A 47810-nucleotide genomic window follows, 5' to 3' on the forward strand; every position below is an offset into this window, starting at 1 on the left:
CAACGAGAAATCCCTCAGATGCACGATACTTAATTTCCTTTCTTGGGAACAATGCTTAATTTACACCACTTTGAGCCTTAACTGAACCGTATTGCCATCAATACTACTACTTCTCCACGATTTACAGTCAAACTTAACCCTTGGATGGTACTCCTGGCGACTGTCCCATTAACATTTGAGCGCTAGCGTAAGGATGCTCTATCTCACTAAGTTGCAGAATTTTAGGGATGGAGATGGGCTTTAAGTTATTTCTGTTTGCATGGGATAGGTTATGGACAGCATCTTTGTCTAAATTCATCAATGACGGCTGCTGCTTCTGATTCTCTGCTTTCTGCGTACCTGCTTCTGCCCAAGCGGCTGATGTGAACAACGACGTCACCGCCATTCCCAAAGAAAACTGCGCGATCGCCTGTAACATCAAGGTGGTCAATCTAACACTATGGATGTAACCCTGTCTCATGCTAACTATGCCTGATACAAAAAGATAATTTTTATCAATAAGCTTAGAAAGCTAAGATTACAGGATTAACAAATGCATTGCCACATGGTAGAGCGACAATTTTTATCCTTAGAGCGGCGATTTTTTTCCTAACTGACACTGCTTCGGTGTAATGCCAAACTTGCGCTTAAATGCTTCTGTAAAATGTCCCAAATGGGAATAGCCCACAGCATGGGCAACTTCTGACACTTGCATATCTCTGTACCGCAGCAATATCTGTGCCTGCTCCATGCGATGGTGATGCAAATAACCAAAAACTGTGGTGCCAAAGAGTTCTCGAAAACCCCGTTGAAGTTTGCGAGAACTCAAGTCTGCGAGTTGTGCCAGTTTCATCATTGATGGCGGATTATTTAATCGCTGGTGTAAAATATCTCTGGCATGGTAGATTTGAGCGATTGTCTCTGACTTCAGTGGTACTGAAGACGGTATTTGTCTCCCATCTGCCGAAATCAAGTCCAATTGCATTACCAAAAGTTCAAACACTTTTGCTTGCAGATACAACCGTTTCATTACACCACAGTACGGACAATTCGATATTTGCTGCACGGTGACTTGCATTGCTAAAGTCACATCTGGATAAAAGGATGTCTCCCATTTGTTTTCTTTAATCAAGAGCTTTAAGTTGGGAGCAATTTGCTCTGTCTCTCTAGGCAAAAACGCTGCCAACACTTTAGGTATGATCTCTACGTTAATGAAAGTCATACGCTCTGATTTTTTACGCTTTGATGTAAAAGCAGGTGAGATCCCACTACCAGATAAATAAAAGCGTTTGCCACCAAGATTCGGATGCACCTCATCACCATAGATAAATCCAGATGAAAAAATTATAAATTGCACTAGATGATGATTGTGGACAGGTATCTTGAACACTATATCGTCGTGAAATTCATAGTCACAAATTTCCAGTTCTACACCTGGAGATAACTTCACACTCTGACAACACCCTAGTCCTAGACATTTAGGCAGTTCGTCAAGTGTTTCAAATTCGTCTTGCAAGAAGTTATGCCTATGGCTTTGAGGATTTTGATTCTGTTGATACCACAGATCCTCCCAATCGTCTGAGGAAAGGATGATCGTCATCTGAAAGCTTGATGCTAAAAATTTTTAATAATTGTATCAGAATTACTGTCTATTATTTTCTTCAAGTGGTCGCAGCGATCGCGTTTACTAGTCATTTATATTTACAAAGGACTAATGACCAGAAAGAAAAAGGTACAAGCCCCTAAATTTATTTATGGAAAATAAAAAAATGTATTTCAAGATATGTAGTACAAGAAATACTACGTCAGTTGACTCAGAGCAACTAAATTTATTTATGGGGTTCTAATTTTTGACTTTTGACTTTTGACTTTTGACTTCCCCGTTCGCGTAGCGTCCCGTAGGGAAGGGGCTGACTGTCTTCATGAGGGCATTTGACTACTGGCTTAATTGTCTTTCTAATAGTCGAGAAGCCAAGGACATTGAGTAACAAAATATCCAATAAATTAATCCAATAAATAGATATACTTCTGCATAGCGACCGAGAAACTGTGGTTGTGCCAATATGGAACGAGCAATACCTGTAAGTTCCACTAATCCCACCAAAGATAAAAGTGAAGTGTCTTTAAATAAGCCGATAAACTGACCAACGATCGCAGGAATAACGCTACGTAAGGCTTGAGGTAGGACAATTAATATCACTACCAAAGGTGTATTTAATCCTAATGCTTTCGCTGCTTCAATTTGTCCGCGAGGAATTGATTGGAGTCCACCGCGCACGTTTTCTGCCATGTAAGCGGCACTAAATAGTACTAGTCCAGCAATTGCTCGCAATACCCGATCTAAACGCACATCTGCTGACAGAAATAACGGCAGCATTACTTGAGCAAGGAACAAAATTCCAATCAGTGGTACTCCCCTAACAATTTCAATGTACAGGATAGAAAACCAACGGACTACGGGTAAATTGCTTGTGCGCCCTAAAGTAAGTAAAACCCCAATGGGAAAGGAAAGCACAATACTGACTGCTGCCATTAGTAGGGTAAGTAGCAAACCGTTCCACAAATTTGTAGATACAGGTTGCAATCCAAATCCACCGCCAATTAGCCATAAAATTATGGGGAAAGACAATAACCAGAATAGGGAAAGCCAAGGAGTGAGTACCTTAGTAAACTTTCCTCCAAGCCAAAAACCTGCAAATAGTAAAACTGCAATTAACAATAACCAAAGCCGGGATGCAAAGTCCAGTGGTAAAACAACTAACAAAACGCCGATGATGAAAGCAAATAAACTAATTCCCCACTTTGTTAACTGTTGTTTGCCAAAGAATACACCCCCAGTTATAGCGCTTAAAGTCGAAGTGATCGCCAACACAATCCAAGTTCGCCAATATAGTGTTTGCGGAAACCTACCAACTAAAAATAAACGTAAATTAACCTGAATTACCGCCCATTGTGCTTGAGTAGTTGCCCAAGTTAGAACTCCTCGTACTATCCAAAACAGCAATACTAAACAAACAACAGTTAACAAGCTGTTGTACCAAGTACTGAATAGGTTTTTACGTAGCCGAGTTGATTGAGGATTTGTCATTAGTCATTCTTAAAGGTTCAATCTTTAGCCTCAAAGGTGCAACTTCCGAGTTCAGCGGTGCAACTTCCGAGTTCAAAGGCTCAACCTTCACCCTCAACTGCTTCCTCATCTCCCTCATCTCCCTCATTCCCGTCATCTCTCTTTAATTTGCACGGTGCGATTGAACAAATTCATAACTACAGAGATAATCAAACTCAGGGTGAGATAGGTGAGCATAATCAGTAATATCACTTCTACGGCTTTCCCCGTTTGGTTAAAAGTGGTGGAGGCGACAAAATAAATATCAGGGTAGCCGATGGCGATCGCTAAACTGGTATTCTTCGTCAAATTGAGATATTGACTCGTCAATGGTGGAATGATTACCCGCAAGGCTTGGGGAAAAATCACCAGCCGCATAACTAACCCTGGTTTTAATCCTAGCTAGCGCGCTGCTTCCCACTGTCCCTTAGCTACTGATTGAATCCCACCTCGGACAATTTCAGCGATAAACGCACCCGTGTAAAAAGTTAATCCCAACAGCAAAGTTGAAAACTCTGGTGATAGGGTAAACCAAGGGAACTGTAAGCCATTTTGACTAACGCCAATAAAACCCCAAAGAGATATCTTATTTTCTGTTTTGGGAAAACTTAGGAAAACAGCAAAGTACCAAAATAGCAATTGCAGCAGTAAGGGGGTATTGCGGAAAACCTCCACGTAAACCATTCTTTGGAATTGAGATTGCGAAATTCTACTGCATCTGGGTTATCAAATAAAGCTGCGGCGATCGCGCGACAGACATCCACATCAATGCCGCTATATTTACCATCAGTTCCCACAAAGCTAAACCCTGGCACTTCTCCACTGACACCGCAAATTACTTAACCACGGCTTTTAACACTATCCCAGCGATTTCGATTTACTTGTGTTACTGGAGTACTGCCTGGAGGGCTGGATGTATTTGCTGTTTTACCTGACTCTCCACCACAAGCAGCGATCGTAAAGACTAAGGGTGCGATCGCTAGAATTAAAGCTGATTTACGCATAAACTTTATTGATGCTCGACAATAAAAAATGTATTGATCACTACAATCATTCCGTGAAAACAATTTGTTGCTTGTAATATAAAACTCTACCAGTCTTTGTGCTATATTCATTTGCCTTTGAAAGCGGTAGTTTAAGTTTTTACTTATATTTTTAAAAGCCTTAGATGCTAAATGCAAATTATCTGAACTCGGCTTGAGCTTCCGAGTTATATTTAACATGCTTCCACCATGCTTGAGATAGCAATGCATTTATTAAATCTGGAAGATAATATTAAATTTTTAGAAAATTAGTTCTATATCCTTCACTGGATAAAATTTATAAAAACGCAATTAGCGCTTCTTTAATAATGAGCAAGAGTCTTTCATAAAATATCATTCCCCGCGCAGAATGATCATCTGTTTTTCCTATCTCCAATGCCCCATGCCCAATACAACTCTTGGAGAGGCTGCGCCAACGACGCCGCCCTTACCTCGGCTTCGCCCTTCTCTACCTTGGGCTGCGCCAATGACGCCGCTCAGGACAAGCTCAGTACAAGTACCCCATGCCCAATTCCCTAATTGCATACTTCTATCTGATTAGAAGTAGCCACACCAACCTAAACAACTACTGCTAGCAGGTTAAACTAGGTCTGGTAACAGCTGCTCCACCGTTCCTTAAGAGGCTTTTATGGGAGCTAACCTCAAACAGATTGCCAACTATTTAGATAACCTTGGTTGGGACTACCGTTTTGATGATCAAGAAGACCGGATTATAACAGGTGTGGAGGCTGATAATTTAGAAGATTTCCTAATAGTTGTCCAGCTGGATGAAGAGGGAAAATTTTTCCGGGTATTTACCCCTCAAGTTCTGGCAATAAGTCAAGACCATCCTCACAAGGGAGCTATCTTGCAGACAATGCTTGCTATTTCCTGGGAAACCAAAATGTTGCAATGGGAGTATGACCCATCCGATGGTGAAATCCGTGCCATTATTGAGTTTCCTCTAGAAGACTCGATTCTCACAGAAAAGCAATTTCACCGTTGTCTGAGTGGGTTAATTCAGATTGTGGATGGCATAGCGGCACCTCGCCTGAAAGAAGTTATGGACACAGGTCTTGATCCGGGGAATATTGAACTTGGGGAAAGACTGTTACTCAGTATCCAGGAAGAAGCCCCAGGATTACTAGATTTGCTAGAAAAGGCAATGGAAGCGCGAAAAAAGCGAGGAAGTTTTAAGGACGACTGAGACGGATCATCACTTAAATAGCTATACTCCAAAGTGATACCCTCACTATATACTGAAATTTTCTGGGGCTGGATATTATGACATCCTATGCAACCTCCTCTGCCAAAGCGGAAATGAGTGAACTCCGGCGGTTGAAAGGCTTACTACCGCCAGAATTACAGAGCTGGGTCACGGTTGAAGGCACAACTGAGGTCAATCCACCCCTGGTTCGCTGCGAAGAAATTGGTAAAGACCAGGTAGAAATTCAAATTGACTTGGTGAAATGGGATGCCCTCGCAATGGATCAGCGTAATCTGCTGTTCTGGCATGAAGTTGCTCGCGTTCAAAATGACACAATTCCTAAAGATGGTTGGGAAATGGCAGCACTAGCCATCGGTTTAGGTGGTGCTGTAGGCGAATTGTGGGTACAAGATGGATTGCTATTGGTGTTAGCTTTGTCGCTTTGTGGCGTGTCAGGGTGGCGACTGTACCAAAAGAATAGTGGTGAAAAGCAACTAAAAGAATTGCTAAATGCTGATGAAAAAGCGATCGCCTTAGCAACTCGTTTTGGTTATAGCCTCCCGAATGCCTACAAAAGTCTAGGTAGCGCCTTAAAAACCCTGATTGATAATACTCCTAGTAAGCGCCAACGGTCGAAATACGAAGCAAGACTCTCTGCCCTCAAACGCAGTGCCAATAAGGCAAAAGGTAAATCCAAAACTCCAGATGAGGGCGCACTGTAGAAACCAGAAAGTAGGTTGGGTGGGTATTGCCCACCCCACAAAATACCTAAATCAACATGAGTTCGAGGAATCTCTCCCTGCCTTGAACTTTAGTTCAAGTCTTTCTCTCTCCGACTCCCAGAGGGACGGTTTTACTGTGTAAAACCTCTTAGAGTTTTGATTGAGATAACTAGATTGCTTACTGAGGGGGCTGCTGCCTCCTTGATTAGCAGCAGATCAATGACTATTTCATAAAATCTTACTTTTTTCTTGACTACATCTTTATCAAACTCAAATTTTACAACTGGTTCAGCATTTTATGCGTCTGAGGGATCACACGCACTTGCTTGACAAACCGCTTCATTAAAGCTTGCCACGTCAAAACTTGATCAGCCGTAGGGGCAAGTACAGGTATTGGGGAGAATTGTTCAGATGCTGCCAAAGGCGTAACAGGTTGTAAAAATACTGAGATATCTGGACTCACCTCTGCCACCAGCAAAGCTGAACGTTCCAACTCGGCTGGATCTGTGTTTTGAGACACAATTATCTTGACAAAAACATTTAAATATGAATCATGACATAATTGGAGAAATTTAGCATGTTCTTGCCAATGACTTTCACCGCTGACACTGGGCAATTTGAAATCCATACCCACAGAGTCTAAGTAGGGGAGAATCATCGCCAGTTGTTCTGGGCGATGTCCCCCAGTTTCTAAGTATATAGGTAGACCAGTTATGGCTCGCACTTGGGGGAGAAACTGCATTAAAAATGGGGCATGAAGAAGTGGTTCGCCTCCAGTTAAGCTAATGCTATCGTGTAGACAAGGTAGATTTTGCTGTTCCACCCATTCGATTAATATGGGTAATGGGACAGGGTTAGAGTGGATTTCAAAGTCGCGCAATCCAGGCGATCGCTCTATCCGACAAGTAGCAGGTGCATTCCAAGTGTGGGCACTATCACAAAAATGACAGCGCAAATCACACAGAGCAAAACGAATAAAAATCTGACGTGTCCCTACATTCAGTCCTTCCCCTTGAATGGCAGAAAAGACCTCAATCAGGCGTGCAGTAGGTGTAACTGGAGTTTTAGCAATCATTTATTTGATCAGAGCAACGCGATCGCGCTGCGTCGGCACAACAGCAAGGATGTTTTTTGGCTTCTTGTTCTATTGTGAATCGTTGCTGGCGATCTCCAATCTCAGCCCCAGTAAATAGCAATTAGTCCTTATTACTACTGATTCCAATATTAGATTAAGTAATTTTCTAGGACATAATAATGTTTGGCAGATTATATTATACATGGCAACGAAAGTGCAGAGCTTCATGACTAGCCAACCGACAGAGGTCGATTTTCCAGTTAATTCCCTAAACGACACGGCTATAATGCAGATGCCCAGGCGGTTGAGCGTGCTGGAGGCTTTAGGCTTTAAGCAAACCTGCCAAGGCTTAATTCAGCCCAATTCACATCCCAAGCAAATCATTATTGACTTTCAACAAACTACTTTTATGGATAGTAGTGGTTTAGGTGCCCTGGTAAGTAATTTTAAATATGCTCAGGCGAAAGAGATTACATTAACACTGCGGAATGTAACACCTCAGGTAATGGCAGTCCTAAAACTCACGGGATTGGATCAGGTTTTTCCCCTAGAGCCTGTGGACGATGGGTCGCTAATAGAACAAGAAGACTTAGTAGATAATCGGAAGACAACTTCCCGTAAAGTAGAGCAGTTACCCACTACTCACGCTTCTGTGGCATCTTGGATGAAACGGTTGTTAGACATTGTCGGGTCAGTTATCGGTTTATTAATTACAGGAGTTTTGTTTATTCCGATTGCGATCGCTATTGAAATTAATGATCCCGGTCCCATTTTCTTTAGTCAAACCCGCTGTGGTTGGATGGGCAAGCGGTTTAAGATTTGGAAATTCCGCTCCATGTGTGTGGATGCGGAAGCGAAGAAATCCGAAGTCAAAAACCAAGTGCAAGGTGCCTTTTTCAAAAATGAGAATGACCCCAGAATTACCAAGGTAGGGCGCTTTTTACGGCGAACGAGTTTTGATGAACTACCCCAATTTTGGAACGTCCTCAAAGGAGAGATGAGTTTAGTAGGCACCCGACCACCTACACCTGATGAAGTGGAACGTTATGAAGTACCGGAGTGGCAACGTTTAGATGTTAAACCCGGTATGACTGGCGAATGGCAAGTAAATGGGCGTTCTACAGTCCGTAGTTTTGAAGATGTAATTCGCCTGGATTTGCAGTATCAAAAAAATTGGAGTTTGGTGTACGATTTAAAGCTAATTTTCAAAACTATAGCTATTCTGTTTAAGAGAAACAGTGGTGCTGTTTAGCTAACTACCTTTATTCACAATTTTTTGGTAACTCCCAATCACGATAATTCTTAAATACACCCAAGCCCATTTTAGGCTTGGGTAAATTTTAGGTTTATCTACAGCACCACCCAAATGTCATCTTCTGCTTAACAAGTAAAAAGTAAATCTCCGCGTAAATGGCAATAGACTAGCATGAATTGTGAGAAGATGTCTTTGACATAAACAATGTTAAAATTGCTGGTTTCAAAACCTAAATTTATGAAAACTGAACTAGCAAAAAAGGAGAAAACACAAGGGTGATTGTTCATAAAAAATAATTTTTATTCAAATAAAAATATACATTTCATCACTCAAATGGTACTGTAATATTTGAAAGTTTAATTTATATATAATATGCCAGCCATCATTAGTATCTTTAATAATAAAGGTGGAGTGGGGAAAACCACTTATATGTTCCATATAGCCCACCTTCTTGAGCAGTCTAATAAAACCGTACTTATGGTTGATTGTGATAGCCAATGCAATCTAACAGCTTATGCACTACCTGAAAGCAATATAGAACGAGCATGGAGCGAGCGTGGAAATAGCATCTGGCGAGCAATTGAGCCAGTTTATAGATCAATTGGAGATATTCGGCAACGTGGCCCATCTCAAATAAATCCAAATAACTATCCAAATCTTTACCTAGTTCCTGGCGATTTACTCTTAAGTAACTACGAAGACCTTTTGGGTGATACATGGAACAGTGGAAGAGGTGGTAGTGAATCTAGTTTAAGAGTTCAGTCAGCTATTTATCGTTATATTAATTGGGCTGCAAACCGTGTTCAGGCGGATGTTATCATGGTTGATCTTGGTCCTAATCTAGGTGCTCTCAATCGTGCTGTACTGGGGGCTAGTGATTATTTTATAATTCCCATCTCTCCTGATCTCTTCTCGATTAGAGGCACAGAAAATCTAGGTTTTAAACTCGAAGCATGGCGTCAAGGTTGGGAACAATGCAATGATGCATGGAAAGATCAAAGTTTAGCTCTACCGCACGGATGCCCAACATTTTTAGGCTATGTGATGCAACAGCACAATATCCGCGAAGATTCTGAAGAAAAAATGACAAAAGGCTGGCAGATATTTGGAAATCGCATCGAGTCAGCAATTCAAGAAAATATTGTCAACAGATTAGCAAAACTGAAGCAAGTTCACTACTGGCCTGATAAAACTTTTAATCTAGGAAAAATTCCTAATCTTCACAGTCTAATTCCTTATTCATTAGAAGCAAAAAAACCAGTTTTTGATTGTACCAGTGCAGATGGTTTGCGTGGGGCACACATTAGTAGAGCTAGAGACTCAGTTGAATATTTTGAGCCAATAGCACAAAGACTTTTGACTGTGATCAACAGTATCTAAAAATACTTTCAAACTCCTTTTCAGCATAATGCAAAGGCGCAAAGAAAAACTCTACGCCTTTGCGTGAACTTAACCCACTGCCTTCTGAATACCTACAACTTCAACCTGCTGCACCTCTGGCAACAAACGCTTCATACCTTGCTTAACAAACCCCTGCAAAAAACCAATTTGCTGATTTTGCCCAAATACTTTTTGCAATGTTTGCCGCAAATTCTCCAAATTCAAACCAGTCCCGGAATCTATCGCTATTTCCTGCTGTTGGAAATACTCAACTAGACTTAACCCTGCTACCCTAGTCAGATAAGCTGCACTTACTCCCTGCACCACACCACCAGCAACAAAGGTAACGGCATTACTTTTAAGAACAGTACCAATCGCCTTTGTAGAAAGTTCAACTAAACCCAGTTTCAGCATCAAACTTCCCATTGTTCCAGCTACGGTTTGCGCCTGTTCCAGGGAAAACTTCTGCTGATAGATATTACCCAAATCCATTACCATCTGAGCATTAATTGCCGCAGTCGCTAGGATGTCAAGGGCTGGTACTGGGTTAGCAAAGGCAGCAGCAGCAGCTATCCACTGATATTGTTCAATAATTGGGGTGGCGCGAGCGCGTCTGGTTCCATTCAGCCAGTTTTTCGCCTCAGCTTTCAACAACCCGGCTTTTCTGATGGTAGTTAGCCAAACCAGCCGTTGTCCTTGCTGTGCCAAAACTTCGTCCAACTGCTGTGTCAACTGCTGGATAGCTGGTGCTGGTTGTTCCATCCACTCTTGCACAGAACCATCAGCCTCATGCTTTCGGACTTTGATGGCAATGGGAGAGGCCGCAGTTGCAACTACATTTCCCTGCATCCGCTGTTTCAATGACAGTAAGATGCTGGCGCTTTCATCGGTTAAATACTGGTCTTGTTTATTGAAAACCAGGATTGTGGGCTGATTTGCTGCTTTTAACTGCTGTAAGGTTTGAAATTCTGAGTCTGTCAAATCACCGTTTGTCAGGAACAGAACAAAATCAGATTTTGCCACTTCTGCCAAAATAGTTGCATCTGAATTGTCACTTACTTCTCTAAAGAAAGGTGCTGTCTCTTCTAAAGACACTAAATTTCGTGTCTCGACATTTTGCTTTAGCACTTGCATTAAAGTGCTTTTACCCACGGATTTACCGCCAGTCACAGCCACTTTAATTTCTTGCCTGTCTAATTCCAACAATAATTGGGCAACTTGTTCTCTGAGTGTCTCTAATGCCAGATGGTTTTCTGCTTCTTGTGCCAGTTGGTTTATTACGGCTTCAGTTTTAGCGATCGCACTTTCCCCAGTCGCCCGATCCACGAGCATACCATCTAGCTGCTCTAAACTGTCTTTCGGGCGATTTTGCTGGAATAACCACAAACCACCGCCTACAGCTAAAGCACTCAATAAACCAAACTCACCCACCTGCACTATAGAATCCTGCCAACTTTGTAACATCCACAGGGAGAAGGACAGTCCCAATCCTCCCACTAAAATTGGTCGCTGCAACTTCACAACCATGATTCTCCGCGCCTTTTAGATGGCTATTTCTTCCAGAATAGATCAAAATAAAACAAAACCCTTCAATCTTTATTGATTGTAGGGTTTTGTTTTATCTTTTATTTGGTGGCGGGAAGTGGATTTGAACCACTGACCTTCGGGTTATGAGCCCGACGAGCTACCAGGCTGCTCTATCCCGCGTCGCTCTTAACTTTTATAGCATAACCTATAGTCAAGAGTTTGGCAACTACAAAAATGATAATTCTCCAATTACTTCTAAACGCTTGTATTTTCCCAAAGTCACAAACTTTTCTGAGAGGCTTTCGGCGGCGCTGGGACTAATCCAACCCATTTGCTGGAGTAAGTGAATAGCAACGGCATGTTTTGCCCGTTTTGTCCCATCCATGACTTTGATTGCCAATCCCATGCCCTCACCGAGTCTACCAATGCACTGCACTCCTTCGGCACCAGCTTTGCTGACCAGTTCCCCTGGAGTTAAACGCATCAGTTCCGTATCAAATTCTCCATCTCCTGCTACCATAGCGGGGTGATGAGTCATAGCACGGACGATGCGCTCCATATCCAAATTGGTACTAGAGGCTAACAACGCATACAAAGAGGCCATATGACCGAGTTGCATCAGATAAGTTGGTGCGCCACAGTCATCATGAGCGCTGATAAATTCTTCAGCTGGCATTCGCAGCAACTCTGCTACTTTGCCCAAAATCAACTGCTGTATTGGGTGCTTGCGATCCAAGTAGTTATTCAAGGGCCAATGGCGCTGCTGACAAACGGCTAACATTCCCGCATGTTTACCAGAGCAATTGTACTCCAGAGGACTGCGCTTACCTTCAGGAATTGGACACTGGAGTATAGTTGGGTCAAGATCAGCCCGCCAAAGGATATTAAATACCTGTCGGACTTGATCTATTCTTCCTTTGTGGGAACTTGTGATAATTGCTAAGTCGCGATCGCTGAGGTTATAGCGTTCCAGTGTACCCGTGGTGGTGACTGCGAGTGCCTGAAATGGTTTGAGCGCTGAACGAATAAATGTAGCAGTTTCAGAATTTCCGGCTACGGTTAGAACCCGTCCCCGTTCGTCGCATACAACAGCCTGGACTATATGCTTGGATTCAATAAGACCTTCCCGCAGCAACCGGACTTCCAGTGCTGTGGCTTGAGTTCGTTTTCCCATTGTCATGGGTTTATATTTATTACCTTTTTTTAGTTAGGAGTTAGGAGTTAAGAATTATGAATTATTAACCAAACTCACTGGTGAGTTTTCAGTCCTGAGTAAAGTAAAAAGTACTTTATTTAGATGCTCTCGGTATATGCCCCGCTCCTTGTGGGCGGTCTTTTAACTCAGTACTCGGTACTCAGGACTCTTCATTAATCACTCCTAACTCCTGACTCCTAACTTTTAAAACAAATGCCAAACTATCGTACCAATAACGAACATTCCCGCCAAGCCAGCAACGGTAAATTGTAACCGCCGCAGAATAGGTTTGATTTCGTATGCCACAATTAAACGATCGCGGTTGAGGACTTCCTGTGGCTTCGTCCAAGTTTGGCCGTCATACCAGCCGGACTCTTCATAAAATACTGTGGGACTGCAAAGGCGATCGCACACGTAAAACCACCCTAAGTACAACCTTACCAGTGCCAGCACTACTCCGACACTCGCTCCTGCTGCACCACAAAGGATAAAATGTGCAATATACTTGTGGGCAGGAAAACTTGCCGCAGCTACAGGTCCTGCTACCAGCCAAGATAAACTCCAAATCCAAACAATTTTCGTGATATACTTGCGCCAATTTAAAGTGCTATCACGAAACAGCCAGGAAGTTTTTAACTCTTCGTACTCATTGAGCGGTTGTTGGTCTGTGGGAACTGGGCAATTTGAAACCGAAGACCTAATCATGTTGGCTTACCCTCACCCTCATCAGATTCTGGAAGGGAAATACGCTCTGCATGAATCCAGAACGCTTCTAAATTATAAAACTCCCGTTCCTTGGGCATCATGATGTGAACGATCACATCACCGTAGTCTTGTAGTACCCAACTCCCCTCGACTTTTCCTTCTGTCCTTATGGGACGCCGTTGCAATTCAGTTTCGACTTTTCCTTCAATTGCTTGAGCGATCGCCCTTACTTGTACTCTAGAATAGCCAGTCATCATCACAAAGTAATCAGCCAGGTAAGATACCTCTGCTACTTTGAGCAATAAAATCTCACCCGCTTTGCGGTCTGATGCAGCTTCTGCGATCGTTGCAGCTAATTTTCCACTCGTCTCTTCAGTTTGGGCGTGGCTCTTTACCACACTTTTCGTCAGTGGGACAGATTGTAATGGGAAATTTCCTTGGAAATAATCAGTCATTAAACCTCATGTGCTTTCTTTCTTTTGAAACAATTGTTTACATTTACTTACAAATAACAAACAATTGATCTGAAAATGTGTCAATAGGTTTTTTTGAATACTAACAAAAAAATAGGTGTCTATGGAAGCTGGTTTGATAATTAGCTGTTTATATTTCGACATCAGCAATCAGCAGTTGCGGATGGTTATTATGCAGCTTTTCAAGTGCGATTCGTTCAGTCGAAACCGAGCAATCGGGGGATGACTGGCTTTTACAGGGTAATTCATTAGGATTGAGTTCGCACTTTAATCCCTTGTAGATCACAACTTCATAACCTTATAAGTAAGCGTAAGTACCCTAGAAAACGACAACCCCTATCTTCTATACGTAGGAGTGAAAACACATATCTCCCACTGTAGAGACTAGCCCTCAATCGGTGAAGCGGGGATAAAAGCAAAAAGAGCTACTAGTACCGCAAGGCGGAAGTCAAAAGTCAAAAGTCAAAAGTCAAAAGTCAAAAAAAATACAGCGTAAACGTTTCGTTGATTTGAAATGGGTTGTTTATTTCCGCCGCGCTGTACTAGCCTAAAAGTGGTTTCCTGTGAGTAAGTCCTTATGGATAACTCTCATCTAAGTCACTACTTGAATCACCGTTACTGCAAACCAGCGAAATTAGGCTTTATGCGGTGGAAGTCCCAAAAGGGTATAAGAAAACAAAGGGTGGTATGAAGATTTTTATCGACATACCTACGTTATCCAAAAACTCCGTAAAAAGGTGGCATTCTAACGGAACAAAACTCCAGTTACGAGGAACGAAGTACTCACCTAATTACTCTCAAAGAGGTGGAATACTTTCAGTAGTCAGCTAAGACGAAAACTCTGGATTAAAACCAGGTAGCAGGTGAGAGAGATTGAGCAAAGCTGGAGACGTTTCGCCTCCGGTCAGAAGCTAATGCCTTGCTGTTTTCTGGATAATTCTTTCCACCATGCTGTACTAATAATTTGCAGGTAACGTCACATCGATGTTTTCGGCTGTCTACTAAAAACTACAATACAACTGCTCTTGACTTAAACCCCCAGAATTAGTTAACCACCCTCAAAATCTGTTGCTATTTAGATAGTGAGGGTAGAATTGCGACTTTCTGAGTTGGTCACATCCTCATGGGCTTTCTGCTCTCGATACTGTAACTCTTGTGGACTGAATTGCTCTACGATCTACCGTCAATGAGTAACACAACGACTCATACTGATTTAAAGCTTGCTCAAAAGCATAGTGTTCAACCGCATATTGACGACTTTTATAACCCAGAGTTTTGACTTTTTCGGGGTTTTGGTACAAATCTAAAATTGCCATTGCTAAAGCTTGAGGATCTTCTGGAGGAACGATAACTCCGCCGCCACTTTGCCTGATGGCTTTTGCGGCTGTACCATTGTCAGGGACAGAGGCAACTAAGGCCCTTCCACTGGCAAGTAACACTTGAATTTTTGACGGCATATTGAAGGATACAACATTTTTCTTTTGCACCACCAAGCCAACATCAGCAGCTGCTAACATTTGTGGCAAATGTTGGCGGGGTTGAAATGGCAGTAGCAAAACATTATCTGCGCCGCAGTTTAGACATTCCTGTTGCAATCGCTGTAAACCTTTTGCTTCTCCAACGATGACAAAAACAATATCTGGGATATGGCGCAACTCAGAAGCAGCTTTGACGACGCCTTCTAAGCCTTGGGTTAGGGCAATGTTACCAGAATAAAGTACTACAAATTTGCCATTCAGATTATGTGCTGCGCGGAAAGGGTTATTTTCTTTAGGCAAAGGGCAGATAAAATTTACATCAACCCAGTTGGGAATTTGCACAATTTTGTTAGCTTCTACGCCCTTAGCTCGCAAATTGTCCACAAACCCATCAGCAATGACGCTAATTTTACTGGCAGTGTGGTAAGCAAATTTTTCCAACACTGTAAATAACTGTATAAGCAATTTATTTTTCAGTAGACCGACGTGGACTGCTGCTTCTGGTAATATATCTTGTAGGTTTAAGATTACAGGACAAGCACGTAACCATCCTAAAAGAGCGACTGGTACACAGCTTGGCAAAGATGGCGATGTTGAGAGAATAACATCTGGGCGCCAACCGATGAGGGCAGGCACAAAACTAGTGACAACGAAACTAGCATCTAGTAACACCCGATCTAATAGGTTGGGTTGGGGACGAATCCAAACGTAACTGCGTTGAATTTGAACGCCATTTTTGTATTCGTTGACATACCACTTGCCCCGATATTCCTGGTAAATTTGACGCTCAGGGTAGTTGGGCATAGCGGTGATTACGCGCACTTGATGCCCACGGTTCACTAGTCCCTCTGCTAATTCGGTCATCAGTGGGGCAATACCAATTGGCTCTGGATAGTAGTTGTAGGAGTAAATTAAAATCCGCATAAAAAATTAGTCCGAAGTACCCCGGTTTTTTATTTAATGACAAATATTTGTCTTAAACATCATTTAGAGTTTGGAAACTCCTATATTTAATTGTGACTTCAGACTCTTTCTTTGTCAGGGATTTTCCTTAAAGATTAAGTAAACTTGGATATGAAATACTTAGGGAATCTGTGAATTTTTTTTACTATCCTGAGCACTATTTGAAGTGTTCGTTTCTAATTGGTGCGTAAGTAGAAACTCTATGTTTTTCGATATTAATTAAGACCATTTCACAATATTAGTTATTCAATGAGCGATCGCCCTTGTATTTTCTCCTTTTTTGCTGGTTCAGGATTCCTAGATTTAGGTTTTGAAACCAGTGGTTTTAATATTGTTTACGTCAATGAAATTTTTTCCTCATTCATGGCAGCATACCGCTATTCACGGCAGGTTCTCAATCTCCCATTGCCAGAATACGGGTATCATGACAAAGAAGCAGGAGACGTAACCCAACTTCTTGAAGGTTTACAAACACAACACCTCCGGCAGTTAGTACAAGACTGCCGCAAATCTAATAATATTGTGGGCTTCATTGGTGGGCCTCCCTGTCCTGATTTTTCTATTGGGGGGAAAAATAGAGGGCGTTTAGGAGATAATGGCAAGCTTTCCGCTTCTTACGTTGAATTAATTTGCCGCAATCTTCCAGATTTCTTTTTATTTGAAAACGTTAAGGGGTTGTGGAGAACGACAAAGCATCGTTTATTTTTTGAATCACTCAAGCAACAATTACTGGAAGCAGGCTATATATTAACAGAGCAGTTAATTAATGCTATCGAATATGGTGTACCCCAGGATAGAGAAAGAATTATTCTCATTGGTTTCCGAAATAATTTTATCCAGGATATCGGAATAAAAGTCGGTAGTGAAAATTTACTAACTGAGACATATTTTCCTTGGGAAAATCATATTTTATATCCTCAAATAAATGTTTTTGCTTATCCTTGGCAAAAGTGCGAACCATTCCAAGAAAATTCCATCACGCCTTGTCCTGACGGCATCCCTCAAGAATTAACAGTTGAATACTGGTTTAGAAAAAATAACGTGCTGAAGCATCCCAATGCTGAAAACTGTTTTCAACCAAGGGCAGGGATCACAAGATTTGCTGCTATTGATGAAGGAGATGATTCTAAAAAGTCTTTCAAGCGTCTGCACAGATGGCGTTACTCTCCGACAGCCTGCTATGGAAATAATGAAGTACATTTGCATCCCTATAAAATCCGGCGAATATCTGTGGCGGAAGCCTTAGCCATACAATCTTTGCCTGCAAATTTTGTCCTTCCAGAGAATATGTCGCTCACGAATATGTTTAAAACTATTGGTAATGGCGTACCATATTTGGCATCGAAGGCTTTAGCTAAAACTATTATTGACTTCTTAAGAACTGGCGTGAAAAATGCTGTTGATATTCCTAAGCTTACTATGCCTAATGTCAACTTAAACACTTACAGTAATTCCGGGAAATCTCCAAAGCCGACATCCAAAATAAGTCAGCAGTTTGTTTTCAGGATAAACTCGTAATAAATGTGGTTTAATATATATATAAGAAATGTTTTAATTTTTTATAAAGTTTAATAATCAATTACTGGCAGAAGACACGATGGCAGCAGACTATGCAGATATTGATATTGCGCCATTTATCGATCACGCCCTGTTAACGCCAACGGCTACTCCAGAACAGGTTAAGCAGTGGTGTGAAGAAGCATACAGATTCAATTTTGCGGCGGTTTGCTTGTATCCCGCCTATGTCAAACAAGCAGTCGAACTCCTCCACGGCAAAAACCCAAAAGTCTGTACGGTGATTGGTTTTCCCTCTGGTGCAACAACTTCAGCAGTCAAGCTGTATGAGGCTCAAGAAGCAGCAGAAAATGGGGCCACTGAGTTGGATGTGGCAATGAACTTGGGCTGGTTGAAAGCTGGTAAAACTGAAGAAGTCCACCGGGAAATTGCCGAAATTTGTGAAGAGACTGGGCAAACTGTCAAGGTAATTTTGGAAACCAACCTGTTGACAGATGCGGAGAAAAAAATAGCTGCTGAAATAGCTATGGAGGCGGGGGCGGCTTTCTTAAAAACTAGTACAGGTTGGAATGGTGGTGCAACAGTGGCAGATGTGCGACTTTTGCAGGAATTGGCCAAAGAAAGGGTGGGAATTAAGGCTTCGGGTGGTATCCACACTATCAATCAAGCCCTAGACTTAATCGTAGCTGGTGCTACTAGATTAGGCACATCTCGCGGTATCGATTTGCTCCGCCAGCGCGATAACCTGGGAAAGGGTGAATAGTCATTTGTACTTTGTCCTAACCTAATGACCAATGACCAATTTTAGATTTTAAATTTTGGATTTTGGATTGAGGATTCAAAATTTAAACCTGGTTTGAGAGCAACTAGTTTCAACTATGGAAAAATTTAAAATCTAAAATCCTTGCATTCCTTTCCCAAGCCCCTACCTTGAGGTATGGGGTTAATCTAAAATCTAAAATCGTTCGACTGAGCGTAGCCGAAGTCCCAAATCCCAAATTGATTAGCTAATGACTAATTACTAATGAGTAGAACCTACAAAGCAACCGGAATTAATCTTAAAACCCAGGTGCTGGGAGAATCAGATAAAATAGTGACGATTTTGACACCGGAGTTGGGACTGATTCGAGCAGTGGCTCCAGGGGCACGTAAGCACAACTCCAGCCTGGGCGGCAGGAGTGGTATGTTTGTTGTCAATGAACTATTGATCGCGAAAGGGCGATCGCTTGATAAAATTACTCAAGCACAGACGTTAAAAACTTATCCTGGTTTAGCTAAAAATTTGGGAAAATTGGCTGCTAGTCAGTATTTAGCAGAAATAGTCCTGTGTCAAGCTTTGAGCGAACAACCCCAAGAAGAACTTTATGAGTTGTTCAATGAACATCTCCATCGGTTGGAGGCGTTGTCTATTGCAAATGCATCTGGTGTTTTGGCTCATCTGGCTCATGGGGTGTTTCATCTTTTAGCCCTAGCAGGACTAACACCGCAAGTGCAAATCTGTTGTCTATCTGGGCGCCCCCTCAAGCCAGACTTTACAGACCCCAACTGGCAGGTAGGATTTAGCATTCCTGCGGGTGGAGCGGTTTGCTTAGAAGTTTGGGAACGTTTGCGAACAGAGGGAGAGAGGGAGAGGGGGATACAAAGAAATTCATCTTTTTCTCCATCACCCAATCACCCCATTATCCCATCACCTCCAAAACCTGGCTCCCAAACAGTTGTTGTGCATCGGCAAGAAATACCTGTGATTTCTAGTCGTCCGGGTGCTATGGAATTGGCTTTGCTTCAACATCTGTCACAACCAGAGATAATGCAAATTGATGGTGCTAGAGATCATAACTGGTTATCTGTTGAGAAGATTTTGCGCCAGTATGCTCAGTATCAATTAGGTCGCCCTATTCGCTCTGCTACCTTGATCGACTCTTATTTTGCTGCCAACCATGATGCAACCGTCTGATTTGGATAAAAAAATCCTGCCTTTGTCACCAAGTCTTGTCAAAAAACAGAATGGGGCATTAGATCCTCCAGTCAAGAATCACTTGAGTGCCGTTTCCAAGTGTACACCTAGTCAAATCAATAGCCAAGAAATGTCCCCAAAAGACGTTTCTAAAAACGATCAAACTTGGACAGAGGAGATCCCAAAAACAGATGTTCCAAGTCAATCAGAAATACAATCTGAGGAAAAGTCAACTACTGCTGAGGTAGATAGCAACGGGCAAAGTTTGCCAGCAACTTCTCCCCCAGAAAAAGAACCACCGAAATTAGATGGCTCTGGTTCAGGTCCAGAAGCTGTTTTAGGAAATGTCAAACAGAAAGGGTTTTTGCCTGTATTAAAAAACCCTAATTTCCTGGCTCTTTGGGGTGGTCAAGTTTTCTCCCAACTAGCAGATAAAGTTTATTTGGTGCTGATGATTGCCTTGATTAATACTCAGTTTCAAGCAAGTAATCAGAGTATTAGTGGTTGGGTATCAGTCTTGATGATGGCTTTTACTATTCCAGCCGTATTGTTTGGTTCCGTTGCTGGTGTATTTGTTGATCGCTGGTCGAAAAAGGCTGTGCTGGTGGCAACGAATATTTGGCGCGGCATCCTGGTTTTGTCAATTCCCTTCCTGCTGTGGTTAACTCATGAGTGGAAACCCATAGGAGCATTGCCAGTGGGTTTTTTGATCATCCTGTGTGTGACTTTTTTCGTTTCCACACTGACGCAGTTTTTTGCACCGGCAGAACAGGCGGCAATTCCCTTAGTGGTAGAAGAACAGCATTTGCTCTCGGCAAATTCGCTTTACACCACAACGATGATGGCATCGGTGATTGTTGGGTTTGCTGTCGGGGAACCATTGTTAGCGATCGCTGATGGACTTTGGCTGCAAATTGGTGGTAATGGTAGTTTGGGCAAAGAACTTTTAGTAGGTGGTAGTTATGCGATCGCAGGAATAATTTTATTCCTCTTGGCAACGAAGGAAAAACACCACGACCCCGATACAGAATTCCCTCACGTATTCTCTGACTTGCGGGATGGTTTTGCCTATCTCAAAGCAAATCATCGCGTCCGCAATGCTTTGCTTCAGCTGATTATCTTGTTTTCTGTCTTTGCAGCATTAACTGTTCTAGCCGTTCGCATGGCAGAAATAATTCCTAACATGAAAGCCTCTCAATTCGGCTTTTTACTAGCATCTGGCGGTGTTGGCATCGCTGCTGGAGCAACAATTCTCGGTCAATTTGGTCAACGCTTCTCCTATACCCAACTAAGTTTGTGTGGTTGTATGGGCATGGCAGCATCCCTGATTGGTCTATCAATATTTACAACCCAACTGTGGCTAATACTCCTGCTGGTGGCGCTATTAGGTATCTTTGGGGCGCTAGTGGGTATTCCCATGCAAACAGCGATCCAAACAGAAACACCTCCAGAAATGCGTGGTAAAGTCTTTGGCTTGCAGAACAATGTAATTAATATCGCTCTCTCCTTACCTTTGGCATTAGCAGGTGTAGCAGAAACCTTTCTGGGATTACAGGTAGTTTTTTTAGGATTAGCAGCGATCGTCTTTTCAGGAGGTATATTAACCTGGTATAACTCACATAAGTAGTTATCAGCTAACAGGAGTTATTATTCATTACCTTGAAGTAATTACTAATTTCCTGAAAGCTTTTGTGTTCATGGTAAACTGTGGTCAGTGAAAATTTATCACATACTTGCGGGATATCAATCTGATATTAGTCAGAATAAGTTGTTTAAATATCATAAATTAACAACTTATAAGTAGAATAAATAAAGCCATAAATCCACTGGTTTAATCAGCTTAAAATAGGCTGTTTAAACTATATTGTGGTGGAAATTTGTAATAACTAAAAAAACCAGCAAGTATAGCTAGATAAAATAAAAATCACAAAGGACACACAAGTAATAGATTAAACCCGCTTTTCTTATAGCTAAATAAAGAATGCGTATAGCCTGGATTGGAAAAAAATCACCCTTTTGCGGGAATGTCACCTACAGTCGAGAAATTACAAATGCCTTGCTAGATAGGGGACATCAAGTTAGCTTTCTTCACTTCGCCCAGGAAGAGTCTGAACCTGACAATTGGCCAAATCTTCGAGAGGTTTCCCTCCCTTTCATTTACAAGTCCCAGGTTTATACAATTCCCACTTTTAAAGCCACCAAAGTTTTAACGGAGTCGCTGCGGGAAATCAAGCCAGATATAGTCCATGCTTCCTTGACGCTATCTCCTTTAGACTTTCTTCTACCGGAAATCTGTGAGGAACTGAGGTTGCCCCTAATTGCCACTTTTCATACACCGTTTGCTGGCAAGGGGGCAAAGCTGATATCGGGAACACAACTTTTGGCTTATCAGCTCTACGCGCCTTTTTTAGTTAACTATGATCGCGTGATTGTATTTTCCCAAATTCAGCGAGAATTATTGGCACGGATGGGCGTGAGAGAAGAAAATATTGCCGTAATTCCCAACGGTGTTGATACCGCCAAGTATTCTCCGGGACTTTCTAAAGTCAAAGCAGAATTTAAAGCCGAACGCTTGTTTGTCTATCAGGGTCGAATAGCGCCAGAGAAAAATGTCGAAGCCCTCCTCCGGGCTTGGAAGCAGTCTGCAATGGGGCTTGGTAGTAAGTTGCTAATTGTTGGCGACGGTCCTTTGAAGTCTTCCTTAGAGCCGTTTTTTGGCTCAGAGTACGGCATTATTTGGTTGGGATTTATCGCTGATGAATACCGACGCATCGAAATTTTGCGGGGCGCAGATGTATTTGTTTTGCCTTCATTAGTAGAGGGTTTGTCCCTATCTCTGTTAGAAGGAATGGCATGTGGGCTGGCTTGTTTAGCAACAGACGTGGGTGCAGATGGAGAAGTATTGGAAAAGGGCGCAGGTGTAGTTATTAGTACCAAAACAGCGCGAACGCAATTGAGAACACTCTTGCCAGTGTTGCAAGACCATCCAGAGTTAACAACCTTACTAGGGCAAAAAGCCAGACAGCGTGTATTAGACCGCTATACCCTCAGTAAGAATATTACTCTACTGGAAGAACTTTATAAGGAAGTTTTAGCACAGCGACCTCTACCACTAAGTCGCAGGGCATAGGGAAAGGGAAAAAGTGCGATCGCACTGTAAATTCTCAGATGGCCATCAATGCGATCGGGTAAAATAGAGATACCTGACTAAGAATTCTCTTACCAGTTTTACAAGATATCTAGAGTTCACGATATGAAGTATGACGCAAGTCAGATAAAGTTGAGAAATATCCCTGATTTAGAGCAGCTAGAAGATGGAAAGTGGTGCCGAACATATATCTATTGCTTCACAAATCTGTTGCCCGAACAAAACCTTAGTTTCTTCTAGAAGAGAGTCTGGGGAGAATTCAATTTTTTGGAGCAGGAGTTTTTTAACAGTCATAGATTATAGGAAAGGCCAACATTTTCCAATTTACCTATCGCTCAATTAATCTTTGAATTATCCACTAAAGACCATCCTAAACTGGTTGGCTGTTCATAAACCCGCTTTAAAGTATTTATATCTCTGGCAGAAATAGGCGACGGGTTACGAACTTGAGAAAAATATAGCGCATCAGTTTGTAGCGGACTATGACCCCAAATTCCCAGCGCATGACCGAATTCGTGGCGGATAGCAGCAATGAGATACTCACCTGTTTGACTGGGGCTTAAAAAGATGGTGAAGCGGTGGGATAAAAGTTTGTTGCTGGTGTATAACTCGTAAGTAGTTTGGGCCGATCGCGCCCGGGGTATATTACTACCAGGGGAAATTTGTAGAGGTGGCGCTTTTCGCACAATTGTAATATCAGCAATTTCTGGCTGCTCGACTACTGTCAAAGGCAAATAAGTACTCCATTCTTGCACACCCTGCAAGACACCTTTAACCCATGCTTGAGCTTGTTTTTCACTGATGGCTTTTGGTGGTTCTACGTAAACTCGAACGGGAAATTGTGACCAGACCAAATAACCAACTTGGGTTGTTGTGATTTGGGAAAAGTAGTCACCGCTGTTAGTGCTATCTTGCCACTGTATAAGTGTGGGCGGTAAAGGATGGGGTTTTGGGGAAGATGAGGGAGGGAGAGAGATTATGAAGCCTAAATATACAGATTTTGGTATTATTGTAAACCCATTGCTCGACTGGAGATTTGTAAAAATGATTAACAGCCCTGTGCCAATAAACAAGGCAAGAGCTGTAATTAACCGCCGTGAAATTAAATTTATTAGGGTGTTAAGTATCGGGTGTTGGGTTATTTTCCCCATTAACCTATCCTTATTTAGGTAGCCAACCAGCACTTAAAACTACTGTTAAACCGAGAAAAATTACTGTCAATGCCCAAGTAATTCGGTTTAAGGTGTTTTCTGCACTCTTGGTACTGCTAAATAACTGAGCTTGTCCGCCAATGGCTCCAATGCCATCACCTTTGGGGCTATGCAGTAAAACCAAGATAATCAAACCAGTGGCGGAAAATGCCCAAATGCCTTGCACAATATTAGTAACTATCATGGTAGGAATCTCATTTATAAAAAGTTTCAAAAAACAGAATTCATTCAATTTTGGATTTTAGATTTTTTCTTTCATCCAAAATTCAAAATCGGCAGAGTTAGGAGTCAGGAGTTAAAAAAACTTAATTCATCACTCTTAACTCCTAACTCTTTTACAGCCCTACTTGCACGGGGGTGCGAGTGCGTTGCAGCTCATATTCTGCTGTTTTCAGCAGCGATCGCCCTGTCATTTCTGGTGGCTGAGGCAGCTGTAAAATCTCTAGAATTGTGGGGGCGATGTCGGATAGCTTGCCATCGCTTCGCAGTTCGACATTTGTACCATATCCAGGGATTTTGACTTTCTCTCCTTCCACCAAGATAAAAGGGACTGGGTTAGTGGTATGAGCTGTCCAGGGATTACCTCCCTTATCTAGCATATACTCAGCGTTGCCGTGGTCGGCAGTAATCATTGTTGTACCGCCGGCTTTGATAACGCTTTCTAGCAGGCGTCCCAAACAGCGATCAACTGTTTCAACTGCTGTAATGGTAGCTTCGATTTGACCAGTATGCCCTACCATGTCTGGGTTGGCATAGTTAATCACAACTAGGGAATACGTACCCTTTTGAATCGCAGCGATCGCTACATTTGTAACTGCTGCTGCTGACATCGCTGGGGCGTGATCGTAAGTCGCTACCATCGGGCTGCTTACCAGTTCTCGGTCTTCTCCAGCAAAAGGTTCCTCCAATCCCCCATTAAAGAAATAGGTGACGTGGGCGTATTTTTCTGTTTCAGCTGTGCGGAACTGATTCAGACTATGATTGGCTATCACTTCTCCCAGAATGTTACTGAGATTCTGAGGCTCAAAGGCTACAGCCACGGGTAAGTCTGAATCGTACTGCGTAAAGGTGACAAAAGACAGGGGTGTGATTTGCTGTCTTTCAAAACCGTTAAACGTGGGACTGACCAAAGCTTGAGTCAGTTGTCTGGAGCGATCAGGGCGGAAGTTGAAAAATATCACCCCATCCCCTGGTTCGATTGCGCCAGGAGCAATTCTGATTGGGTTGACAAATTCGTCTTTTACCCCTTGGGCGTAAGATGCTTGCAAGACTTCCACAGCCTTGAGACCATTACCAACACTATCTTGGGTCATCACATCGTAGGCGCGTTTGACCCGATCCCAGCGGTGATCGCGATCCATCGCGTAGTAGCGACCGCTGAGGGTGACTATGCGCCCAATTCCTGTGCGATCTATATAATCTTGCAGCAGTGTGATTGCTCTTACACCGTCAGTTGGGGCGGTGTCACGACCATCGGTGATAGCGTGGATACAAACTTCTGGAATTCGCTGGTCTTTGGCTAAGTCAAGTAGTCCGAATAGATGGGTGATATGCGAATGTACCCCTCCCTCAGAACAAAGGCCTACTAGATGCAGCTTGCTATTCCGAGAGCGAACTTCCTGGCAAATTTTAACGAGTGCTGGGTTTAAGGCAATAGAACCGTCTTCGACTGCATCAGAGATGCGTACAAGTTCTTGCGGTACAACTCGCCCAGCACCAATGTTCAAATGACCAACTTCCGAGTTGCCCATTTGACCCTCTGGCAACCCTACAGCTTTTCCTGATGTGTGGATGAGGGTATGCGGGTAAGCTGCCCATAAAGTGTCCACGATTGGAGTTTTAGCAGCAACAATAGCGTTTCCTCGCTTTTCCTCGCAGTAGCCCCATCCGTCTAAAATGACTAGCACCACAGGAGCAACAGGTGCTTTGGTCATAGTAAAATTGCCCTTTACTTTTTGTAATACTCGAATGATACCACTGCTAATCCACGCCGCAAGTGAATTTTTGCTTATTAACCTCTTTTATGAAGGACTTGCAGTTTTTTGAAATATTTTTTAAATTTTAGTAATTTTTCTGTGATGTTTTTGATCGCTAATAAGGAGTGATTACTTAGTAGTAGCGTTTCAGACTACTACTAAAACAGTATCCAGCCCCTTATTTCCTTTTTGTGGAAGCTTTAGCAGCTTTCTTAGCAGCTTTTTCGGCAGCGATCGCAGCTAACTTCGCTTGTTCTTTTTCTTCGGCAATTTTCTGGAGATAGTAATGATAATCTCCTAAGTAAACCCGGAATTCACCATCACGAATTTCTACGATTTTGTTTGCTACTTGAGAAATAAAGTAGCGATCGTGGGAAACTACAATTGCCGTACCATCATAATTTTTTAGCGCTTCTTCCAGCATTTCTTTCGCTGGAATATCTAGATGGTTTGTCGGCTCATCTAAAATTAGTAAGTTCGCGGGACGTAAGAGCATTTTTGCCAACGCCAGACGAGCTTTTTCTCCTCCACTTAATGCCCCAACTGCCTTAAATACAGTGTCACCAGTGAATAAAAACCGTCCCAAAAGCGTGCGGACTTCTTGATTATCCCAATCGGGAACTTCATCATGGATAGTTTCCATGACAGTTCTTTTCAAGTCCAAGGCTTCAGCTTGATTTTGCTCAAAGTAACCAGGAAGAACGTTGTGATCGCCTAAATTCACGCTACCTTCTGTGGGTTGTTCCATACCCATAATCACGCGCAGAAGGGTAGATTTCCCAGCACCGTTGGGGCCAAGAAATGCAATGCGATCGCCTCTTTCAATTAGAAGATTCGTTCCCAAAAACAAAATCTTATCATCATAGATATGAGTTAAGTCTTTAATTTCTACTACCTCGCGTCCACTGCGGGGTGCAGGCGGAAAACGGAAGTGGAGAGTTCTGACTCCCGCAATGGGTGCTTCAATGCGCTCAATTTTGTCAAGTTGCTTTTCCCGGCTTTTTGCCTGGGTACTACGGGTAGCACTGGCGCGAAATCTATCAACAAAGGTTTGCTGTTTCTCTAATTCTTTCTGCTGGCGTTCGTAGGCGCTAAGTTGTGCTGATTGACTTTCAGCTTTTTGTGACAAATATGCCGAGTAGTTACCAAGGTAGGTTGCCGAAACACCACGTTCAGTTTCCACAATTTGGGTGCAAAGGCGGTCAAGGAACTCCCGGTCATGGGAGACTATTACCATCGGCGTAATCAGCCCTTTGAGGTAATTTTCCAACCACTCAATGGTTTCTAAATCCAGGTGGTTAGTCGGTTCATCCAGCAGCAACAAGTCGGGTTTTTGCAAAAGAATTTTACCTAAACTCATCCGCATCTGCCAACCACCACTGAAGGCACTGACGAGGCGATCGCCATCTTCTAGCCCAAACCCCATCTCTGGTAAGATTTTCCCGATGCGTGCATCTAAGTTGTAGCCATCCAAGGCTTCAAATTTGCGCTGCAAGCGATCCAACTTGTCGATCAGTCGATCCAGTTCTTCTGGGTTAGCCGTTTCCATCTCTTGTGGTACGTGTGCCAGAGACAACTGTACTTCGTTGGCTTCTTTGAAGACAGTCCAAAATTCTTCTCTAACCGTGCGGCTGGGGTCTACTTCAAACTCTTGGTTGAGGTAGGCTATATGTAAGCTGTTGGGACGAATGATTTCGCCAGCGGTGGGTTCAATTTCCCCAGAGATGATTTTGAGTTGGGTGGATTTTCCCGCACCGTTGACACCGACTAAGCCAATGCGATCGCCTGGTTTAACTTCCCAGTTGATATCTTTGAGAACTTCGCCTGTGGGATAAATTTTACTTATATGTTCTAATCGCAGCATTAAGTTTCTCTCAGGTAGGGAGTGGGTGGTTGAGGACGAAGTACTAACACCGCTTCCAATATTAACAAAAATTAACTATAAATTCGTCGTGAGTCAAGTTTCAAGGGCGCAAACAAAATTTCGCCTTACTCACGCATAAAACTTACCGCATCCTTTTCAAGGCTGACTTTGTGTTACTTGTCTGATTTCTTCGACACTCAAATCTAAAGCCGATGCTACTTGCTTTATACTCAACCCTGCTGCCAACCAACATTAATGGTACTGTTTTTAGTTTACCTTTAACCGCACCTTGTTCAAAGGCTTTCTGATCAAATCTGGTAGTTAACTCACCATTTATACAATCAATCTGCTACGCAGCTTATGCAAACTCTTCTGAACAATTGCCTAATTTGACAAAACGGCTAACAGTCTGGAAATTAAGTAGGTAGGCACAAATAAACCTAACTATGTTAGGACTTACGCAAAAACCGCCAAAAAGCTTAATTTACCGTAGACACGTAGTGGCTTGCCGCAGGCTACCGCCACATATTACGTTCACTTTGGAACTAATTTTACCTAATTTGAGCATTATGATAAATAACCTTAAAACACCCAGTGGTAAGGCTAAAAAGGGGCAAGTCACAGTTCGGGTTGATTCAGGGGTAGTCAAAGCTTGCTTCCCTAGAAACTACTGTAACAAGAGCCAAATAAAGCTGGCAACAGGTATTCCTCTGGGAAATGGGTGGGAGTATATAGCTAGTAAGCTACAACGGAAATTACAAACAGAACTTGAGGATGGGGAGCTTGATGATGGTCAAGGGAACTTCAACTTGGGGCACTATCAGGATATTTTAAAGAAGTATGGCTTAAGATCAAATCTGAAGTTAGGGAAGAGTACTTTAACCTCAGAAGACCAATTACCACCTAAACGTGAGTTATCTCTGATGGAGATTTGGGATAGGTATTGTGAAAGTATAAAACCAGGGTTAAAGGAAACAACTTATGCTAAAGCTTTTAGTGAAACTTTTACTAATTTCCTTAAGTCAGCAATAGAAGCTACAAAAGCTGAAGATGCAGTAAAAATTAGAAATTGGTTGGTTGAAAATAGAAACTTACCTGCTGTTAAAAAGCTAATTAGTCATTTATCAAAAGCTTATAGATTTGCCATAAAATGTCAGTTGATAAATTACGATCCTTTTGATGGTATGTCAGATGAAATAAAACAGTTAGGTGCAAAAGGTAAAAAACAAAATGAGGTAGAAACAGAAAGTGATGATGATATTTTAGATAGATCAAAATCCTATAGCTGGGATGAGGTATTAATTATCCTTGAAAGCATCAAGCAGACAAAGCACTGGTATAACTTCATCAAGTTTAAGTTCCTAACTGGAGTGCGTACAGGTGAAGCAGTTGCATTTATGTGGGGTGATGTTAAGTGGGATAGTGAAGAGATTTTAATCAGACGCACCTACGATAGAATGACTAAAGGTTTTTACCCGACAAAAACAGCAAAGGGAAATCAAAGTGTAATTAGACGCTTCCCTTTACCTAAAGATGGGGAATTATGGAGCCTTCTAAAATCAATCCCTCAAGGTAAAGCAAATGAAATAGTATTTAAATCAAAGACAGGTAAGATAATACTAAGTACAACTTTCCATGCAGTCTGGAGTGGGGCGTATGGTAATAAAGGGATTATTCCTCTACTGATAAAGCAAGGTAAGCTTAGTAAATACCTTAAACCCTACAACACCAGGCATACATTTATTACTCACCAAATATTTGATTTAGGCAGAGATGAGAAAATAGTTTCTGCTTGGTGTGGGCATGGTGAGATGGTAAGCCAAAAACATTATCAGGATATAACTGATAGGGCTATGCAAATTAACCCTGAACTTCCAGTTACCACTAGTCAGCAGGTGCAGCAGTCAGAGATAAACCTACTGAAAGAGCAGCTACAGCAACAGCAGGAATTAATCAATAAGCTTCTTTCAGGGCAGACATAGTTAAGTATAACCAATGTAGAAGATTCAGTGAAAGGTAGAGAGCTTGCCCTAAAAGCTATAGACTTTATAAAACCACTGGTTCTTTTAGAGTTGAATGATTTGAAATCTAAAGTTGAAAAAGATTTGGAAAACGAAAAAAAGAACAAAAACAAGATATAGGACTCATATTTGATTTTTGAAATACACGTAGGGGAGCCAGTGCGTTGCGGTGAGTCCAGCGCTGTAGGCGGGTTTCCCGCCGTAGGTGACTGGCGAACCCGAAGGGAGGTTCCCTCCGTTGTAGCAACTGGCGTTGTGTTATGCCGTAGGCTAACGCACCACCCGAGGGTTTCGGTGCGTTACGTCAGCCGTAACACAACGCCAGTCCGCTCAAGTCGGGAAACCCGCCCACACGGCTGGCTCCCCTACATATACTTAGATTTTTTCACGCAATCAAATCGGATTACTATAGTGAGTGATCCAAATAACAGCACTCCTCTAGGAGGCCCAGGCGAGGGTCTGTAAACTAAATAAGGTATATAATACCCCTTTTGTAAGTAGAACACTTGTGGAGGGGTTTATGCTGAGGATAGTACTCTGATTCCCTGATCAGTTTGAGCATTTTTTGAGCATCTGGTGGAATTAGATCAAAATGGATATATAGCCTGTTGTTTGTCCAACCTTAAATCAACCTAACTTCGTGCGTAATCTGCAAGAAACTCACTTAAATCGTGCCCGCGCCAGTCTCAGGCAAGTGCTGTCTTGGTATGGATATCTTCGCAAGTCAGGACAGCTTTCATCTAACCCAGAATTGGCAGGTTTAGTGAAACCGGAATTGGAAGCTTTGAACTCCACACTTAACAAGCTGGACTCTAGCGTTATTAGAATTGCTGCTTTTGGTTTGGTGAGTCGTGGTAAGTCAGCAGTTTTAAATGCCTTGCTGGGAGACAAGATTCTGCAAACTGGGCCCCTGAACGGTGTCACTCAATGGCCGCGTTCCGTGCGTTGGCAGCCAGGGGGTAAGGTACTAGTAGAGTTAATTGATACCCCTGGATTAGATGAAATTGAGGGTGAGTCACGGGCGGACATGGCACGAGTTGTGGTACATCAGGCGGATTTGATTTTGTTTGTCGTGTCTGGTGATATCACGCGCACTGAATATCAGGCACTGCTGGAATTGCGTCAAGCACAAAAACCCTTGATTTTGGTGTTTAACAAGATAGACCTTTATCCAGATACAGACCAGGGAGCGATTTACCAAAATTTACAACAACTCGGTGCAGGACATCCTCAAGCAAAGCCTCTACTACCTGATGAAATTGTCATGGTGGCGGCGGAACCAGCACCAATGGAAGTACGGGTTGAGTGGCCTGATGGACGTGTCAGTGATGAATGGGAGACACCACCACCGCAAGTAGATGAACTAAAAGAGACAATTCTGAATATTCTCAATCGAGAAGGGCGATCGCTTCTGGCTTTAAATGCACTAATCCAAGCAAGGGATGCAGAAGCCGCGATCGCTCAAAAAACCATCGACTTACGCGAACAAGAAGCCGAAGATATCATCTGGCAATTTACCAAATACAAAGCTTTGGCAGTAATGCTCAATCCCATCGCCTTCTTAGATATCCTTGGCGGAACTGTTGCCGATTTAGCTTTAATTCGCGCTCTAGCTAGGTTGTATGGTTTGCCGATGACTAGCTATGAAGCTGGAAAAATTTTAAAAACAATTTTATTTAGTTCCGGTGGCTTGTTGCTGGGAGAATTAGGTAGTAGTTTTCTTTTAGGTTTGGGTAAGAGTACGGCTGCAATCACCAGTGGTGACAATCCCAGCAATATTACTGCCTTTGCTGGCAGTGCGATCGCTCAAGCTGGTATTGCCGGTTATGGAGCATACTCCGTTGGCAAAGCTGCCCAAGTGTATCTCGAAAAAGGCTGCACTTGGGGTCAGTTGGGCGCTAGCAGCGTCATTCAAGAAATTCTATCTCAAGTTGACCAGAACACAATTCTGTATCGTCTGCGACAAGAATTAGGGATAAAATATTGAGAATAAATAAAAATTGTTTCCCGTTTGTTGCCGTTTATAAGTATTTATCAACTTCTATCAAGCTCTTATGACAATTGACTGACATTCCCAATTTGGGATGCAAGATTGAAAACATGACCATCTCTATTAATGACCACAAGTAGTGGAATTTTCCTACCTTTTTGAATCAAAGATGACAATAGGGTAATTCCCACTCAATTTTGCGAAAAAGATGACGGTGTTTACTACCGCCTGTTGTGGGAAGCCTATCTAAACTGGAAATATGAGCTTTCTGAGGTCATTGAAAGCTCACACTTAACATCTATCTCTATAAACTAAAGGTAAAGGATCATGACAACTAGCCTAAACTCATTTGAAACTGCTGGGGCGGCAAATCTTGAAGAAGCCATTACTGAAGCCATTACTGAAGCCCGCACAACTTGTGAGCAAGATGGCAGTAATTCTGCAGATTGTGCCGTAGCCTGGGACATTGTGGAAGAGTTGCAAGCTGAGAAAGCTGATCAACAACAAGCAAAACAAAAGAAAACCTCTCTAGAAAATTACTGCGATACCCATCCAGGTTCCGTAGAATGTCTCATCTACGACGTTTAACTTTTCCGTAAATCAGTTGTTGCTGATTGCGTTATTTGCTTAACTGCCTCTAAATTAGGTGGTGGTATTTCACTTTCCATTTCCAACCACAAAAGATATTCGATATTCCCAGCCGGGCCAGTGATCGGCGACCAAGTTAAGCCTTTGTATTTCCATCCTAATTCGTGGGCTGCTTGCAACACCTGGAAAATAGCATCAGCTTGGTCGTTTGGATCACGCACAACGCCTTTTTTACCTACACGGGATCTGCCGACTTCAAACTGTGGCTTGACTAACAATACAGCTTCTCGGTTAGCTTGAGTTAGTTGCCACAAAGCAGGCAAAATCTTAGTTAAAGAAATAAACGATACATCGACAACAGCCAAATCAGGAATCGGGTCATCCTTGCCATATAACTCATCTGGTCGTAGTTGCCGTAAATTGGTGCGTTCCCGCAAAATTACCCGCGAATCATTTCGCAACCGCCAGTCAACTTGTCCGTAACCAACATCAATTCCGTAAACTTTTTTTGCTCCAGCTTGCAAGAGACAATCAGTAAAACCACCAGTAGAAATCCCACCATCTAAACAAATGCGCTCTGCTACGGGAATGGTAAATACTGACAAAGCTTTGGAGAGTTTTTCACCGCCTCTAGAAACAAAAGGCGATCGCTCCTTAATATTTATTTGAGCTAAAATATCAACTTCTGTACCAGACTTATCAACTACCTGCTGATTAACAGTAACTTCCCCCGCCTGAATTAACCGCTGTGCTAAGGCGCGAGAAGAACATAAATTTAGCTCTACTAATAGTGTGTCGAGTCGCTGTTTAGCCAATTAACTAGACTCTCCTGGTAAAATTAAAGTCAAAGCACGATTGATAATTTCTTCTCGGTTAATCAGCTTTTCTAATTCTTCTGGCTCATAACGACCTTCTTCTACTTCCTCTCTACTCAACGAAGAAAACTTATAAACTGCAATAGTGGTAATAATATCTATTATTTCGTTTTTCGCCAGTGTTCCTGTTTCTCCTAATTGTACCCACTCAATCAATTGCTTTGCTTGCTCCGCCATCGCTTTCTCTGAGGCAATTGTCAACTGCATTAAATTGATGCCTATTGGCTGTTGATTGGGAGTACCTAACTCATCCAGATAAATTCGCTGCACTTGGTCGCTGTTTAAAATAATCGATGAGTTCTTGTATCGCTAGGTTCCAAACTACGTGATGGAAAAATTACCACGCAGTACCAGTCATCGTATTGAGATTGATTCCGGTTCAAATACATCATCGACTCAGTAAAGAAGCGATGATAGAGAGCTTCATCTTTCTGGAACTGAACTTCTGCAAAAAAGATAATCCTGGGTGTTGCACCCTCTGGAGGTAAAAAGACCCCATCAATGCCAAAGGCAGTTTCTTTCACCTCAACCGACTCAAATCGATACTTCTGCGCCTGTTCAGGACGGTAATCAACAAGTTAAAAATTAATCCAGGAAAACGCTTAAAAATTTGGTAATAAATGGAGTCGCGTTTCACTAAAATATCCGATATAGGCTGATTATTTAGAATTAATCTTATCACTAAAGTTACACAGATGTATCTCTACTTTGTACAGCAATATTTATAATCTAAGTATGAGTTAATAATTAATTATGGCTGACTTTTTTAAATAAAGTTTCTTAATTATTCCGATACACAAAAAGGGATTTTCCAATACCTTCACTATTATCCAGATATTGGGGGTCAACATGATGTTTTTTTTGCTCATGAAGCGATGGTGAAAGAGCGATCGCATCTGTTGTTACTCCAGGGCTAGTGAAAGCTTGTTTCGCACAGGTACTTGACGGACGGTTACAGCTACGCTTTTCTTGCCTTTGGTATTGGCAACAGAGGTGTCACGGTTCAGACATTCCAATTAGAGGGGAGCGGAGCGTCCCTCTTTGGCTTCCTTCACCACGGAAGGTGTCACAGCCACTATTACTAGGGAGACAAGGCTCAGGGAAGCGATCGCTGCTAGCCAGTTGCTCGAAAAGGAAAAGTGAAGAGCAAAACAAGAGTTCTACATATAAGTAGAATTGCTAAATAAAGTTGGCGTTTTGGTTCTACTTCTTTCAGCACGCTGCGATAAATTTCATACTGTCCCACAGCTTCCTGGAGATCACTCACTGGAGAAGGACTCAGAAAACTTTTGATTATCCCTCTCAGCAGCGATGGTAGCTCTTTCTGCTCCAATATCTACGTAAAGTTCTCTACCCCCATAGGCAAGGTATAAGGGATCGTTGGTTATGTCGGTCTGATGTTGCCTGCCATGCGGCAGCGAAAACTTGGGTAAAGCCCTTCTCAATGCGTGGTAGGGTTTATTAAAAAAGCGATCGCTCCATAAAACCAAAGTGCGATCGCTATTTATGTTTATGTCGGGGCAGCCACCTTGCCCACTTAAAATCTAAATATCCTGCTCGCTCAACTCGCGTGTGATGTGATCAAAGGGTTCATCCACAAAGTTAGAATTAACCACACCTGCGGCTGTCACCTGTTCTTTAATCAGATCCTTGAGAATTTGGATACCGCGAACCGTAGGCCCAATAGGCACTCCTAGAGAATTGTAAGTTTCCCGCAGCCCTTGTAGCACTCGTTCATCCAACACATTCGTGTTCCCAGCAACCAGCGCATAGGTGGCATAGCGCAGATAGTAGTCCATATCCCGCAGACAAGCTGCATAACGACGGGTTGTATAAGCATTTCCACCGGGGCGAATCAATTCTGGCAGTTCTTCAAATAACTTTAAACCAGCCTGCTTGACAAGTGCAGATGCATTAGAATTTATCGCCGCCGCAGCTTGTACTCTTGCTGTACCACTGTCAAAGTAAGACTTCAGGCTATCGATCGCATTCCGGTCAAAATACCGACCAGCTAAGTCATAATTCTTAATTAAACTTGTTACCGCATCGCGCATTCCTTTTTCTCCCAATCATTGCTATTTATGGTTTGATATTTATTTGGCTGCACTTATGCACCATTAAATTTTTGTGCTATTAAAAATAGATTCGGCACAAAAACAATCTATCCACTATTTAAGGATTCTATGCCAAAGTTGACCCCTATGTGATGAACTTTCCAGTTTTGTACACATGATCGCCGAAAGGTTAATATAACCTGAGAATCCAGATATCTGTAACATAAGCTACAAAATCCCCTAATGGCTAGTATTTAAGATATTTCTGGTGTGTCACGGCTTGATTGAGATCAGCAGGGTTAGGATGCTTTGGAAGATTCTGGTATTACTTTAGGAAATTGGTAGAGAAGGAGTAACAATGACAACACCGCAAGAAGTCTTGAAGAGAATTCAAGATGATAAAATTCAACTGATTGATCTTAAATTCATCGATACAGTAGGGACTTGGCAGCACCTCACACTGTATCAAGACCAAATCGATGAGACTGCATTCACTGATGGCGTACCTTTTGACGGTTCCAGCATCCGGGGTTGGAAAGCGATCAACGAATCGGACATGACGATGGTACTCGACCCCAACACTGCTTGGATCGACCCATTTATGGAAGTCCCAACACTAAGTATAATATGTAGTATTAAAGAACCCCGCACGGGTGAATGGTACAATCGTTGCCCACGCGTTATTGCCCAAAAAGCAATAGATTACTTGGTTTCCACTGGTCTTGGTGACACAGCCTTCTTTGGCCCTGAAGCTGAGTTCTTTATCTTTGACAGTGCTAGGTTTGCACAAACTGCTAACGAAGGTTATTACTTCTTAGACTCCGAAGAAGGTGCTTGGAATTCCGGCAAACTCGGTACAGTTGAAAAACCCAACTTGGGTTACAAACCACGCTTCAAAGAAGGTTACTTCCCAGTTTCACCAACGGATTCTTTCCAAGACATCCGCACAGAAATGCTGTTGACGATGGCACAATTAGGTGTACCTATTGAAAAGCATCATCACGAAGTTGCTACTGGTGGTCAGTGCGAACTTGGTTTCAAGTTTGGGAAGTTGATCGAAGCGGCTGACTGGTTGATGATTTATAAATATGTCATCAAGAATGTTGCTAAGAAATACGGTAAAACCGTCACCTTCATGCCAAAACCGATTTTTGGCGATAACGGTTCGGGAATGCACTGTCACCAATCCATCTGGAGAGACGGCCAACCTCTGTTTGCAGGTGATAAGTATGCTGGTTTGAGCGATATGGCGTTGTACTACATTGGTGGCCTTCTGAAACACGCACCAGCGCTGTTGGCAATTACCAATCCCAGCACCAACTCTTACAAGCGCCTAGTACCTGGTTATGAAGCTCCTGTGAACTTGGCTTACTCCCAAGGGAACCGTTCTGCTTCTATTCGTATTCCTCTATCTGGAACTAACCCCAAAGCCAAGCGTTTAGAATTCCGTTGTCCAGATGCTACTTCTAACCCATACTTGGCATTTGCTGCAATGCTTTGTGCTGGTCTTGATGGCATTAAGAACAAAATCCATCCTGGTGAACCCTTAGATAAGAATATCTATGAACTCTCTCCAGAAGAACTGGCAAAGGTTCCTTCAACTCCAGGTTCTTTGGAACTGGCGTTGCAAGCACTGGAAAAAGATCACGCCTTCTTGACAGAATCAGGCGTCTTCACGGAAGACTTTATCGGAAATTGGATTGATTACAAACTAAGTAACGAAGTCAAGCAGTTGCAGCTGCGTCCTCATCCTTACGAGTTTTACCTATACTACGATGCTTAATTAAGAGTCGTATTCAACTAAAAGTAATAAGTTTTGCCACCCTAGAGTAGAGGGTGGCTTTTTTTTCTAGAGTTGTCAGTTGAGACATTCACTCAAAAATCAACCTTAAAACTCTAAAACTTAGCTCATGGAAGCATGACTAGACCCATAAATCATCCGAGCGTTAACATCTATCTTGCCTTGAATCGGGTTCCAATAGTGAGATGCTTCTTCAGGAAGACCAAGTTCTTGTGCAGCCCGCATCAGTATTGATTGTTGGCGATTCTTAACTTGCTGATGTTCACGCACCATTAACGCACGAGATTTATCTGCGATAGACATAATCATAGTCCTCTCTATTTTGTTAATAAATAATTCTCTTTTTTTTACAAGACTAATATAACAAAAATTCTGTAACATAAGCTACTTTTTGCAAAGATTATATTTTATTTGCCTATAATTTTCCGGCTTTGGGGAAAAATCTCTCCAATCCACTTTTGACAACTAAAATGATCTAGCTTCAGATTGGTCTGACCTTAAAAACACACCTTTCCCAAGACTGAACATTTATTCGTTACTTTTGTTTACACTTAAGTTCAACTCAGGTGATTAATTTTTGTAACTTTTATTCTTTTTTTCGGTGAAGCGGCACACATACAGCAGTTGCAAAAAACTAAGTTAGCATCACAATACATATTTACAAAAATTAACATAACTTATGACAGTTACTTACCCACGTAAATTTCAGAATGTATTGGGTGCAAGAGAGATATTGAAACGGGTGGTATGCGATCGCGAAATCCATCTAATTACCCTTAACCGCTACCGTTACAGCGAACAACGCAGTTGCAAAGACCTGACTGAGGTAATTGAACAACTGAATGGACAGCCACCGGAACTGGTGCGGGATTTGTCTCATCACATCTCGGATGAAGCTCGTCATGCCATGTGGCTAACTGATTTGCTGATCGATCTAGGAAGCAATGTAGGAACTCCTCTTGGAACTTCCTATATCGATGAATTTGATCGGCTGCTGGACAAAGACACCTATGACCCAAAACGCAACCTAGAGGACGGTGTGATAGCTGCCTTAGCAGCAATTAACATTACTGAAAAGCGGGGTTGTGAGTATTTTTCTGCCCACATTCACGCTCTCAAACAAGCGCCGCAGACAGAAGAAAACATCAAAATTCGGGAGACTATTGAAAAAATTCTGCCAGAGGAAGCAGGACACGTCCGTTGGGGTAACCGTTGGCTGGCACAAATAGCAGATAAAAGTCCAGAACATCGGCAAAAGGTAGAGCAAGCTAAACTCAAGTATGCTGCAATTGAACAGGCAGCGTTTGAATCTGGAATGGATATCACCTTGGGTGCAGAATTACGGCGAGTTGCCAACCTGGTGGAAGTGGCAAATACCATGCCGCTTTGGCAACGTCCCCAGTACCTAATGGAACGCTTACCCCAGACTTTGCTAGCGCCTGAGTTGCAATTTACTAGGATTCAGGCTGCACAAAAGGCTTGGCAGCGCGATCCACAGATGTTTATCGAGAAGTTTGTGCCAATGTTCCTCAATGGCATCCAGGGAAGAGAGAATAACCGCAAGAAAACAACAGTGTAAAAGGGGCATGGGGCATTGGATTTAGTAGTCTCCCTTGTCCCTTTGTACCCTCATCTTCCTCACTCTCCACTCGCTATCCCCTTTTCTTTAAGTAAACTTTACCTAAAAAGGCCAGATGCAATATTTTGCATCTGGCCTTGGGTGTAGAATAATTAAATGATTAAGATGAACTAGCAGATCCTTCTTAATATTTATTTCGTCGGGAGCCATCTGTGAGGAGAACGATCCAGAGTGCAACAGTAGGTCAGGAATAGTAAGATTTGTTGCCAAGTGTAATAAACGGATACTACTTGTGCAAATCCATGCGCTACATAAATTCAGATGAAACGAAAGGGATTTTATGCTTCGGCAAAGGATGCTAAATAGGTGTCGGAGCGAAGATCAATTATTTCCTGATCTAGATAGCCAGCTACTCAATGTATGAGAAAACCTATTGGGGAATAAAGTGAAGTTGCCTTAAGACTGTTTCCTCAACAAGCAAAATGTCTGAATTAGATGTGCTTTAGATTAAGTGATAGCCTATCTATTTATAGAGCAGTTGAGGATTGAGACGCAGAGTTTCCCAGGAATATCAGCAACTGTTGTGTTGCTTTTGAGGAGTTGGTAATGCTGTTGATCAAGGCACTTAATTTGATTTGCGTTTTGATCGGCAGGATTGACACCAACTATATATACAAAGCTTGCAGTTGAAATACTAAGCGATCGCTGAAGATTTTCGGGTGTCAACTGTATATATCTCTGCCAGAAAACTTGTGTAAAAGATGTTAGCACAACATCCTGTTTTCTGGTACTTTGGTTGCTTTGGAAAAAGAGGCATTACCCTACAGTAGTTAAACCACAGCATAGATATATTCCGAATTTTTGCGTCACTTCTCTGCGCCCACTACCGCGATGACGTGGGGCATCATCTGAACTTTGTTCAGATGCCGCCGAAAGCCACTGTTCCGAAGCAGGCGTAGAAGGCAGCGCATAGGATAAGTGATTGACCATTGCTTGGCAGTTAAAAGCTAAGGGGCCTAACACCAGACTCGAGACTAAAAGTGAAATGGCAGCACGCATAGCAGATGTCTATTTTGGAACTCTCCACTTCACTGATACTTAGCTTTTTGATGAATATCCGGACAATTAATCAAAAAGTATTCTGTTTTACTGAAAATAAACTCTTCTTATCCTCTGTTTAAATGTTCGACTAATAACCAATTACCAAAGTGATTCTGACGGCCCCACAATGTAACTAATTGTTCGTGGGGATAAGCGCGTAATTGCTCGTCGATATGCGATCGCAAAGTCACAAGCTGCCAATTTTGACCTTGATATGCGGCTGGTGCTGTGACAGTGAATCTGTATTCCTGCTGATCCAAGCGGTAGAAAATGCCTTTGAAACAGTTTCTTTCCCGAATTAATGCCTTGTCAAAAGCAGAGTCAGGGTACTTATTCCCCGGTAGGCAAGGGCAATAACCATTAGCTGGATAGGCTTGTGGGTTATTTAAGTAATACAGTTGCCAGTCCAGCCAATCCGAATGATTGGGTGGAAGATTAAACAAAGGAATAATTGCTGCTTTTGAGCGATTATCTGACAATAAAGCCGTTTGCAGCGCCCTAACAGGTAAATCCCTTGGCTGGCAGTTTAACTCAACACACATCGCCGCTGCCATCCCCGCTGCTTGACCAATGCCCATAACCACAGGTTGTAATCTGGTGGTTCCATTGGCAATGTGGGAGACAGAAATATTTTTTTCACAAACCAAGAAACCATCTGTTGTGGCTGGAATTAGGGAACTGTAGGGAATTGTAAAGGGAGTTCCCGTCCAGCGTCCTCCCCAGCGAATAGATTTAGGTTGCAGTGGGAATTGAATACCAGGATAATGATGGTCATTGGCGTAGTTACCAACAGCGATCGCTTCTCCTGTCACAGACGCTTTGCGATGCCTGCGGCGGGCTACGCCTACGCAAAAATTCCGATCATTAAATATAGATGCAACTCTCCCTCCAGCAATCGGCAAAATATCCTGTTCTCGGACAGTAGTTAGCCCCACTAAGCGGCGGCTTTCCCGGTAATAGGGATGCAGTGCAAAAGCTGTAGGGGCGTGAGGAAATACTTTTTTTGCTAAACCATAGCGAAGACCAAGCTGCTTTTGGATAAAATGGGCAAAATTTTGGCTGTGCCAGCGAGATTCTTGGATGAATTCACCTCTGGATACATCTGACTCTATCAGTCGCCCTACTCCTTCGCCGTAGTCATTACCACAGATTGGCCAATTCATCATGAATCGGCCATCAGGCAAGCGTCCATAATTCAAAAATGTCTCTGCTCCATAGCCATCCCAAGCACCTGTAAACTGGGATGGATTGTAGTTAGGGGCAGCCGGAATTTCTGGGGCGACGGCTTCACCAAAGTCTTGCATAATCACTACATAAGTGGGCGCTTGCACTGGATATTTCTGGGTTAAAGAGTTAAAAGTCACTGGGGCGCTAGGTTCTTCCCACTCAGATTGCAATTCCCAACCCCAGCGGTAAGGTATTTCAGCTAAAGCCAATAAATCTCCTAATTCTGTAGCGTCGAGAATAATCTTGGCTGTGACAGCAAAATCAGCAAAGCGGACACCAGTAATAGAATCACCTTGGCGGAACACTTCTATTGGCACTTGTCCAGAAATCCAGTCCAGATTTGGCAATTCCTGCACCCAATCGGCAAAAATCTTTGCCCCAATCTGAGGATCGTAACTAAAAAAGCTGACCCAACTGTGATCTAATCCTCCGGGCTGTCGTTGTCGCAATTCCTGCAAAAACGCACCCCATAACCCCGTTTGAAAAGCTTCTAATTCGTTGCCATCGGGTGCAGACACCCCAGCTGAAGTTAGCATTCCCCCTAACCAAGGAAATTCGCTTATTAGAATCGTTTTGGCTCCCCGTCGCGCTGCTTGGATAGCAGCAGCAGTGCCTCCCGTTCCCCCGCCAACAACTAAGACATCAGCTGTGTATGTCTGATTAACCATTGCTTAACCTCATTGGAGTTCCGACAGCAGCTCTCAATTGCATCGAATACAGACCACTCGTAGGGGCACAGCATTGCTTATGGGTGTCAATTTAACGTGAAAGCCTGTCTAGAAGAAGCTTTTAGAGATTGTCTCGTCAAGAGTCTCTGACTGGGAATGCCTAATGAGAGGCTCCGCCTCAAGACTAGCGGCAGAGCCGCAATGACTTACATTTCCAGCCAGAGGCTGAAAACGAGATTTTGCTTAAGTTGACACCTATAAGCAATGCTGTGCCCCTATCATGTGTTGCATCTAAACGAGAACTGCTATATTCTCCTAAAAAAAAGCGATCGCATTCCAGTTTTTATCTCAAACTGAGTGCGATCGCGATCGGATTCCCTAAATCAAACAAGATTATTACGATTTTTATTAATTGGCACTTACCCAACTAGAAGTCGAGGCGGTCTTCAGTTGTATTTACTTTGTCAAACCCTCAAACACACCCCTCAAAGCTGCAACAGCATCTTGAGTTCGCGCCCAAACACCTTGATCTGGGTCTTGACCTGTAAGTTCTCTTGTACCCAAAACTTCCAACACACCTTTCAATTGTTCTTGATGGGCACGATTTTCAAAGTTCACTTGATTGAGTGGTCCAATAGCTTCTTTAACATCATCACCAACCACCTGTGCAGCCTTATGGATAATTAAACCAGTCATTACGGCTTGGTGCTTAATCCTTTCGTGAATAGAAACCTTTTGGTACAGTGTTAGCTCATTCCCATCAATTATCCGGTTTACTTGCTCGACGTACTGCCCTATAGTGTCTCTAGGCTGGGCTGAACCACCACCAAATTTAGAGATGACTTGCTCGATTATTGTGAGATTTTCTTGGTCATCTTTGAGAAAGTCTGTTAGGCGCTTGCTAATTTCTTGATCGTTGCTTACAGCAGGTAGTACTTTTTGTTCATTAGCAATTAGCAACTCTTGTATAGCTTTCAAATCTGCTAGCTCTGTAGCGATCGCGCTCCGCTTGGTATCATCTAAAGCTACAACCATTTCTAGACTTTCCTGAAATAATTTAGGACATGATTAACCTCTCACAATTGTTTGACTCGGCGCATCTTTCTTGAGATGTATTATCATCTAATACTTAAAGTTGCAAACTGGCATACAGCGAATCTGACACATATATAAACTTCCAGAAGTCGAGTAGCTGTTCTCCTACAAGCTGATACTGGGAAAAGTGAAAAAAATGCCCTCCTTCAAAACATGACCATAGGCGATCGCCTTCCTTGAAATGCGATCGCCATCCTTGCAGTGCATCAGGTGTGATAACAATATCGTTTAAGCTACCACAAACCATCAAAGGTACTGAAACTCTGTTTGAAGTCATACTCACGCTCTCAAACAGAGAATGAGGAGAGAGCGAACAATCTAAGTCTTGCTCCAGAAGATGTGTCAGACTCTTGAGAGTACATTTATCCTGATAACCAAACAAGTTATAAACCATATCAGTCAAAAGCTTTTGGCGACTTAAAAACTGACGGTGAATATAGTAATGAGCTTGCCAATCAACTGCTGGATCAACACCCACTGCTAATAGCGTCAAAGACTTAACTGTTTCTGGATAGCGACGGCTATAGAGTAGACCTAGTAATCCTGCTGTACTATGACCAATCAAATGAACAGGTCGATTGCAAGATTTGAGGTAGTCGTGAAGCAGAACAACAGCAGCATCTAGTGAACTTGCTTCATCTTGACTTTGGCGATGTTTCCACTCTTGGATTGTCACTTGAGATGATAAGTAACAAAGTAGTGGTTGAGCAAAGTATTGCAAACTAGGGCTTGTATTTAACCAAAGAACATCCGGTAGTTTAGACATCCTGATTTTCCTGTAAATAGAATAAACTCTCAATTCACTAATTAAGAATTTTTGTAACGAATAATCCCAAGTTTCTATATCTGATTACAGCTGATTTTTCCAGTCAGGCTTACCAGCGTGTCAAACCTCCTGTAAAAAATTATTGATAAAAATATTCAATATATTTTAGAAAAGCTTACAACATCAGAGAAATTATTGCAAATAATTATTGTTAGTGCTTCAATACCGTTTCTCTGTGAAGTTATACAAAAATTTCCCCCGTCTAGAGGTTTAACAGGATTTTGTCTTGCTGACGAGTTAGAAATACCCTTTTGATATAGCGGTTCTCTGAGGTACACGCGTAGGGGCATGGCACTGCCCATTGGTGTTAACTTAAGCTACAACCCCTTTAAAATCTCGTTTCCAGCCTCTGGCTGGAAATGCTCTTTCATTGCGGCTCTGCCGCTAGTCTTGAGGCGGAGCCTCTTACTAGGCATTCCCAGTCTCTGACTGGGAACGAGACAATCTCTAAAAGCTTGTTATAGAGAGGCTTTCACGTTAAGTTGACACCAATGGGCACGACAGTGCCCCTACACCTCGCAATATAATTTGAATGGGAACCGCTATATACGAGCGCCCATATCTCAGTTAGGTAGTATATTTACTTATTAGCAGTAATATTTTTACATTAATTACTTAGAAAATTTTCTCATATCAGGAAAAATAAACTTTTTTCTCTAATAGGACTTACGGACACTCTACGAATGCTTTTCAACTCTACGAGACGCTGCACGTTGGCGAAGCCTCTGGTAGAGAAGCGTCTTGTAGAGTTGGCGGTAGCCTGCGGCAAGCCACTACGTGTCTACGATAAATTAAGCTTTTTGGCTATTTTTGCGTAAGTCCTGTCTAAATATCTATATACCGCTTTTGTAAAGGTGAAATAATTTCAATTTTTGATCTCAGCTAGCAGAAATATATTAGCAAAGTTGTTACTTTGAATTTATCCATTAGAGAATACAATGTCGAATCCTTATAAGAGTAAGAGTTACAAATAATTTTATTATGGCTGGATATACATAAGATTTAGGATTACATCAAACAAGGGCTTAAATTTTTTAGCAAAACTCATGAGGATTTCTTTTCAGTGGATATGAATGAAGACAAGTTGTATATACATCTAAAGATAGAGGTTGGAACTATGTATTAGTATTTAAAATTAATACAAATCTTAATTTATGGATTACTAGTATCAAGTAAAACCCCAATATTATGTTTACTAATTGTTTGAAAAAAACTGATAAATTAAGTATAAGTCAAGATAGCAAGGTCTCAAATGTTGATATAGCACTTTTTATAGATCAAATTAAAAGTAATATCTGGGTATTTGGTATTCCATCTTGGCTTTTCGGAATAACCGATAGAAGCATGGCTGCATTTACTGATGGTTATTTATCTCCCATAGAAATATTTCAGCTATTTATAGCCTCTTTCTTTTTTATTAGTTGGCTATATCTCAAGCCTGAAGAAAGCTTCAATAGTAATGATTTAGCGCCCAGCCAATATCAAGAATATCTCGATCGGACTCAAGCTAACAAGCTTCAATTAAAAAAGCTTCACATGATTAGCCAGGAGTATATTTTACCGTTCCCTTATATTTGCCAAATCTATCATCTATTGAACTTAAAACATTTGGAAACAGTTCATAGATTTAGCCTTAATAATCTAAAAATTATTAATATTAGCCATTTTCAAACCACAAATAGCGGTGGGATAATTAAGTTTAAAACAATATTAGATTCGCCAGGTAATCCTCTGAGAATTTGGCGACAACCGACTGTAGAGGTGGATTTAATATTACATACTCCCTACACTATTGAACTGAGTATTCCAGTCTATAATCAGAAAAGAATAATTGTTATATTTAATGCTTTCCCCTTAAATGACTCAGAACATCAGCTATTTATAGATATTTATTGTGACCTAGAGTGGCCAAAGCCATTATTACAAATAATATTGCATTTTGCTTCTTGTTTGACACTCTTTGAAGATTTGCCATATTTAAGAGCTTTAAGTGAGAAAAAGATAGAGCGTTTATTCAACTTAAGCAGGACTTCAAATCACGAGACTGCGTTGCTGTTTAAAAGATTCGTTGAGCTATATGGTTCGAGTGGAGAAACAACTAAATTACTTGAGGGAAGGGAAGATAATTAACAGTTAGGAGTTAGGAGTTAGGAATTTGAAACTTACAACTCCTCATCTTAATTTAGTTAAGCGCGTGCTAGCAACGGAGCAGCAGCTAGTAAGGTTTTGGTGTAAGGATGCTGAGGATTAGCAAAAATATTTTTTGTCAGACCAAGTTCGACAATTTTACCGCTATTCATCACGGCAATCCGATCGCACAAAAATCGAGCTAACCAAAGATCATGAGTGATGAACAGATAAGTTAACTCAAACTCTTCCTTTAATTGCAACATCAAATCCAGCACTTGCGACTGCACACTAGCGTCTAACATACTCACAGGTTCATCGCAGATTAAAAGTTTAGGGTGAGTAATCAAAGCACGAGCGATCGCAACTCTTTGCTGTTGTCCACCAGACAAATCTGATGGATAACGCTCATAATACACTTTTGGCGGTGTTAACCCGACTTTCTCTAGCATCCACAAAACCTGTTCTTTTGCCTTAACGGGATCGGCAAGATTGTGGATAAATAAAGGGTCAGCAATACTTTGTCCCACTGTCATCGCTGGATTGAGACAAGCATGGGGGTCTTGAAAAACCATTTGTATTTGTCGCCGTGAGGAGCGAATTTCTTGGCGCGACAGTCTAGTTAAATCCTGTCCTAAAAACTCAACTTTGCCACTAGTGGGACGAATTAGTTGCAAGATAGTTCGTGAGAGCGTACTTTTACCACAACCTGATTCCCCAACTAAACCGAGAATTTCTTTTGAATAAAGATCCAGGTTGATACCATCTACTGCTTTAATTGTCTGCGTTTGTGTGTTTAATAGTCGTTCGATAAAGTTAGGTTCTATGGTGTAGTATTGCTTGAGTTCAGTCAGACTCAAAATTGGGGATTGCTTATTAATAATTGGTAATTGCTTTTGTTCATCATTGGCAATTATCAATTCTCCACTATCATTTACTGCTTGAATATGTAAAGCTGCTTTTAAGAGCGATCGCGTGTATTCATGTTGAGGATGTCTAAATACAGTTTCTGTAGAACCCATTTCCACCATCTTGCCGTTGTACATAACGCCAATGCGATCGCAATACTCAGCCACCATTGCCAAATCGTGAGAAATCAGCAACAATCCCATGTTTTCTTCACTGCACAGACGAGTTAATTCTTTCAATATCTGCGCGGAAACTGTGACATCTAAACTAGTGGTGGGTTCATCGGCAACAATTAACTTGGGGTTGAGGAGTAAAGCTAAGGCGATCGCTACCCGTTGGCGCATTCCACCGCTAAACTCGTGGGGATACTGATTCCAGCGACTAGCCGGAATATTTACCTTTGCCAAGATAGCAAGTGCTTTTTTTTTGGCTTCTCGCGTTGATAATTCTGGTGAGTGCGCCTGAAGGGTTTCGATACAATGCTTACCAATCGTCATCAACGGATCGAGGCGTGTCATGGGATCTTGAAAAATTAAGGCGATCGCCTCTCCCCGAAATTTCCGCAACTGGTTAGGCGTCAAGTCAAACACTGACTGTTCTTGAAATGTCACCCGTCCCTCAATACAACTAGAGACTGGTAGTAAACGCATTACTGCCCGTCCTATAGTTGACTTACCACAACCAGATTCTCCCACCAATCCCATTCTTTCACCTGGTTGCAAGCTCAAAGATACATCATCAACCGCCCAGCTTGCTTCTTCTCCACTCCGTTGAGGATAGGCAACTCGCAAATTTTCGATACAGAATAAGGCTTTACTCATAGTTAGTTATCAGCCCTGGGCTACCAGCTTTTATAATTTCAAATTTAAGATAGTCTATCAGATTAGTATTAGACCTCAGTTGTGCGAACATCTTTATTGTCTTAGCGATCGCAACGAGTTCCGCCAATGTTCTATCATACTAATTTATACCGCTTGTCTCAAGTTTTATCCGTTCATGTAGGAGACGCGGAAGTTTGCCTACCTTTACAGCAGATTCCAGATTTATGAAGTACAGTAGCAACAGTTTGCAAACCAGTTTCGTAAATGCTTAGGATTGACTAAGGGACTTCCAAGCAAAAAAATCACCAAATATAAGAATGATAATCATTGTGAGGTGGGGGAAGGAGAAACAGCCGACGGCTGCTTCTCCTTC

Annotated in this window: 41 protein-coding genes, 1 tRNA gene and 5 pseudogenes; 18 read left to right on the plus strand and 29 right to left on the minus strand. The window is 42.1% G+C overall.

What is annotated here, in order from left to right:
* Positions 1–133: 133 nt before the first annotated feature.
* The 6 genes and pseudogenes from V7K49_RS08935 to V7K49_RS08960 form a co-directional block, all read right to left on the minus strand.
* On the minus strand, positions 134–460 hold the full coding sequence (locus V7K49_RS08935) for a hypothetical protein (RefSeq protein WP_335205274.1): 327 nt from the start codon (positions 458–460) through the stop codon (positions 134–136).
* Between the two features lie 108 nt (positions 461–568).
* Positions 569–1579 (minus strand): helix-turn-helix transcriptional regulator, encoded by a 1011-nt coding sequence (locus tag V7K49_RS08940; protein WP_335205275.1) that lies wholly within the window; start codon positions 1577–1579, stop codon positions 569–571.
* Positions 1580–1915: 336 nt separating this feature from the next.
* Positions 1916–3067 carry an amino acid ABC transporter permease gene (locus tag V7K49_RS08945; protein ID WP_335205276.1) on the minus strand — a complete coding sequence of 384 codons (1152 nt, stop codon included), beginning with the start codon at positions 3065–3067 and terminating at the stop codon, positions 1916–1918.
* A gap of 132 nt (positions 3068–3199) precedes the next feature.
* Positions 3200–3769 (minus strand): annotated as a pseudogene (locus V7K49_RS08950) (ABC transporter permease subunit); the annotation flags it as partial.
* Positions 3760–4089 (minus strand): annotated as a pseudogene (locus V7K49_RS08955) (transporter substrate-binding domain-containing protein); the annotation flags it as partial. The pseudogenes V7K49_RS08950 and V7K49_RS08955, both read right to left, overlap by 10 nt.
* Before the next feature lie 405 nt (positions 4090–4494).
* Positions 4495–4653 (minus strand): hypothetical protein, encoded by a 159-nt coding sequence (locus tag V7K49_RS08960; protein WP_335205277.1) that lies wholly within the window; start codon positions 4651–4653, stop codon positions 4495–4497.
* Between the two features lie 103 nt (positions 4654–4756).
* On the opposite strand from V7K49_RS08960, the gene V7K49_RS08965 reads away from it, so the two are divergent.
* Together V7K49_RS08965 and V7K49_RS08970 are read left to right on the plus strand one after the other, a co-directional pair.
* Positions 4757–5314 carry a hypothetical protein gene (locus V7K49_RS08965; protein WP_334865561.1) on the plus strand — a complete coding sequence of 186 codons (558 nt, stop codon included), beginning with the start codon at positions 4757–4759 and terminating at the stop codon, positions 5312–5314.
* 77 nt (positions 5315–5391) lie between these two features.
* Positions 5392–6036 carry a DUF3318 domain-containing protein gene (locus V7K49_RS08970; protein ID WP_273768538.1) on the plus strand — a complete coding sequence of 215 codons (645 nt, stop codon included), beginning with the start codon at positions 5392–5394 and terminating at the stop codon, positions 6034–6036.
* 277 nt (positions 6037–6313) lie between these two features.
* Here V7K49_RS08970 and V7K49_RS08975 read toward each other — a convergent pair whose 3' ends face one another.
* Positions 6314–7111, minus strand: coding sequence for a 7-carboxy-7-deazaguanine synthase QueE (locus V7K49_RS08975; protein WP_335205278.1), 798 nt, complete (start codon positions 7109–7111; stop codon positions 6314–6316).
* Between the two features lie 202 nt (positions 7112–7313).
* On the opposite strand from V7K49_RS08975, the gene V7K49_RS08980 reads away from it, so the two are divergent.
* Complete coding sequence (locus tag V7K49_RS08980) at positions 7314–8363, plus strand: sugar transferase (RefSeq protein ID WP_335205279.1); 1050 nt, start codon at positions 7314–7316, stop codon at positions 8361–8363.
* 375 nt (positions 8364–8738) lie between these two features.
* A complete protein-coding gene (locus V7K49_RS08985; RefSeq protein WP_335205280.1) occupies positions 8739–9746 on the plus strand; it encodes a ParA family protein in 1008 nt (335 codons plus the stop codon).
* 69 nt (positions 9747–9815) lie between these two features.
* On the opposite strand, the gene V7K49_RS08990 is transcribed toward V7K49_RS08985, so the two are convergent.
* The 7 genes from V7K49_RS08990 to V7K49_RS09020 form a co-directional block, all read right to left on the minus strand.
* Positions 9816–11273, minus strand: coding sequence for a YcjF family protein (locus V7K49_RS08990; protein ID WP_335205281.1), 1458 nt, complete (start codon positions 11271–11273; stop codon positions 9816–9818).
* Between the two features lie 103 nt (positions 11274–11376).
* Positions 11377–11453 (minus strand) — tRNA-Met (locus V7K49_RS08995).
* Between the two features lie 46 nt (positions 11454–11499).
* Positions 11500–12453 carry an asparaginase gene (locus tag V7K49_RS09000; RefSeq protein ID WP_335070256.1) on the minus strand — a complete coding sequence of 318 codons (954 nt, stop codon included), beginning with the start codon at positions 12451–12453 and terminating at the stop codon, positions 11500–11502.
* Between the two features lie 219 nt (positions 12454–12672).
* Complete coding sequence (locus V7K49_RS09005; protein ID WP_334721967.1) at positions 12673–13173, minus strand: CGLD27 family protein; 501 nt, start codon at positions 13171–13173, stop codon at positions 12673–12675.
* Complete coding sequence (gene rsfS / locus V7K49_RS09010; RefSeq protein ID WP_334968650.1) at positions 13170–13628, minus strand: ribosome silencing factor; 459 nt, start codon at positions 13626–13628, stop codon at positions 13170–13172. Before rsfS ends, V7K49_RS09005 begins: the two co-directional genes overlap by 4 nt.
* 148 nt (positions 13629–13776) lie before the next feature.
* Positions 13777–13932, minus strand: a complete 156-nt coding sequence (locus tag V7K49_RS09015) for a hypothetical protein (protein ID WP_334865548.1) — start codon at positions 13930–13932, stop codon at positions 13777–13779.
* Positions 13933–14767: 835 nt separating this feature from the next.
* Positions 14768–16048 (minus strand): glycosyltransferase family 4 protein, encoded by a 1281-nt coding sequence (locus tag V7K49_RS09020; RefSeq protein WP_335205282.1) that lies wholly within the window; start codon positions 16046–16048, stop codon positions 14768–14770.
* Positions 16049–16336: 288 nt separating this feature from the next.
* Here V7K49_RS09020 and V7K49_RS09025 point away from each other — a divergent pair, with 288 nt between their 5' ends.
* The 5 genes from V7K49_RS09025 (at position 16337) to V7K49_RS09045 (ending at position 22686) form a co-directional block, all read left to right on the plus strand.
* Complete coding sequence (locus tag V7K49_RS09025; protein ID WP_334865544.1) at positions 16337–17605, plus strand: DNA cytosine methyltransferase; 1269 nt, start codon at positions 16337–16339, stop codon at positions 17603–17605.
* 79 nt (positions 17606–17684) lie between these two features.
* Positions 17685–18365, plus strand: a complete 681-nt coding sequence (gene deoC, locus V7K49_RS09030; protein ID WP_334865542.1) for a deoxyribose-phosphate aldolase — start codon at positions 17685–17687, stop codon at positions 18363–18365.
* 261 nt (positions 18366–18626) lie between these two features.
* Entirely contained in the window at positions 18627–19556 is a 930-nt protein-coding gene (recO, locus tag V7K49_RS09035; RefSeq protein ID WP_335205283.1) for a DNA repair protein RecO, read from the plus strand.
* Positions 19543–21183 (plus strand): MFS transporter, encoded by a 1641-nt coding sequence (locus tag V7K49_RS09040; RefSeq protein WP_335205298.1) that lies wholly within the window; start codon positions 19543–19545, stop codon positions 21181–21183. Before recO ends, V7K49_RS09040 begins: the two co-directional genes overlap by 14 nt.
* A 354-nt stretch (positions 21184–21537) precedes the next feature.
* The gene (locus V7K49_RS09045) at positions 21538–22686 is read left to right on the plus strand and encodes a glycosyltransferase family 4 protein (protein WP_334865538.1); all 1149 of its coding nucleotides are present in this window, start codon (positions 21538–21540) and stop codon (positions 22684–22686) included.
* 353 nt (positions 22687–23039) lie between these two features.
* Here V7K49_RS09045 and V7K49_RS09050 read toward each other — a convergent pair whose 3' ends face one another.
* From V7K49_RS09050 to V7K49_RS09065, 4 genes are all read right to left on the minus strand, one after another.
* Positions 23040–23855, minus strand: coding sequence for a peptidase (locus tag V7K49_RS09050; protein WP_335205284.1), 816 nt, complete (start codon positions 23853–23855; stop codon positions 23040–23042).
* Positions 23856–23865: 10 nt separating this feature from the next.
* Complete coding sequence (gene secG, locus V7K49_RS09055) at positions 23866–24099, minus strand: preprotein translocase subunit SecG (protein ID WP_273768523.1); 234 nt, start codon at positions 24097–24099, stop codon at positions 23866–23868.
* Positions 24100–24250: 151 nt separating this feature from the next.
* Positions 24251–25849, minus strand: coding sequence for a 2,3-bisphosphoglycerate-independent phosphoglycerate mutase (gene gpmI / locus V7K49_RS09060; RefSeq protein WP_335205285.1), 1599 nt, complete (start codon positions 25847–25849; stop codon positions 24251–24253).
* A 220-nt stretch (positions 25850–26069) separates the two neighbouring features.
* The gene (locus V7K49_RS09065) at positions 26070–27755 is read right to left on the minus strand and encodes an ABC-F family ATP-binding cassette domain-containing protein (RefSeq protein ID WP_334865532.1); all 1686 of its coding nucleotides are present in this window, start codon (positions 27753–27755) and stop codon (positions 26070–26072) included.
* 569 nt (positions 27756–28324) lie between these two features.
* Here V7K49_RS09065 and V7K49_RS09070 point away from each other — a divergent pair.
* The 5 genes from V7K49_RS09070 (at position 28325) to V7K49_RS09090 (ending at position 32354) form a co-directional block, all read left to right on the plus strand.
* Complete coding sequence (locus V7K49_RS09070) at positions 28325–29737, plus strand: tyrosine-type recombinase/integrase (protein ID WP_335205286.1); 1413 nt, start codon at positions 28325–28327, stop codon at positions 29735–29737.
* A gap of 27 nt (positions 29738–29764) precedes the next feature.
* Positions 29765–29896 carry a hypothetical protein gene (locus V7K49_RS09075; protein WP_335205287.1) on the plus strand — a complete coding sequence of 44 codons (132 nt, stop codon included), beginning with the start codon at positions 29765–29767 and terminating at the stop codon, positions 29894–29896.
* A gap of 9 nt (positions 29897–29905) precedes the next feature.
* Positions 29906–30241 carry a hypothetical protein gene (locus V7K49_RS09080; RefSeq protein ID WP_334865526.1) on the plus strand — a complete coding sequence of 112 codons (336 nt, stop codon included), beginning with the start codon at positions 29906–29908 and terminating at the stop codon, positions 30239–30241.
* A gap of 175 nt (positions 30242–30416) precedes the next feature.
* Positions 30417–31763 carry a GTP-binding protein gene (locus V7K49_RS09085; RefSeq protein ID WP_335205288.1) on the plus strand — a complete coding sequence of 449 codons (1347 nt, stop codon included), beginning with the start codon at positions 30417–30419 and terminating at the stop codon, positions 31761–31763.
* A gap of 330 nt (positions 31764–32093) precedes the next feature.
* Complete coding sequence (locus V7K49_RS09090) at positions 32094–32354, plus strand: Calvin cycle protein CP12 (RefSeq protein WP_334865524.1); 261 nt, start codon at positions 32094–32096, stop codon at positions 32352–32354.
* Here V7K49_RS09090 and V7K49_RS09095 read toward each other — a convergent pair.
* The 4 genes and pseudogenes from V7K49_RS09095 to apcB form a co-directional block, all read right to left on the minus strand.
* Positions 32351–33169 (minus strand): TlyA family RNA methyltransferase, encoded by an 819-nt coding sequence (locus tag V7K49_RS09095; RefSeq protein ID WP_334865522.1) that lies wholly within the window; start codon positions 33167–33169, stop codon positions 32351–32353. The two genes, V7K49_RS09090 and V7K49_RS09095, sit on opposite strands and share 4 nt — an antisense overlap.
* 99 nt (positions 33170–33268) lie before the next feature.
* Positions 33269–33866: pseudogene (locus V7K49_RS09100) on the minus strand (Rpn family recombination-promoting nuclease/putative transposase); the annotation flags it as partial.
* Between the two features lie 477 nt (positions 33867–34343).
* Positions 34344–34719: pseudogene (locus V7K49_RS34615) on the minus strand (element excision factor XisH family protein).
* A gap of 54 nt (positions 34720–34773) precedes the next feature.
* Positions 34774–35283 carry an allophycocyanin subunit beta gene (gene apcB / locus V7K49_RS09105; RefSeq protein ID WP_335205289.1) on the minus strand — a complete coding sequence of 170 codons (510 nt, stop codon included), beginning with the start codon at positions 35281–35283 and terminating at the stop codon, positions 34774–34776.
* Between the two features lie 358 nt (positions 35284–35641).
* On the opposite strand from apcB, the gene glnA reads away from it, so the two are divergent.
* Complete coding sequence (gene glnA / locus V7K49_RS09110) at positions 35642–37066, plus strand: type I glutamate--ammonia ligase (protein ID WP_335205290.1); 1425 nt, start codon at positions 35642–35644, stop codon at positions 37064–37066.
* Positions 37067–37186: 120 nt separating this feature from the next.
* Here the strand turns inward: glnA and V7K49_RS09115 are convergent, their stop codons facing one another.
* Positions 37187–37387, minus strand: a complete 201-nt coding sequence (locus V7K49_RS09115) for a hypothetical protein (RefSeq protein ID WP_335205291.1) — start codon at positions 37385–37387, stop codon at positions 37187–37189.
* 376 nt (positions 37388–37763) lie between these two features.
* Here V7K49_RS09115 and V7K49_RS09120 point away from each other — a divergent pair, with 376 nt between their 5' ends.
* A complete protein-coding gene (locus V7K49_RS09120) occupies positions 37764–38663 on the plus strand; it encodes a ferritin-like domain-containing protein (protein ID WP_335205292.1) in 900 nt (299 codons plus the stop codon).
* Between the two features lie 519 nt (positions 38664–39182).
* Here the strand turns inward: V7K49_RS09120 and V7K49_RS09125 are convergent.
* From V7K49_RS09125 to V7K49_RS09135, 3 genes are all read right to left on the minus strand, one after another.
* Entirely contained in the window at positions 39183–39434 is a 252-nt protein-coding gene (locus V7K49_RS09125; protein WP_334865512.1) for a hypothetical protein, read from the minus strand.
* Positions 39435–39479: 45 nt separating this feature from the next.
* Positions 39480–39722, minus strand: coding sequence for a heterocyst-inhibiting protein PatX (gene patX / locus V7K49_RS09130; RefSeq protein WP_334865510.1), 243 nt, complete (start codon positions 39720–39722; stop codon positions 39480–39482).
* A gap of 107 nt (positions 39723–39829) precedes the next feature.
* Positions 39830–41659 (minus strand): FAD-dependent oxidoreductase, encoded by a 1830-nt coding sequence (locus tag V7K49_RS09135; protein ID WP_335205293.1) that lies wholly within the window; start codon positions 41657–41659, stop codon positions 39830–39832.
* 269 nt (positions 41660–41928) lie between these two features.
* Between V7K49_RS09135 and V7K49_RS09140 the strand changes: the two genes are divergently transcribed.
* Positions 41929–42090: a hypothetical protein gene (locus tag V7K49_RS09140; protein ID WP_335205294.1), complete on the plus strand. Its 162-nt coding sequence runs from the start codon at positions 41929–41931 to the stop codon at positions 42088–42090.
* Between the two features lie 46 nt (positions 42091–42136).
* On the opposite strand, the pseudogene V7K49_RS09145 reads toward V7K49_RS09140, so the two are convergent.
* Positions 42137–42694: pseudogene (locus V7K49_RS09145) on the minus strand (hemerythrin HHE cation-binding protein); the annotation flags it as partial.
* A gap of 94 nt (positions 42695–42788) precedes the next feature.
* A complete protein-coding gene (locus V7K49_RS09150) occupies positions 42789–43520 on the minus strand; it encodes an alpha/beta fold hydrolase (protein ID WP_335205295.1) in 732 nt (243 codons plus the stop codon).
* Between the two features lie 1248 nt (positions 43521–44768).
* On the opposite strand from V7K49_RS09150, the gene V7K49_RS09155 reads away from it, so the two are divergent.
* A complete protein-coding gene (locus V7K49_RS09155; protein ID WP_335205296.1) occupies positions 44769–45710 on the plus strand; it encodes a hypothetical protein in 942 nt (313 codons plus the stop codon).
* A 56-nt stretch (positions 45711–45766) separates the two neighbouring features.
* Here V7K49_RS09155 and V7K49_RS09160 read toward each other — a convergent pair whose 3' ends face one another.
* Positions 45767–47437, minus strand: a complete 1671-nt coding sequence (locus V7K49_RS09160) for an ABC transporter ATP-binding protein (protein ID WP_335205297.1) — start codon at positions 47435–47437, stop codon at positions 45767–45769.
* Positions 47438–47810 lie beyond the last annotated feature (373 nt).

Origin of the sequence: Nostoc sp., assembly GCF_036919675.1 — a bacterium.
In the GTDB taxonomy this organism is placed as follows: domain Bacteria; phylum Cyanobacteriota; class Cyanobacteriia; order Cyanobacteriales; family Nostocaceae; genus Nostoc.

Bases quoted from the DNA above. Each gene is read 5' to 3' on its own strand.
- V7K49_RS09150 (WP_335205295.1), bottom strand. From the start codon at position 43,520: ATGTCTAAACTACCGGATGTTCTTTGGTTAAATACAAGCCCTAGTTTG.
- V7K49_RS08945 (WP_335205276.1), bottom strand. From the start codon at position 3,067: ATGACAAATCCTCAATCAACTCGGCTACGTAAAAACCTATTCAGTACT.
- patX (WP_334865510.1), bottom strand. From the start codon at position 39,722: ATGCGTGCTGCCATTTCACTTTTAGTCTCGAGTCTGGTGTTAGGCCCC.
- V7K49_RS08990 (WP_335205281.1), bottom strand. From the start codon at position 11,273: ATGGTTGTGAAGTTGCAGCGACCAATTTTAGTGGGAGGATTGGGACTG.
- glnA (WP_335205290.1), top strand. From the start codon at position 35,642: ATGACAACACCGCAAGAAGTCTTGAAGAGAATTCAAGATGATAAAATT.
- V7K49_RS09005 (WP_334721967.1), bottom strand. From the start codon at position 13,173: ATGATTAGGTCTTCGGTTTCAAATTGCCCAGTTCCCACAGACCAACAA.
- recO (WP_335205283.1), top strand. From the start codon at position 18,627: ATGAGTAGAACCTACAAAGCAACCGGAATTAATCTTAAAACCCAGGTG.
- V7K49_RS09155 (WP_335205296.1), top strand. From the start codon at position 44,769: ATGTTTACTAATTGTTTGAAAAAAACTGATAAATTAAGTATAAGTCAA.
- V7K49_RS09000 (WP_335070256.1), bottom strand. From the start codon at position 12,453: ATGACAATGGGAAAACGAACTCAAGCCACAGCACTGGAAGTCCGGTTG.
- V7K49_RS09040 (WP_335205298.1), top strand. From the start codon at position 19,543: ATGCAACCGTCTGATTTGGATAAAAAAATCCTGCCTTTGTCACCAAGT.
- V7K49_RS08960 (WP_335205277.1), bottom strand. From the start codon at position 4,653: ATGCAATTAGGGAATTGGGCATGGGGTACTTGTACTGAGCTTGTCCTG.
- secG (WP_273768523.1), bottom strand. From the start codon at position 24,099: ATGATAGTTACTAATATTGTGCAAGGCATTTGGGCATTTTCCGCCACT.
- V7K49_RS09020 (WP_335205282.1), bottom strand. From the start codon at position 16,048: ATGCGGATTTTAATTTACTCCTACAACTACTATCCAGAGCCAATTGGT.
- V7K49_RS09115 (WP_335205291.1), bottom strand. From the start codon at position 37,387: ATGTCTATCGCAGATAAATCTCGTGCGTTAATGGTGCGTGAACATCAG.
- V7K49_RS08985 (WP_335205280.1), top strand. From the start codon at position 8,739: ATGCCAGCCATCATTAGTATCTTTAATAATAAAGGTGGAGTGGGGAAA.
- apcB (WP_335205289.1), bottom strand. From the start codon at position 35,283: ATGCGCGATGCGGTAACAAGTTTAATTAAGAATTATGACTTAGCTGGT.
- V7K49_RS09160 (WP_335205297.1), bottom strand. From the start codon at position 47,437: ATGAGTAAAGCCTTATTCTGTATCGAAAATTTGCGAGTTGCCTATCCT.
- gpmI (WP_335205285.1), bottom strand. From the start codon at position 25,849: ATGACCAAAGCACCTGTTGCTCCTGTGGTGCTAGTCATTTTAGACGGA.
- rsfS (WP_334968650.1), bottom strand. From the start codon at position 13,628: ATGACTGATTATTTCCAAGGAAATTTCCCATTACAATCTGTCCCACTG.
- V7K49_RS09070 (WP_335205286.1), top strand. From the start codon at position 28,325: ATGATAAATAACCTTAAAACACCCAGTGGTAAGGCTAAAAAGGGGCAA.
- deoC (WP_334865542.1), top strand. From the start codon at position 17,685: ATGGCAGCAGACTATGCAGATATTGATATTGCGCCATTTATCGATCAC.
- V7K49_RS08935 (WP_335205274.1), bottom strand. From the start codon at position 460: ATGAGACAGGGTTACATCCATAGTGTTAGATTGACCACCTTGATGTTA.
- V7K49_RS08980 (WP_335205279.1), top strand. From the start codon at position 7,314: ATGGCAACGAAAGTGCAGAGCTTCATGACTAGCCAACCGACAGAGGTC.
- V7K49_RS09025 (WP_334865544.1), top strand. From the start codon at position 16,337: ATGAGCGATCGCCCTTGTATTTTCTCCTTTTTTGCTGGTTCAGGATTC.
- V7K49_RS09120 (WP_335205292.1), top strand. From the start codon at position 37,764: ATGACAGTTACTTACCCACGTAAATTTCAGAATGTATTGGGTGCAAGA.
- V7K49_RS09045 (WP_334865538.1), top strand. From the start codon at position 21,538: ATGCGTATAGCCTGGATTGGAAAAAAATCACCCTTTTGCGGGAATGTC.
- V7K49_RS09065 (WP_334865532.1), bottom strand. From the start codon at position 27,755: ATGCTGCGATTAGAACATATAAGTAAAATTTATCCCACAGGCGAAGTT.
- V7K49_RS09090 (WP_334865524.1), top strand. From the start codon at position 32,094: ATGACAACTAGCCTAAACTCATTTGAAACTGCTGGGGCGGCAAATCTT.
- V7K49_RS08970 (WP_273768538.1), top strand. From the start codon at position 5,392: ATGACATCCTATGCAACCTCCTCTGCCAAAGCGGAAATGAGTGAACTC.
- V7K49_RS09050 (WP_335205284.1), bottom strand. From the start codon at position 23,855: ATGGGGAAAATAACCCAACACCCGATACTTAACACCCTAATAAATTTA.
- V7K49_RS08975 (WP_335205278.1), bottom strand. From the start codon at position 7,111: ATGATTGCTAAAACTCCAGTTACACCTACTGCACGCCTGATTGAGGTC.
- V7K49_RS08965 (WP_334865561.1), top strand. From the start codon at position 4,757: ATGGGAGCTAACCTCAAACAGATTGCCAACTATTTAGATAACCTTGGT.
- V7K49_RS09135 (WP_335205293.1), bottom strand. From the start codon at position 41,659: ATGGTTAATCAGACATACACAGCTGATGTCTTAGTTGTTGGCGGGGGA.
- V7K49_RS08940 (WP_335205275.1), bottom strand. From the start codon at position 1,579: ATGACGATCATCCTTTCCTCAGACGATTGGGAGGATCTGTGGTATCAA.